The organism is Pseudomonas sp. G5001 (genome assembly GCF_013385475.1).
Taxonomy (GTDB): domain Bacteria; phylum Pseudomonadota; class Gammaproteobacteria; order Pseudomonadales; family Pseudomonadaceae; genus Aquipseudomonas.
Genome location: NZ_JACAPZ010000026.1, coordinates 115,343 through 171,546, shown reverse-complemented (window position 1 = coordinate 171,546; position 56,204 = coordinate 115,343). Strand labels below are relative to the sequence as shown.

The window sequence follows — 56,204 nt, the reverse complement described above, 5'->3', positions numbered from 1 at the left end:
CTGCGCGCTTTTGATCGGGTCAAACGTGGTGCTGTCTTCGCGGCAGCCGATGGTCAGCACACCTGCGGCGTGGGCAATACCGGCGGTCAGCGACCAGGCGGTGAGTGTGGCGGCGGCGAGCAACTTCAAGTGACGGGATTGCATGTCATAACTCCTTGTCTATAACGGCGGTTGTTCATGATCGGCAGGAAGGGTTCAAAGCAAAGGTTCTTCAAGCACGCAACTGTACCGATGCGTTTGCACAACGTGAGTCGGCGGCAATACCTCGGCACACACGGCGCGTGCATGTCGGCAACGCGGGTGAAAGGCGCAACCGCTGGGCAGTCTCAACGGGCTGGGTGGCTCGCCCGGCAAGGGCTCGCTGGGCAGCGGGCGGTACGGATCAATCTCCGGGATCGCCTGGATCAACGCCGCCGTGTAGGGGTGACGGGGCGTGGTGAACACCGCCTCCACCGGGCCTTCCTCGACGATTTTCCCCAGGTACATCACCGCCACCCGATCACACAGGCGGCGGACGATGGCCAGGTCGTGGGCGATAAACAGGATCGCCAGGTTCATGCGCTGTTGCAGTTCCAGCAGCAGGTTGATGATCTGGCCCTGGATCGACACATCCAGGGCAGCCACGCATTCGTCGGCGATGATCAGCCGCGGCTCCACCGCCAGCGCCCGGGCAATGCCGACGCGCTGGCACTGGCCGCCGCTCAGGGAGCCGGGCTTGCGGCTGGCAAGCTCGGGGCGCAGGCCTACCAGATCGAGTAATTCGTCGACCCGGCGTGGGATGTTTTCCGACGCCACCTTGCGCTGCACCCGCAGGACTTCGGCGATGGTTTCGCCGACGGTAAGACGCGGGTTCAGGGCCGCGTAGGGATCCTGGAAGATCATCGCCGTCTCGTGCCGCAAACGGGCGATATCGACCGGCCCGGCGTGGGCCATGTCGATGCCGTCAAACACCACCTGCCCGGCGCTGATGGGGTTGAGGTGCAGGATCGCCCTCCCCAATGTGCTTTTGCCGCTGCCGGACTCGCCCACCAAACCCAGTGTTTCACCGGCGGCCAGGGTCAACGACACCCCGTTGACCGCCCTCACCCACTGTTTATTCAGGCCGAACAGGCCGCTGCCGGCGGCGGCAAAACGCACCTCAAGGTCATTCACCTGCAACAACGTCATGGGCGAACTCCCAGGGGATAGTGACAGGCCACCCGCGCGCCTTCCGGCAGCAGCTCGGTGCACAAGCTGCCGACTTGCGGGCAGCGCGGGTTGAACCGGCAGCCCTTGGGCAATGCGTCGAGCAATGGCGGTTGGCCGGCGATGGTGCGCAACAGGGCGTGGCCGCTGCTGGTGGCGGGCTGGCACTCGATCAAGCCGGCGGTGTAAGGGTGTTGCGGGTGTGCCAGCAGCTCGTATTTGCTGCCGTGTTCGCACAGGCGCCCGGCGTACATCACGGCGATGGAGTCGCAGGTTTGCGCCACCACGCCCAGGTCGTGAGTGATCATGATGATCGACAGGCCACGCTGGTCCCGCAGGTCCAGCAACAGCCGCAAAATCTGGGCTTGCACGGTCACGTCGAGGGCGGTGGTCGGTTCGTCGGCAATCAGCACCTTGGGATTGCAGCCAAGGGCCACCGCGATCATTGCCCGCTGGCGCATGCCGCCGGAAAACTCGTGGGGGTAATTGTCGATCCGCGCCTGGGGATCGGGAATGCCGACCTGGCGCAGCACTTCGATAGCCTGCAAGCGCGCCTCCTTTTTCGACGCGCCCTGGTGCAGTCGGATGCCTTCGGCGATCTGCTCGCCGATGCGCATCAACGGGTCGAGGTGGCTGCTGGGGTTCTGGAAAATCATCCCAAGTTGCCCACCGCGTACCGCGCGCATGCCGGCGTCATCCAGCTGCAGAAGGTCCTGGCCCGCCAGGCGCACCGAACCGCCCTGCACCCGCAGGCTCGGGGACGGCAGCAAGCGCATCAGCCCGCGACAGGCCATGGTCTTGCCCGAACCGCTTTCGCCCACCAGGCCGAGGATTTCACCTTCGGCCAGGTCGAACGACACCCGGTCCACCAACGTTACGTCGCGCCCGGTGTTATTGGCGATGACGCTCAGGTCCTGCACCTGCAACAGGCTCATGAGCGATCCCCCAGCACTTGCGCCACACCATCGGCCAGCAGGCTGAAGCCCATGGCCAGGGTCACGATGGCCAGGCCCGGGAAGGTGCAAATCCACCAGGCGGTAGTGATGAACGCCTGGCCTTCGGCAACCATGGTGCCCCACTCGGCGGTCGGCGGTTGTACGCCCAGGCCGAGGTAGCTGACCGCTGCGCCGTTGAGCAGCACCAGCACTGCGTCAGACATCGAGAACACAATCGAGCCGAACATCGCGTTGGGCAACAAATGCCGGAACAGAATGCGCCCATGGCCAAAGCCCAGGCTTTTGGCGGCCAGGGCGAAGTCGCTTTCCTTGAGCACCAGGATCTGCGAGCGGATCAGCCGCGCGTAGGACACCCAGCCCACCAGCGCCATGGCGATGTAAAAGCTTTTCAAACCCGGGCCGAGAATGGCCATGATCGCCAGCATCAGCACCAGGAAAGGGAACGCGAGGATCACGTCGATCACCCGCATGCAGAAGCTGTCGAAACGCCCGCCGATGTAGCCGGACACCGCACCGACGAAGGTGCCGATCAGGAACGGAAAGATCACCCCGACCACCGCCAGTTGCAGGTCGATGCGTGCGCCCCAGATCACCCTCGAAAGGATGTCTCGCCCGTAGTTGTCCGTGCCAAATGGATGGGCCTGGCTGGGACCCAGCAAACTGATGTCGGTGTTTTGCGCAATCGGGTCAAAGGGTGCGATCCAGGGGGCGAACACGGCCAGCGCCAGCCATGTCAGCAGAATCAACAGGCCCCAGGCCGCCGTCAGCCGGCCATTGCGAAAACCAAAGCGCAGGCGCAGGCGCCATGGGGCGATCAATGGGCGGCTGCTCATTGCATCTTCACTCGCGGGTCCAGCGTGACCGTCACCACATCGGCAACAAAGTTGACCAGCACGGTGGCACAGGCCAGCACCATCGCCACGCCCTGCACCACCATGTAGTCGCGGGTGAAGATGCCGCGCACCAGCAATTGGCCGATGCCGGGAATCGCAAACAGGCTTTCGATCACCACCGTGCCGCTGATCAGCCAGCCAATGTTCACCGCCAGCAGGTTCACCGCCGGCACCAGGGAATTGGGCAGCACATGACGACGAAACACCGCCGCCTCCGACAACCCGCGCGCCCGGGCGGCGGTAACGTGGTCAGCCTGCAACTCCATCAACATGCTCGCCCGCAGGTTGCGCACCAGCACCGCCGACAGCGCCAGGGCGATGGTCAGGCACGGCAGAACCATGTGGTGCGCCTTGTCCAGCCAGGTGCGCCCATACCCGGAGACCGGGAACAGGCCCCATTGCACGCTGAGCAACAGGATCAGCATCAACCCCAGCCAGAACGCCGGCATGCCCAGGCCCACCGTAGTGAACAGCCGGATCAGGTTATCCGCCCAGCCACCTTTATTACGCGCGGCCACGGTGGCCAGCGGCACGGCGATCAACAGCGCCAGCAGCACACTGCCGAGCACCAGGAACAGGGTCGGCTCGATGCGGGTGACGATCAGTTTCAGCGCGTCGACCTTGTACAGCAGTGACTGGCCGAGGTCGCCCTTGAGCAGGTTTTTCAGGAAGTAGAAATATTGCAGCCACAGCGGCTGGTCGAGGCCGTACTGGGCGCGGATCTTCAGCAAGGCGTCCGGGGTGCTGCGCGAACCCAGCAGGGCCCGCGCCGGGTCGCCGGGAATCGAGCGCACCAGCACAAAGGTGATCAGGCTGATGCCAAACAGCACCGGCAGCAATTGCAGCGGCCGGGACAGCACAAAACGGTAACGCGCCAGGTTCATCCGTCAGCCTCGATGACGAGCGAGGAAGTCCAGCAGCACCGGGAAGTATGCCTGGGGCTCTTCGTAAAACGGCATATGGCTGCTGTTGGGGAACACGTGCAGCTCGGCGTGCCGGGCCGCGCTTTTCATGCGCATGGCGCAGGCCGGGGTCAGTTCGTCGTGCTGGCCGGTGGTGATCAGTATCGGCATCTTGAACTCGGCCATCTCGGGGATGCGGTTCCAGTCCTTGAGGTTGCCGATGTAGAGAAATTCGTTGGGACCCTGCATGGTTTCGTAGGGGCCCATGTTCCAGTCGCCGAGGGAACGCTGGACCGGCGCCGGCCATTCGTCCAGGCGGCAGACGTGGCGGTAGTTGAGCAAGGTGATGGCGGCCTGGTACTGCGGGTGATCGAGGGTGCCCATGGCTTCATGGCGTTGCATCATCGCCACGGTTTCGCTACCGAGTGCGCCGCGCAGGCGTTCCAGCTCGAGGGACAGGTGCGGAATGTCGCCGACGGTGTTTTCCAGAATCAGGCTTTTCAGCGCATCGGGGTAGTGAATGGCGTACTCGATGCCCAACCATCCGCCCCAGGAATGCCCCAGCAAGTGCACGCGGCCAAGGCCAAGGGCCTGGCGCACGGTTTCGACTTCTTCGACATAACGGCTGATTTCCCACAGCGAAACATCGGTCGGTCTGGCTGAAGCGCCCGTGCCAAGCTGGTCGAATGCAACCACTCGCAGGCCGTTGTCCTTGAGCCAGCCATGGGCGTCGCGCAAGTAGTCGCAAGGCAGCCCGGGGCCGCCATTGAGGCACAGCAACACCTCATCGCCTTCGCCAAAGCTATAGGCCACGAGGTTGTGGCCATCGACCTGCACGTTGTACCGCTGGTCGGGGGCAATTTCACGCCACATGCATACATTCCTTGTTGTGTGTCGGCCCTGTGGAGAGTGGCCGTTTAGAGGCCAACACTACCGAGGATGCCGCGTGTCCATAACCTGGTAATTCTTATAGGTTTGGTCTGGCAGTCCTTCGCCGGGGCGTGGCATTCTACTTGCAGCAAGACGAGATTCAAATGAAATCGGGAGCAGAACGGATGCTGGCCAGGCTAACTGCGTTTAATGACCGTCTCATCCCCGGCAGGAGCCTGGATGAACAGATGGACAACACCCTCGTATTGGCCCAGGACCTGGGTTTTGATGCGTTGGTCTACGACTACACCCCCGTGCCCATTGACCATAATGGTGCACTGATCACCCCTTCTGTGCTGCAACTGCGCAATACCCCGCCCGACTGGTACAACCTGTGGTGCAGTTCCGGCTTTTATCAGATCGATCCGGTGCAACACCTCGCACTGTCGACGGTTTCACCATTTGTGTGGTCCTACGAGGCCAAGGCCGATACCGCGCTGCAAAAAATCATCGACCCCTGCCACGCCCCGGTTTCCAGCTACTTGCACGACCGCCAGATGACCTGCGGCGTCAGCGTGCCGATCCATTTGCCCCGTGGCGGCTTCGCCTCGCTGACCGGCCTGCGCACCGGCAAGGCCAGCGCCGTGTTGCAGGACGCCCGCCAGACGCTGTCGGAATTCAGCCTGATTACCCACGCCTTGCAGGAAGCGGCCTACCCGCTTTTCAGCAAGGAACTGCGCTCCTACCCGCATATCCGCCTGACCAAGCGTGAGCGCGAATGCCTGAAATGGGCCGCCGACGGCCTGACCGCCGCCGAAATCGCCACGCAATTGAGCCGCTCCCTGGCAGTGGTTACCCTGCACCTGGCGTCGGCCATGCACAAACTGGGGGCCAAGAACCGGGTGCAAGCGGTGGTACGGGCCACTCATTACCGGCTGCTGGAAGACTGATCCGAAGGAAAAACCTAGCTGTTTTGCTAGTTACTTAAACTTTCTGTGCCGACTATCGTGTACCTGATCACTTTTTCTCAGGGCAGGGCACGAAATGGAATTCATCGAAACAATCCGCGAAGGCTATGCGGCCTTTCGCGACTACCAGACCTGGTATCGGGTAACCGGCGACCTGGACAGCGGCCTCACGCCGCTGGTCATCCTCCATGGTGGCCCGGGTTGTACCCATGATTATGTCGATGCCTACAAGGACGTAGCCGCCAGTGGCCACGCGGTCATTCACTACGACCAACTGGGCAACGGCCGCTCCACCCACCTGCCTGACAAAGACCCTTCATTCTGGACCGTCGGCTTGTTCCTCGAAGAACTGGACAACCTGCTGGACCATCTGCAGATCAGCAACAACTACGCGATCCTGGGTCAATCCTGGGGCGGCATGCTCGGCAGCGAACACGCCATCCTGCAACCCAAGGGCCTGCGTGCATTTATTCCGGCCAACTCGCCGACCTGCATGCGTACCTGGGTTGCCGAGGCCAACCGCCTGCGCAAGCTACTGCCTGAAGGCGTGCACGAGACCTTGCTCAAGCATGAACAGGCCGGCACCTACCAGGACCCTGAGTACCTGGCCGCCTCGCGGATTTTCTATGACCAGCACGTGTGCCGGGTCAATCCGTGGCCGGAAGAAGTCGCCCGCACATTCGCCCAGGTGGATTCGGACCCGACGGTGTATCACGCCATGAGCGGCCCGACGGAATTCCATGTGATTGGCAGCTTGAAAGACTGGAACGTGATCGGCCGGCTGTCGAAGGTCAATGTGCCGACCCTGGTGATTTCCGGTCGCCATGACGAGGCCACGCCGCTGGTGGTCAAGCCGTTCCTGGATGAGATCGCCGATGTGCGCTGGGCGCTGTTCGAAGACTCCAGCCACATGCCGCATGTTGAAGAGCGACAGGCGTGCATGGGGACGGTGGTGCAGTTTTTGGATGAGGCTTGTTCGGTGCCCCACAGAACGCTCAAGACTGGCTGAGATCAAAATGTGGGAGCGGGTTTGCTCGCGAAGGCGGTGGATCAGTCAGCATATTTAGCGACTGACACACCGCCTTCGCGAGCAAGCCCGCTCCCACATTGGACTCTTTGTGGCTGTTACACCTCGCTGGTCTGTGCCCTGCCGTGCACGGCCGCTTTCTTCGGCACTTCCTCCAGCAACGGAATCTCCTTGCCCTCGGCATCAAACAGCTTGCCGCCGCTGAAGTAATCCCCGTCCCGCAACGCCGCCACGTCCTGGAAGCACAGGCTGCGTTCCGTCCCGGCAACGAATACCGACTGCTGGTCCGAGTTGCCCGCGGTGAAGTGGTTGAACGCCAGGTTCAACAGGATCGCCATGATCGCCGACGAACTGATCCCCGAATGGAAAATGGTCGCGAACCAGCTCGGGAAGTGATCGTAGAAACTCGGGGCCGCAATCGGGATCATGCCAAAACCGATGGAAGTGGCGACGATGATCAGGTTCATGTTGTTGCGGTAATCAACCTTGGACAAGGTCCGGATACCACTGGCAGCCACGGTGCCGAACAGCACGATCCCGGCCCCGCCCAGCACCGAAGTCGGCACTGCCGCAATCACCCGCCCCATGAACGGCAGCAGGCCGAGGATCACCAGGAATATCCCACCGGTGGCGACCACATAACGGCTCTTGACCCCGGTAACCGCCACCAGTCCGACGTTTTGTGCAAACGCGCTCTGGGTGAACGAGCCGAAGATCGGCGCAAACATGCTCGACAGCATATCCGCACGCAGGCCATTGCCGAGGCGCTTGGAGTCGACCTTGGTGTCGATGATTTCACCCACTGCCAGAATGTCCGCCGAGGTTTCCACCAGCGTCACCATCACCACGATGCACATGGAAATGATCGCCGCGAGATGGAAGGTTGGCATGCCGAAATGGAAGGGTGTGGGAAAGCCGAACATCGGGCCCTGGGTCACGCTGGAGAAGTCAGCCATGCCGAGGAACACCGCGATAACCGTGCCGATCACCATCGCCAGCAGGATCGACAGCCGCGAGATGGTCGCGCTGCCGATCTTGCTCAGCAGCAATACCAGCACCAGGGTCAGCGCCGCCAGGCCGATGTTCGGCATGCTGCCGAAATCTGCGGCGCGGCTGTTGCCGCCCATGGCCCAGCGGGCGGCGACGGGCATCAACGTCAGGCCGATGGTAGTGATCACAATCCCGGTGACTAGCGGCGGGAAGAATTTGGTGATTCGCGAGAACACCGGGGTGATCAGCAGGCCTATCAGGGAGGCGGCCATCACCGCCCCGAGAATCGCCGGGATGCCACCCGCACCGTCACTGCCAACAATCGCCACCATAGTCGCCACCCCGGCAAAGGACACCCCCTGCACCAGCGGCAACTGGCAGCCGAAAAACGGCAGGCCCAGGGTTTGCAACAGCGTAGCCAGGCCTCCGGCAAACAGCGAGGCAGCGATCAGCAGGCCAATATCGGCCGGCGACAACCCGGCCGCCTGGCCGACGATCAACGGTACAGCCACGATGCCGCCGTACATGGTGAGCACATGCTGCAGGCCGTAAGCCATGTTGGCCGCGACGCCGAGATTCTCATCTTCTGGCCGCTGCGGTGACGCCTTCGGGATAGTCATGGTGAGGGGTTCTCTGTTTTTGTTGTGCACTCACTGTATGCAATAGAAAGATTGGATGTCCATAGAGTTGTATACAATCATTTTCACAAGAACACCCTGAACGCCGTTACAAAAATCCATTCAGCCGCCCTGCCCCGTGGCTCGAAGCGCTGCGCACAAGGACTTGAAAAAAATGCTCAACCGCAAGCTGCGCATCCACGCCCCGGCGATTTACTACTTCGACATGGTTCGCCGCTGCCACTCGATCCGCGAAGCCGCGCGCCGCCTGAACGTGGCGTCTTCGGCGGTGAACCGGCAGATCCTCAAGCTGGAAGACGAGGTGGGCGCGGCGCTGTTCGAGCGCCTGCCCGGCGGCCTGCGCCTGACGGCGGCCGGGGAAATCCTGACCCGCCACGTGAGTTTCCTGTTGCAGGACGTGGAGCGCGTGCGCGGTGAACTGGATGGCTTGAACGGTGTGCAGACCGGCCACGTGGAAATCGCCACGGTGGAAGGCGCCACTGTGGAGCTGCTGCCCGCCGCCCTCAAGCGCATGCGTGAGCGTTATCCGAAAGTGACCATTGGCGTCACGGTACAAGGTTCGCAATCGATTCCCGGTGCGGTGGTCAACGGCCAGGCTGACCTGGGGTTGGCCTTTGCCTTACCGCGTAGCAGCGAAACCATCCAGGTGTGTGTCGGCCATTTCCGCCTGGGGGCGTTGATGGCACCGGGGCATCCGTTGGCCGGTGAAAGCAGCGTGAGTTACGCGCGCTGCTGTGAACACGGGGTGATCCAGGCCAAGAGCGAGCTCTCGGTTCACCACCTGATCGCACCGCTGCACAAGCGTTCGGCGGCGACGAACAAGCCACTGCTGCACAGCAACTCGATGGAGCTGGCCCGGCAACTGGCGCGCCAGCAACTGGGCATCGCGTTCCAGACGCGCATTGGCGTGGAGGTAGATTTAGCCCGCGGCGAACTGCTGCACATTCCGCTCAGCGACCAGGGCGGGATCTTCAGCGACCTCGGCTTATACGCCCGCAAAGACCGGGACTTGCCGATGGCGGTGCAAGCCATGGCCCATCTGCTCAGTGAAGAAATCAGTTTGCGCGAACATCAGGAAACACCCTGGGCGCCGCGTATTTCCTGACTCTCAGGCCAGTTTCAGTGCTGCCGTTTTGGCATCGGCCCAGGCGAGATTCTGTTCTTTGGAACCTACAACGGATGTGCCGATACTGCGCCCGGCGACCCTTGCGCGGTCGCCATGAGCCAAAACGCCAAAGGAATTAAAACAATGAAAAAGGCACTGCACGGCGCAACCGTATTACTCACCCTGTTCGGCGGCGGGGAGGCTGTCGCGCTGGAATGGATGAACAACAGCCTGGGATTTCGCTACGGCCAGCAGTTCACCAACCCGAACAACCCGGATGAATTCAGCAAGCGCATCTACAGCTTCACCCACGCCAGCGGCTACCAGTACGGCAGCAACTACCTGAACCTCGATGTGTTCCTGTCCGACAGCCGCGACCCACGCAAGGGCACCGACCACGGCGGCAGCGAAGTGTATGCGGTGTACCGGCACCAGCTGTACGCCTCACGGGTATTCGATGTGCCGCTGGGCACCGGGGTGATCAAGGATTACGCACTGACCTTCGGCTTTGATGCTAACCGCAACAACAACCTGGCGTCGGCGAAAAAACGCGCGCTGGTGATTGGCCCGACCTTGAAGTTCAACACCGTCGGCGTGCTGGACCTGAGCCTGATGTACTACAAGGAAAGAAACCATTCCGGCATCCCTGGCGCGAAAGAACCCGATCACACCTTCGACGATACCTACATGCTCAACCTGACCTGGATGCGGCCTTTCGAGATCGGCAACCACGGGGCGAAGTTTCAGGGGTTTATCAATCACGTCGGGGAAAAGGGCGAAGACTTCCATGGCCGCGACACCGCGCCGGAAACCCTGATGCGCACCGCGCTGATGGTGGCGGTGCGTCCGGGCAAAGGCGTCAAGCCCAATCTCTACCTGGGCGTCGGCTATGAGTATTGGCATAACAAGTTCGGCGTGGACGGCGGCCGGGGTAGCCGCACGTCAACGCCGACGGTGAACATGGAAGTGACGTTCTAGCGGGCGCGCACCAGGTCGGCATCGCCATTGTCGACCTTCGGTCGCGCCAGCCAGTAGCCCAACACGGCCAATGGCGCGGTCGCCAGCATCACGATCGCAGTGATCAACAGCGGCTGGTCGATCATCGACGACACGATCAGGCTCGCCAGGAAGCACAACCCCAACTGCAAGGTGTTCTGCAATGCCGCCGCCTTGCCGGAATTTTCCGCAAACGGCATCAGTGCATTCGCCACCACGATCGGGTAGCTGGCGCCATTGACCAGGGCCATCAGGCAGAACGGAATCAGCAAGGTGGCGAGCGTCGGCACGGTCAAGGTCGCGACGAGGTACAGCGCGACCATGCTGATGCAGTACGCCAGCAGCAGCCACGGCAACAAAGTCTTGCCCTGGAACCGCTGCAACGCACTGCGGCAACTGTAGCCACCGATCAGGAACGACAGCGTTGGCAATACGTAGCTCAAGCCGATGTCATTCGGGCTGTAGCCCATCCCGCCAAGGATGAACGGCGAGGCGGTAAGCCAGGCGAAGAAACTGGCCGAGCATGCGGCAAAGATCATCACGTTGCCGGTGAACACCCGCGACTTGAGCAATTGCCCATAGCCGATTCGGGACGGTTCGCCGTCGGTTGTCAGGCGTTTCGGCAGCGGCCTGAGAAACAACGTAGGCAGCAGCAGGAGCAGCGAAACCACCAACAACACACCGAAAATCGCCTGCCAGCCCCAGTGATTCAGCATCAGCGCTCCCAGCAATGGCGCCAGGGCCGGAGACAGTGACATCAGCGGCATAATGCCGGCGAACACCCGATGGGCCTTGTCCGCCGGGTAGCGGTCGATCACCAGCGCCTGCCAACTGACGGCGGCGGAACACACGCCAATCGCCTGGACAAAACGCAAGGCCAACAGCTGCGGTGCGGTCTCGACCCAGAACATCCCCAGGCAGCCGAGCACAAACAGGGAAAGGCCCGTAAGCAGCACCGGCTTGCGTCCCAACCGGTCGGATAGCGGCCCCCACAGCAACTGCCCGACGGCAAAGCCGGCGAGGAAAATGCTCAGGCTCGCGCCCACCGCGCCGGGGGAAATCTGCAGTTGCTCGCCCATGGCGCCAAACGCCGGCAAGTACATATCCATGGCCAGATAGCCGAGCATGCTCAGCCCCGCCAGGTACCAGGTGAATCCAAAAGAATTTTTCATTGAAGCCTTGTATAACCTGCCATCAAACTATTTGCTGACTGGCGCCTATTATGAAGCTGAGCAAATCCCTGTGAAGCGATAATAATTGGACACTCTTATCAATAATTTTGAAGGCAAATTTCATGTGGTCTGAATATTCCCTGGATGTGGTGGATGCAGTGGCCCGCCACGGCAGCTTCAGCGCCGCCGCCCAGGAACTGCACCGCGTGCCGTCAGCCATCAGCTACACCGTGCGGCAACTTGAAGAATGGCTGGCGGTGCCGCTGTTCGTCCGACGGCATCGGGATGTGGAGCTGACACCCGCGGGTAAATTGTTCATCGACGAAGCCCGCGGCGTCATGAAAAAAATGCTCGGCACCCGCCGGCTGTGCCAGCAAGTGGCAAATGGCTGGAGTGGCCAGTTGAAAGTCGCGGTGGATTCCATCGTTAAACAGCAGCGCTGCCGGCAGTTGGTACTGGATTTCTATCGGCAGTTCCCGGAGGTGGAATTGCTGTTGGATTACGAGGTGTACAACGGGGTGTGGGATGCCCTGGCCGATGACCGCACCGATATCGTGATCGGCGCCACCAGCGCGGTGCCGGTGGCCAGTCAATTCACATTTCGTGACATGGGCCTGCTGAACTGGCTGTGCGTGGTCAGCAGCCGGCATCCGCTGGCAGCGGTCGAAGGCCTGCTCAGCGATGACCAACTGCGGCCCTTCGCCTCCCTGTGCATGACCGACACCTCGCGCAACCTGCCCAAGCGCGACACCTGGACCCTGGATAACCAGCGTCGTTTGGTGGTGCCGCACTGGGCTTCGGCGATTGATTGCCTGCGGGATGGCCTGTGCGTCGGCATGGCACCGGCGCACCTGGTGCAGCCGTGGATCGAGCGCGGCGAGCTGAGCGCCCTGCAACTGTCCCGGCCCTTCCCTGCCAGCCCGTCGTGCGTGGCCTGGGCACAGAACAAACTGTCGCCGGCCATGGCCTGGTTGCTGGATTACCTGGGGGATACCGAGACCCTGAATCAGGAATGGCTGAACGGGGTGCAGGTGGGCTCCGGCTACCCCGTTTGACTGATCGTTCCCACGCTCTGCGTGGGAATGCAGCCAGTGACGCTCCGCGTCAGCCTCATCCGTGTTTAGTCCAGAAGCCGGGAAAGTGTGCGCACGATCATCTCCACTTCCTTGGCATCGATGGTCAGCGGCGGCAGCAGGCGAATGATCTTGCCCCGCGTGACGTTGATCAGCAGGCCATGCTCTTGCGCCGCGCGCTGGGCCAGGTCGCGCTGAGGTGTTGCCAGTTCGATGCCGATCATCAGCCCCTGCCCGCGAATCGCCAGCACCTGGGGATGCTCGTTCAATTCCACCCGCAGGCGCGCCAGCAGCCGCTCACCCTGTTGCGCCGCGTTGTCCAGCAGGCCTTGTTCTTCGATGATCTCCAGCACCGTACAACCGACACGGCAGGCCAGCGGGTTGCCGCCGAAGGTGCTGCCGTGGCTGCCGGGGGTAAACAGTTGCGCAACAGCGGCCCGGGCCAGGCACGCGCCAATCGGCACACCGTTGCCGAGGCCTTTGGCGAGGGTCATCACGTCAGGCACGATGCCTTCATGCTGGAAGGCAAACCAGCGACCTGTACGGCCGATCCCGGTCTGGATCTCATCGAGCATCAACAACCAGCCTTGCCGGGTGCAGTGCTCGCGCAAGGCTTTCAGATAGCCCGGCGGCGCGACTTGCACGCCGCTTTCGCCCTGGATCGGCTCAAGCAGCACCGCAACAATGCGCGGGCCAAACTCCCGGGTCACGGCCTCCAGTGCCTTCAAGTCACCGAAGCCGACCTTGATAAAGTCCCCCGGCAGTTTTTGAAATCCCAACCGCACGGAAGGCCCGTCGCTGGCGGACAGGGTGCCCAGGGTGCGCCCGTGAAAGGCATTCTCCATCACCACCACCAGCGGCTGTTCGATACCCTTTTTCCAGCCATGCAGCCGGGCCAGCTTCAGCGCCGTTTCGTTGGCTTCGGCACCGGAGTTGTTGAAGAACGCCTGGTCCAGCCCGGAGAGCCGGGTGAGGCGCTGGGCCAGGCGCTGCTGCCAGTCGATGCTGTAGAGGTTGGAGGTGTGCAGCAGCAAACCGGCCTGCTCACTGATGGCCGCTACCAGCCGCGGATGGGAATGACCGACGTTGGTCACCGCCACACCTGCCACCGCATCCAGGTATTCACGGCCCTGCTGGTCCCACAGGCGCGTGCCAAGGCCACGGGTAAAGCTCAGGGGCGACGGTTGATAAGTGGTCATCAGGCAGGCGGCGGTCATGGCATCAGGCTCCAGTGCATCGTAGTGATGGCACCAGTATCGTTAGCCACCCGAGCTGGATAAACTGCACAACACTGCGATCACTTTAAACCAGGGCTTGATAATGGATCTGTTCCAGGCGATGACGGTATACGTAAAAGTGGTGGAAGCCGGCAGCATGACGGCGGCGGCGCAGGCGTGCGGCATGTCCACCACCATGGTCGGCAATCACCTGCGCGCGCTGGAACAACGCCTGGGCGTCAGCCTGCTCAAGCGCACCACGCGCAAGCAAAGCCTGACCGAGTTTGGCGGGATTTATTACCAGCGTTGCCTGGAGGTGCTGGGCCTGGTGGCCGACTCCGAGCAGATGGCCGAACAAGCCAACAGTGACGTGCCCAAGGGCCTGCTGCGGATCACCGCACCACCGGCCTTTGGCACCGAACGCCTGGCACCGGCGCTCAGCGAATTTTCCCAGCGCTACCCACAGATCAAGCTGTACGTGGTGCTGAGCAACCAGCGGATGGACATGGTCGACAGCGGGTTCGACGTGGCCATCCGCTTGGGCGACCTGGACGCGCCAAGCCTGATTGCCCGCCCCATGCAGGATTACACCATCACCCTCTGCGCCTCTGCGGAGTACCTGGCGCGCCGTGGCACACCTCAACGCCCCGATGATCTGCAGCAACATGACTGCCTGGCGTTCGCTTACCCGGCGACCGACGATTGGCGCAACGCCGACAAGTTGTGGCGAATGCGCGGTGCAGAGGGCGAAGTGGAAATTCCGGTTTCCGGCTCATTGACCATCAACAGTTCGCAGGCCTTGCGCCAGGCTGCCCTGGAAGGCATGGGCATCGTGATGCTACCTGACGCCCTGGTCGAGCCAGACCTGCGGGCCGGGAAACTGGTGGCATTACTGACGGACTACCAACTGCCCAGCCGGCCCATGCATTTGCTGTACGCCCAGGACCGCTATCGCCTGCCCAAGCTGCGGGCGTTCGTGGATTTCGTCATGGAGAAATGGGCGCGCTAGAGGCTCACCCCCAGCTCGATCAAGCGCTCCCGGGTCTGCGCGGCAGACACGTGGTGAATCCCCTGCCAACCCAGCGCAGTAGCCGCCTCGGTATTGCCGGCTACGTCGTCAATAAACACCACTTCACCCGGCTGGATATCCGGCAAATGGGCGCGCACCTGCGCCAGGCTGGCTTGGTAAATAGCAGGATCGGGCTTGATCAGCTTGATTTCGCCGGACACCACGATGTCGCGAAAATACTGCAGGAAGGGATAGTGGGCGCGGGCATAGGGAAAGGTCTCGGCGGACCAGTTGGTCAGGCCGAACAGCGGCATCTTCGCCTCATGCAACGCTTCGAGTATCGCCACGCCCTCCGGCAATGAACCACGCAGCATCTCGTGCCAGCGGTCGTAGTACGCCTGAATCAAAGGCTCGTGCTGCGGATGTTCGGCGATCAGCGCGCGGGTGCCCTCAGCCAGACTGCGCCCGGCGTCCTGCTCGGTGTTCCAGGCCTGGGTGCAGACGGTGTCCAGGAACCGTTGGCGCTCCCGGTCGTCGATAATCAGCTGGCGGTAGAGATGGTGCGGGTTCCAGTCGAACAGGACACCGCCGAAATCAAAAACGACTGCACGAATCGTCATGTAGATCCTCCGTTAGCGTGGGTGTGATAACGACCGCAGTCTGGCATGACGCGCACAAAAAAGCGGCCCCTGGAGGCCGCTTCTTCGTTACCGCAAGCGCTTAAGCCTGAATCAGGCCCTTGATCTTCACGGTCGGATTCACGTCAGCGTCGTAGTCCACGCCGTCGATCTCGAAACCGAACAGGCGCAGGAATTCCGCCTTGTAGCCGGCAAAATCGCTGATCTCGTTGACGTTGTCATCGGAGACCTGATTCCACAGGGCCGCTACCGCGTCCTGAACCTTAGGCTCAAGTTCCGCGAGGTCGGCGCGCAGGCGGCCGTCGGCGTCGAGCTTGGGCTCTTTGCCATACAGGCTGTCCTTGAACAGGCCGTAGACCTGCTCGATGCAACCTTCGTGGGTGCCCTGCTCTTTCATCACTTTAAACAGCAACGACAGGTACAGCGGCATGATCGGGATCGCCGAGCTGGCCTGGGTCACTACTGCCTTGAGTACCGACACACGGGCGTCGCCTTTCAGCGCCGCGAGGTTTTCGCGCAGGGTCAGGACTTTCTTGTCCAGGTCTTTCTTGGCTTCGCCGATGGAGCCGTTCCAGTAGATGTCCTGGGTCAGCTTCTCGCCGAGGTAGGTGAACGCAGTGGTCTTGGCGCCTTCGGCCAACACGTCGGCGTCACGCAGGGCGTCGATCCACAGCTGCCAGTCTTCGCCGCCCATGACTTTCACGGTGCCGTCGATTTCTTCCTGGGTGGCCGGTTCGAGGGTGGTGTCGACCACGACGCCCTTGTCGGTGTTGATGCCGCGCAGGGTCACAGCCTTGCCGATCGGCTTCAGGGTGGAGTTGTGCACCACGCCTTGCGGGTCGGTACGGCGTGGCGCGGCCAGGCTGTAGACCACCAGGTCGATCTTGCCGAGGTCTTTCTTGATGGTTTCGATGGTCAGGCGCTTGATCTCGTCAGAGAACGCATCGCCGTTGATGCTCTTGGCGTACAGGCCTTTTTCCAGCGCAAACTTCTCGAAGGCGGCGCTGTTGTACCAGCCGGCAGAGCTGAGCTTGCCTTCTTCGCCTTCTTTCTCAAAAAACACGCTCAGGGTGTCGGCGCCGCAGCCAAAGGCAGCGCTGATGCGCGCGGCCAGGCCGTAGCCGGTGGAAGCCCCGAGGACCAGCACCTTTTTCGGGCCGCCTTCAATGGCACCGTGTTCGGTCACGTAGTCGATCTGCTCTTTGACATTCGCTTCACAGCCAACCGGGTGAGCGGTCACACAGATAAAGCCACGAACCCGCGGTTTGATGATCATAAAATTTCTGCCTCTTCCAAGGTGCCGAAGGCCAATGGTGGCCATTACAGCGTCAATCGTACCGGTCTATGACGCCCGGAAAACCGAAGCGTCACGATAGTCGCAAATCTTCTGTTCACAAAATGCTATCCGCAACACCGCCGACCTGACCATCCGCCGAGGCATTTTAGGGGGACAACGGTAAAAATCTGTGCTGCGACTTCACAAATTTCCAGCATTTAAAACGCCACGTGAGGGCGATAACACCCTATCATGACCATATTATTTCGATATGTTTCGGCTCGGGCATGATGCCCACGGGTTGACTGACGCCTTTGCCTGGCCTGCCAGTCAACCGCGGACGGTTTTGAAGCAATCGAAGACCGTCCGATGGAGCCCAGTTTCATGAGTAAGAGTGTCATCCGCAAACGCCTGGCGTCCGCCGCATGGGTCCTTGGCGTCTTGCTGTTCATTTATTGCTTCCCCAAGACCACCCTGGTGTTTCTGCTGCTGGTGGTGTTCTGCGGCCTGTACGATTTCCTGCGCAATGGCCTGTACGACGGCGCGACCATCAAGAAGTATTTCATCGGCAACGGCCGCAATACCTGGTTGCTGGCGCCGTTCAACACGCTGTTTGACCTGTTGAGCCAGCGCAATCGCCACGTTTATAAAATGAACGACCTGCCGCCCGCCTGGCGCGAAGACCTGCAAAAGGTGATCGACGACGCCATGGCCAACAAGGACGAGATCATTCAGTACCTGGACGAGCGCATGGCCGAGAAAAAACGCGGCATGCTGTTTTTCCAATGGTACGGCCGCCCGATCGAGACCACCCTGGATATCCCGCAACTGCGGGAAAAACTGCCCTACGTGAAAACCATCGGCGTGTCGGTATTCAACGAAAACCGTTCCACCTCGTTTCACTTCGGCCCGCTGCGCATGATGTTCCGCGTGCTCTACAACATGGCACCGGCGCCCCATCACGACGGCGTCTACATCCAGGTCGGCAAGCACAAACACTACTGGCACGATGATCCGCTGTTTATCTTCGATGACACGCTGATGCATGCCTCCTTCAACAAGAACGACGCCAAGCGCTACTGCCTGTTCATCGACATCGTGCGGCCAACCCTGGTGCCGTCGGTGCTCAACGGCCTGATCGCGGCCTTTGCCGGAGCAGTCTTTACCCTGCGTCGGTTTTTCTACAAAAACTGGAAGCTGATTCAGTAACTTCTGCGGCATGATGGTGCGCGACGGTGTTTGCGCTCGGCTCCAGTGCCGGGGAAAATGCCAGTCCAATGCGACCGAAAACGGCGCGCACTATCCTCAAGCCACTGGCCATGCCTGGTCCGGTGGCTGTGCTTTCAGGGAATCAGAATGCCCCAAAGACAAGTCATCAATGCCTCCGTAAGCCCTAAAGGCAGCCTTGAAACGCTGTCGCAACGTGAAGTCCAGCAACTGAGCGAAGCCGGTACCGGCAGCATCTACACCCTCTTCCGTCAATGCGCCCTGGCCATCCTCAACACCGGCGCGCACATCGACAACGCCAAGACCATCCTCGACGCCTATAAAGATTTCGAAGTGCGCATCCACCAGCAGGACCGTGGCGTGCGCCTGGAACTGTTGAATGCACCGGCTGACGCGTTCGTCGATGGTGAAATGATCGCCAGTACCCGGGAGATGCTGTTCAGCGCCCTGCGTGACATCGTCTACACCGAAAACGAACTGGACAGCCAGCGCATCGACCTGAGCAGCTCCCAGGGCATCACCGACTACGTGTTCCACCTGCTGCGCAACGCCCGCACCCTGCGCCCGGGCGTCGAGCCGAAGATCGTGGTGTGCTGGGGCGGGCACTCGATCAATACCGAAGAATACAAATACACCAAGAAAGTCGGCCACGAACTCGGCCTGCGCAGCCTCGACGTGTGCACCGGCTGCGGCCCCGGCGTGATGAAAGGCCCGATGAAGGGCGCGACCATTTCCCACGCCAAGCAACGCATTACCGGCGGGCGCTACCTGGGCCTGACCGAACCGGGGATCATCGCCGCCGAGGCGCCGAACCCGATCGTCAATGAGCTGGTGATTTTGCCGGACATCGAAAAGCGCCTGGAAGCCTTCGTGCGCGTCGGCCACGGCATCATCATCTTCCCGGGCGGCGCCGGCACCGCCGAAGAGTTCCTGTACCTGCTGGGCATCCTGATGCACCCGGACAACCGCGACGTGCCGTTCCCGGTGATCCTCACCGGGCCGAAACACGCCGCGCCGTACCTGCAACAGTTGCACGCGTTCGTCGGCGCGACCCTGGGCGAAGCGGCCCAGGCTCATTACCAGATCATCATTGACGACCCGGCTGAGGTGGCACGGCAGATGACCGTCGGCTTGAAAGCGGTCAAACAGTTCCGCCGCGAGCGCAACGACGCGTTCCACTTCAACTGGCTGCTGAAGATCGACGAGGGCTTCCAGCGCCCGTTCGACCCGACCCACGCCAACATGGCCAGCCTGCAACTGAGCCACGCGCTGCCGCCCCATGAACTGGCGGCCAACCTGCGCCGGGCGTTCTCGGGGATTGTGGCGGGCAACGTCAAGGACAAGGGCATCCGCCTGATCGAGCAGAACGGGCCGTATGAGATTCATGGCGACCCGGCGATCATGAAACCGCTGGATGAGTTGCTGAAGGCGTTTGTAGAGCAGCACCGGATGAAACTGCCAGGCGGCGCCGCCTACGTGCCGTGCTACCGCGTGGTGCAGTGAGTCAGCGCTGAACCGCTACGCACTTGATCTCCAGCAGCAAGCCCGGGTTGGCCAGTTCTGATACGCCAATGACCGTCCAGGCGCACAACCCGCGAGGGAAAAGGCGGTTTTTCACTTCACGGAAAACCGCCATGTGCTCGCTCATGTTCACGTGGTAGGTGGTCATGTCGACCACGTCTTCAAACGTACAGCCCCCCTCCTCCAATACCAGGCGCAGGCTCTCCCAGGCGGCGACGAACTGTGCCTCGGGATCGGTGATGACTTCCAGGTGTTCCGTGCGGCCGACCTGCCCTGCGCAGTACAGGGTCTTGCCGACTTTTACCGCCGGGACGTAGCCGGCGCGCTCGACGATGGGGTGCATGGAAGTGGGGATGATGAGGTGGCGGTCGGTCATATGTTGTATCTCTTAAGGCTGGTTTCAGGCGTGTCGACGGGAAACGTTCGGACTATCGTTTTACCTGTTCCGACCCACCCACGCCAGATGAGTAACCTATGGACCAATGGATCTTGCCCTCCACTATTCCTTACCCTAAGGTAAGGAGTATCACGAGAGAGGCTTTCAACATGGCTACCGCCACACTCACTTCAAAAGGCCAAATAACCATTCCCGTTCAAGTCAGGGCCGCACTTGGGCTGAACACTGGCGACCGGGTCGAATTCGTCGAAATGGAAGAGGGCAAGTTTGCGATCATCGCGGCCAGCAAGACTGTGTCGGACCTCAAAGGGCTGATCCGCAAACCCGCCAAGCCCGTCAGCATCGAAGAAATGAACCTGGCCATCGCTGCACAGGGAACCAAAGCACGATGATTGGACTGGATACCAATGTGCTGGTGCGTTACGTCACCCAGGATGATCCCGTCCAATCGCCAAAGGCATCCAGACTGATCGAGTCGCTCACCACTGCCTCGCCGGGTTTTGTCAGCCTGGTTTCAGTGGTGGAACTGGTGTGGGTCCTGCAGTCCAGTTACCAGTCAGCCAAGAGTGAAGTGGTTGCGGTCCTGGAGACGCTGCTGCGTACCCGCGAACTGACCGTAGAGCACGCCGACGTTATCTGGCAGGCACTCCGGCGATTTACAAGCACCAGGGCCGATTTCGCCGACTGCCTGATTGAACGCTGCGCCCACGCAGCAGGCTGTGAATATACGGCGACATTTGATGTCAGCGCGGCCAAGGCTACAGGCATGCGGCGGCTGACCTGAGGCGTCGCGTTGCAGAAGCGTCAAGGCTTTGGTAGAAAATGCCCTTACTGACTTTATCCAGAGACAAGACCAACGTGCGCACGCTTTTTCTCGCCGGCCTGGCATTAACGTCCCCATTGACCCTCGCCGAAGCCATCGCCTGGCCCGACCTGCCCGACACCTGCTTCGTCAGCGGTCGCTCCGCTACCAGTCAGGATGTGGACACCGGTTGTGCGGCGTTTCTGATCAATGTGAAGGGCAAGGCGGCAGGCACGCCGATCAAGCTGGATATCCCGCAGTACGCCATGCATGTCGACGAAGGCACCGGCAAGGAAACACCGGTGATCCTCATCCAGGCGGAAGAGAATGGCGATGTTAAAGCGGTGGGTTACAAGGAGCTTGGCACCGGCCAGTTGGGCGCGGCGCTGCTCAGGGAGGTTCGGCTTCTGGGTACGAAGAAGCCGATTTAAGCCATCGGAAAACGGTCAGCGAACCCAACCGCCGCCCTGCCAGTGATAGCCGTCGTTACGCTGCTCCCAATGCGGGTGAACATAACGATAACCTGGCCGTACCGGCTCCCAGTGGCCGCGAACCGCCACATAGCGCCCGCCTTCCCAACGCCAGTAGCCACGCGACCACAGGTAACCTGGCCGCCCTTCGGGCTCGACCTCGATGACCTGCACCGGCGGCGGTTGCGGCGCGACGACTTCTACATATTCACGCTGCACCGGTCGTCGATCATGCACGACCCGCTCCTCTACACACCCGGAAGCCGCGACGACCAAAGCCGCCAATGCCGCATAACGTAACAACATACAGAATCCTCGGGCGTGACCGCCCAGCGTTTATACCGGAAAAAAAATGCCCCCTTGTTCCAGCCGCGCTCCTGCTTGGCCATAAGACTTTTTAACAGGTGCCAACTGTCAGCTTGCTGAACCCACGGGCAGACAGCAGGTAAAGAAAAACTGACCTTTTCAAGAGGCACAGACTGCGACCGGCTGTTTCAGTCGCACCAGAATCAGCCCGGCCACCACCACGGAGATCCCTGCATACGTCGACGCATGAATCTCATCGCCAAACATCAGTGCCGCCCACACCAGTGTCACGGGAGGCTCCAGGTACACCAATGTCGCCACATGGGTAGCCGTCATTACGCGCAACAACATCCACAGGCTCAGGTAAGCCACGAAGGTAGAGAACACCGTCAGCCAAACGATGGAGATCAATACGTCGGGGGTCTGCGGAATGCTCAGCGTATCGGTGTACAGCACCGCTGCAGCAAAGCCGATCAAGGTCAGCAACGACTGGATAAACAACGCCAGGCTCAGGTCGCCGGAGTCAGTGCGGGCCGCCCGCCGTTCGTACAGCGTGGCCACGGTCAGACCGAGTGCCGACACCAGGGGCAATGCATACATGACCCACCCGACTTCGGCCCCGCTGTTGCGGTATTGCCCGAAGATGACGATCGACACGCCGGCAAAACCGATCATCAAGCCCAGCCACTGCCAGCCGCCGCTGCGTTCGGCGTGGCTACCCGATGACAGCGCCGCCGTCATCAATGGCTGCAGGGCCGCGATGATCGCCGCAATCCCCGGCGGCAAACCGTTCTGGATCGCCACGTAGACACAGGTCAAATAGAGAAACTGCGAGAGGAAACCCACCACCGCGTGATGGCGGATCTGTGCCCAGGAAACCTTCAGCAGCCGCACGTTCAAAAACAGCGCCAGGCACAACGACACCAGCAAGAAACGCCAGAACAGCACGTTGAACACGCCATCACTCCGGGTCGCCAGTTTCGCGCCGATAAACCCCGAACTCCACGACAGCACGAACACCGCCTGTAACAGCAACCGCCCCACGGTTGATCGCTTCATTGAGCCTCCGGTTCGCTTGATTGACCAAAAGGCTAAGTGCCGCGCATGATTCTGTATATTTGAATAATCTGTACCACTAATCCTTAAAAGTGGAATCATGAGCAAACAACTGAATATTGATCTGTTGCGCACTTTCCACGCGGTGGCGCGCTTCCAGCGATTCAACGAAGCGGCCAATCATGTGCACCGCAGTGCCTCGACGGTGACCACGCAGATCCAGAAGCTCGAAGACCAGGTCGGTCAACGCCTGTTCAGCCGCAGCAACCAGGGGGTTGAGCTGACGATGTACGGCAAGAAACTCCTGGGCGAAACCACCGAATTCCTCAAGAGCCACGACCGCTTGCTGGCCTCCCTCACGCCGCAACGCATGCAGGGCAAGATTCGCCTGGGTTTGCCTGATTCTTACGCGCCAGACTTCATGCAGGAGTTCCTGCCCCGCCTGGTCGCCGACAACCCACTGCTGGAACTGGAGGTAGAGGCGCGCTCGAGTGGCGAACTGCTCACGCTGTTCGCCAGCAGGCAGTTGGACCTGGCCCTGATTGTCAGCGCCCAGCCGTTGGAACAAGGCGAGCGCCTGGGAGAAATCCAGCCGCTGTGGGTGGCCGCCGAACACTTCAGCTGCCCACCGCAGGCGCCACTGCCGATTGCCGTGCAACTGACAGGTTGCCCTTATCGCGCTGCAGCGATTCGAGCGCTGAAGGAGCACGGCACTTACTATCGGGTGCTGCTGGAAAGCGCGAGTTCGCCCGCTGTTGAAGCGTGTATCCGCAGTGGCATGGCGGTGGGGTTGGTGGAAGAAAGCCGCATGGGTAAGGGATTGACGCGCCAGATTGCTGGAGCTGAACTGCCGCCGCTGCCGCTGCATCACCTGTACCTGCTTGGCGACAGCAGCAACCTGTTGGCACTGCATCTGTATGAGCAGGTCAAGGCCGGCTTCAGCGTCTAGGGTGGTCCGAAACGCAACAGCACCGCATCGACAAATCGCCGCAGCTTGGCGGTGCGCTGGCGATTCGCGGTGTAGAGCAAATGCATCTGCCGACTTGGCGCCTCATAGTCCGGCAGCACTCGCACCAACTCACCGCTCTTGAGCGCCGAGCGCAAGAAATCCTCAGGCCCCAGCACAACCCCGAAACCATCCCGCGCGGCCGACATCAAGGCCCGGCTTTCATTCACGTGCAGGCGGCTGGCGACCTGGGCCTTGTGCAGGACGGCGCCTTGGTAGAACGACCATTCGCGATCAGCCGGACGTGACCAGTAGGCGTATCCCAGGCACTCGTGGTGTTCAAGGTCAGCGGGCGTCAGCGGCGTGCCGCGCTCGGCCAGGTATTTGGGTGCCGCACAGACCACCAGGCGGTAGGGCTGCAGCGGCCGGGCGGTGAGGCTGCTGTTCGCCAGCGGGCCGATACGGAACGCCACTTCGTAGCCCTCCTCCACCAGGTCGACAAACCGGTCGGTCAGGTGCAGGTCGATTTCCACCTCGGGGTTGTCGCGTAAAAATTCGGTCACCAGTGGCATCAGGCTGTAGGAGCCAAAAGTCACCGGGGCGCTGATCTTGAGCTTGCCCCGTGGTGTGTCATTCATGATCTGGGCGAGGGAGTCTGCGGCCTCTGCCTCTGTCAGGATATGTTTGCAGCGCTCGTAGTACGCGCTTCCCAACTCCGTCAGGCTTTGCCGGCGTGTGGTGCGGTTGAGCAGGCGTGCGCCCAGCCGCCGCTCCAGCGCCGCCACATGCTTGGCTACCATCTGAGGCGACATTCCCAGGCGTTCGGCAGCACGGGCGTAGGACCCCAGTTCGGCAGCCATCACAAAGGCACTCATGCTTGAAAGGCGGTCCATCATTCACCACTCCCAGTAACAATACCTAAACCAGAACGGCCATTTTTCCTCATCCAGTAGCCAATCATCATAACGTCTCTCTCAACTCAGGAGCACCGACATGAAAATTGGCATTATCGGAGCAGGCTTTATCGGACGCGCCGTTGCGCAGTTGGCGTTGGCGGCCGGCCATGAAGTGATGTTGAGCAACTCCCGCGGCCCGCAGTCGATGAGCAGCGTGCTGAGTGGCATTCGTGGGGTTCAAGTGGGTACTGCGCAAGACGCCGCGCAATTTGGCGAACTGGTCCTGCTGGCGATTCCGTTCGAACATTACCGCAGCGTGCCGGCGCAGTGGCTGGAAGGCAAAACCGTGATGGATGCCAACAACTACTACCCGAACCGCGACGGCGATATTCCCGTGCTCGACCGCTTTGAAACCACCACCAGTCGGTTGGTGGCCGAGCACCTGTCGCAATCAAATGTGGTGAAAGTGTTCAACGCTATCCTGGCGCCGGACCTGACCCAGGATGCTCGCAGCCGCGGCGCACCCGACCGGCGCGCGCTCCCGGTCGCGGCGGATGACCCGGCAGCCAAGGCGCAAGTCATCGCCCTGCTGGACGAGATCGGCTTCGACGCCGTAGATGCCGGTGGGCTGGATGAGAGCTGGCGGTTTGAACGCGCCAAGCCGGCGTACTGCATACCTCTGGATAAAGAGGGACTGAAGGCAGCGTTGGCAGCTGCAGAGCGGCAGGTCGAAGTACCCGCTCATTGGTGACACCTGCAAAAAAGCCCGCTGACCGTCACCGGTTCAGCGGGCTTTTTACGTTGCGCAGGCCCTGAATCAGGACCTCACCAACGTCTTACAGCGCGAGGTCAGAAGCTGGCTTGCTCGGCTCAGCCGCAGGCTTTGCAGCCTCGGTGGCTTTCGGAGCAGTCAGCTGCGGAATCGCAGGTGGAGGCGTCAGCTGCAGAATGTTGGCGGTGTAGGCCCATTCTTTAGCCACAGCTTCAGGGCTGTCGTTCAGCTTGGTGCCGTAGCTAGGCACGATCTGGTGCAGCTTTTCCTGCCAGGCCGGGGAAGCAACCTGTTCCTTGAACACTTTCTGCAGCACGGTCAGCATGATCGGAGCCGCGGTGGACGCGCCTGGCGATGCACCCAACAGGCCGGCGATGGTGTTGTCGGCGGAGCTGACCACTTCGGTACCGAGTTTCAGGACGCCGCCCTGCTCTTCGTCACGCTTGATGATCTGCACACGTTGACCGGCCTGCCACAGGCGCCAGTCTTCTTTCTTGGCGTTCGGGAAGTACTCTTGCAGCGCCTTGAAGCGGTCGTCATCCGACAGCATCAGTTGGCCGGCGAGGTACTCGACCAGTGGGTATTCGCGGATACCGACTTTGGTCATTGGCCAGATGTTGTGAGTGGTGGTGCTGGTCAGCAGGTCCAGGTACGAGCCTTCTTTCAGGAACTTGGTCGAGAAGGTAGCGAATGGGCCAAACAGAATCACGCGCTTGCCATCCAGCACGCGGGTGTCCAGGTGCGGAACCGACATCGGCGGTGCGCCAACGGAAGCTTTACCGTAGGCCTTGGCCAGGTGCTGCTCGGCAATCGTTGGGTTATCGGTGACCAGGAACGAACCGCCAACAGGGAAGCCCGCGTATTCCTTGGCTTCAGGAATGCCCGACTTCTGCAGCAGGTGCAGTGCACCGCCGCCCGCGCCGATGAACACGAACTTGGCGTCGGTTTCCGTCTTGGTGCCGTCTTTCAGGTTCTTGTAGCTGACACGCCAGGTGCCATCGGCGTTCTTGGTGATGTCCTGCACTTCGCTCGACAGTTTCAGGTCGAACTTCGGCGTAGTTTGCAGGTGAGCGACGAACTGGCGCGTGATCTCGCCGAAGTTCACGTCCGTACCGATCGGGGTCCAGGTGGCCGCGATTTTCTGGTTCGGGTCACGCCCTTCCATCATCAGCGGGACCCATTTGGCGATTTGCGCCGGGTCCTCGGAGTACTGCATGCCGGCGAACAGCGGGCTCGCCTGCAGCGCTTCGTAACGCTTCTTCAGGAACTTGATGTTGTCATCGCCCCACACGAAGCTCATGTGCGGAGTGGAGTTGATGAACGAACGCGGGTTCTTCAGGACGCCCTGCTGAACCTGCCAGGACCAGAACTGACGGGAGATCTGGAACGCTTCGTTGATCTCGACCGCTTTCGGGATCTCAACGTTGCCGTTCTTGTCTTCCGGGGTGTAGTTCAGCTCAGCCAAAGCCGAGTGACCGGTACCGGCGTTGTTCCAGCCGTTGGAGCTTTCTTCGGCCACGCCATCGAGGCGCTCGACCATCTCCATCGACCAGTCCGGTTGCAGCTCATTGAGCCACACACCCAGGGTTGCACTCATGATGCCGCCGCCGATCAGCAGCACATCGACTTTCTTTGCCTCTTCCGCGTGAACGGAAGTGATCCCCATCGACAAAGCCAGCCCCAGCAGGGCAGTGTTTACTTTTTTAAACATCAGTAGCACCTATGATAAAACGCCATCCGCCCCACTGCCCCTGATCATGGGCAACCCTCAATCACGCTGCGCCAGGCAACGCACCGCGGGGTGTGCACATTCATTCGGGGACCGCAGGGTGGGCACACAAGGCCGACGTATCGACCTCACTTTTATGTCCCTTCTGCGCTGACTTCTTATCATTATTGGCTTCAGCTACCTGGGCGCCAGCTAACCACCGGGACGTATACGGGTGTACGTACTCGATAGAGGCTAGACCAAGATGGCGCGCAGAATATCACGCTCGGCGCCTTATATGGACTCAGCGGTCGGGCGGCCATCAGTTCGCCAGTTTTTAAGATCCGTCTCATGTGCCTCTAAAACACAGCATTGCACTATGGATTGGCTTACCTGACGGGTAGGCAGACAACCTTCCTTCTCTTAAAAGAGGCACTGCAATGCTGAACAAACTGAGCCAACTCACCCTCGCCTGCGGCGCTTGCTGGTTGCTGGCCGGCACCGCTCAGGCGGCGGACGGGCAGATCGAATTCACCGGTTCCGTCACCGATAACGCCTGCACCATCACCACCGGCGACGTGAACAAGTCGGTGACTCTGGACCCGGTGCGCATCGCTGACTTCGCGCCCACCGTGGGTTCGGTGCTCACCGATAAAGCCAAGCCGTTTTCCATCAGCCTGGACAACTGCAGCACCGCGACCCGTAAAAACGTCGCGATCACCTTCAGCGGCCAGCAAGACGCCAGCGACCCGACATTACTGGGCCTGACCGGTGAAAACCAGGTGCGCGGCATCGCGATCCAGATCACCGACTCCCGTAACGGCAACAAACTGCCACTGAACACGCCGACCGCCGATTACGACCTGCGTGCACAGTCCAATACCTTCGACTTTACCGCTGCCTACGTGCGCACCGTCGCCGACACCACCACCGGTGAAGGCGACGACGCGGTGACCACCTCCGGCATCAGCACCGGTCAGGTGCACGCGCTGGCCAGCTTCGACGTTACCTACAAGTAATTGCTCGTCAACACCGTGGGCCAGGCGTTCGCGCGCCGGCCCGCGGGCTTCCGGAGGTCCCCCTGTCATGCGTTTGAAAGTCTATCTTCTGCTCGCCCTGCTGCCGCTCTGGCACAGCGCCGCCAACGCCGCCGTCACCGTCGGCGCCACGCGACTGATCTACGACGGCGCTTCCAACGAAGCCAACCTGAGCGTCAGCAACCGCGACGACACCTCGCCTTACCTCGTGCAGTCCTGGGTCAGCCACTTCGGCAGTGGCAACGAGGAAAGCGTCGATAACTTTTTCGTCACGCCGCCGCTGTTCCGGCTGGATGCCGACAAGGAAAATATCCTGCGCATCATTTTTACCGGTGGCCCAGAAGTGCCCCAGGACCGCGAAAGCCTGTTCCTGATGAACGTCAAGGCAATCCCGGCCATGAGCGACGATCAAAAAGGCAAGAACGTGCTGCAGATCGCGCTCAAGACCACGATCAAACTGTTCTACCGCCCGGCCGGCCTCAAAGGTTCGCTCAAGGACGCGGTGGCGCAAGTGAACTGGAAGGCCCAAGCGGGTGCATTGGCCGTCAATAACGCCTCCAAGCTGCACGTGGTGGTCAGCGAACTGAAGCTCAACGGCCTGCCGATCACCCAGGCGCCGGATGTGCTGCGCCCAGGCGAAGCGCGTGAGCTGCCGATCCAGGCAAAGGCCGGCGATGAAGTGCAACTGAGCTACATCGATGACTACGGCAGCATCGTGACCGCCCCCGTCATCCGCATTCACTGATACCCACGCGACAACCCCGGAACGCCTTTTCAGGAACGACCATGCTCCGTTCATTCCCATTCATGCGCCGTCGGGCCGTGAAGGCTTTCGGCTGCCCGCTCGTGGCCGCCGCCGTCTTGCACCTGGCCCCCGCACACGCCGGCTACGAGTTCGATGCGTCGTTTCTCGAAATCGGCGGCGGGCAGAGTTCGGCCGCTGTGAAACAACAGGTCAGCGCCATGAGCGACGGCCAGTTGCCGGGGATTTACCGGGTGGATATCCAGCTCAACCAGCGCTCGATCGAACAGCGTGATGTGCGTTTCATCCGCGCCACCGGCACCCAGGAACGCTCGAGCACCGGCCTGTTCCCCTGCCTGGATGTCGAGTTCTTCCGCGCCCAGGGCGTGGCCGACACGGCCCTGCAAAACCGCACCGACGCCGACCCCACCTGCATTGCGTTCGATCAGGGCCTGGCCGGCGTGAGCTACGACTACGACTTCAACCGCCAGATCCTGTCGATTGAAATCCCACAGGCCTACCTGGGCAGCATCCCTTTTGAAGTGCGCCGTCGGCAATGGAGTAACGGCGAACAGGTGGCCTTCACCAACTACAGCTTCACCGGCAGCACCGTGGAGTCCGATACCGGCCGCCGCCAGGACCAGTTCGGCAGCCTGAGGAGCGGCGTGAATGCCGGGGCCTGGCGCCTGCGCAATTTTTCGACCTGGCAAAAAGGCAGCACCACGCCCGGGCGCTGGGAGTCGCTGGAAACCTACGCCCAGCGCGACATGGGCAATATGATGGCGATCGCCACCCTGGGCGATTCCACCACCGAAGGCGACCTGTTTGACGCGATCCCCTATCGCGGGCTGGGCATCGCCTCTGATCTGGACATGCTGCCCGACCAGGCCCGCGAATTCGCCCCGGTGATTCGCGGCATTGCCAATGGCCGCTCGCGGGTGATCATCCGCCAGCGCGGCTATGTGATCCATGAGCAATGGGTGCCGTCGGGGCCGTTCGCCTTGACCGACCTGTACCCCACCGCCAGCAATGGCGACATCGAAGTCACCGTGGAAGGCCCGGACGGCCAGCGCCAGATCTACACCCAGTCGTTCTCGTCGGTGCCCTACATGCTGCGCGAAGGCCAGCAAAGCTATTCGGTATTCGCCGGCCAATACCGCCCGGCGCAATCGTCCTTTGTGCAGCAAACCCCAACATTTATCCAGGCCTCCCTACGACGCGGTTTGAGCGGCAGCACCACGCTGTTTGGCGGCAGCCTGCTGAGTAATCAATACAACGCCGGCCTGCTGGGTTTTGCCCACGACTTTGCCGGCTTTGGCGCGATCTCGGTGGACGTGACCCACGCCCGCAGCGACGCCGTGGGCCGGGAGAAAACCACGTCCAGCGGCCAGTCGTTTCGCTTTCGCTATTCCAAGTCCCTGGCGGCCACCGACACCAACTTCAGCCTGATCGGCTACCGCTACTCCACCGGCGGCTACTACTCGTTCAACGAAGCGCTGAACAGCCGCAGCACCGAGCAAACCCTGGACACGTACCGCAGCGGCCACATGAAAAGCAACTTCACCGCCAACGTGTCGCAGCAATTGGGCGGCTACGGCGGGGTCTATGCCAACGTGTCGAAAACCGCCTACTGGGACAAGAGCAAGGCCGACACCTCGATCCAATTGGGATACAGCGCGAGCGTCGGGGACATTTCCTACTCCCTTGGGCTGGGCCTGAACAAAGGCGCCAACAGCGACGACCGCAGCCTGTCCCTGAGCATCAGCATGCCCCTGGGCGGCACGCGCAGCCAGCGCGTTACGGCCAACATGAACCAGAGCGCGCGGGGCTCGGCATCACGCACCGCAACCCTGAGCGGCAACGCGTTCGAGGACGATACGCTGGCCTACAGCGCGGGTGTGTCGCAGCAAGTCAGCGGCGCGCAACGCCAGACCGGCGGCACCTTCGCCGCGCAATACGACGCGCCCAACGCGATTGTGCGCGGTGCCTATAACGAGACCACCGGCAGCCGCCAACTGGACATGGGCGTCGAAGGTTCGGTGGTGGCGTATGGCAGCAACCTGATGTTCAGCCAGCCATTGGGCGAAACCAATGTGATCGTCGCCACACCGGGCGCCGCCGACGTGGGCATCAGCAACAAGCGCGGTGTGCGCACCAACAGCAATGGCTACACCGTGGTGCCGCAGGCCCTGCCCTATCGCAAAAACCGCGTGTCGCTGGACACCCAGTCGATGCCGTCTGACGTCGACATCGCCGAGCCGGTGCAGGAAGTCACGCCAAACCGCGGCGCGTTTGTACTGGCCGACTTCGACACCCGGCGCGGCCAACGCATCCTGTTTCGCATCAGCGACACCCTTGGCGAAGCAGCGCCGTTTGCCGCCCGCGCCGAATTGCTTGCCCCGGATGGCCGCGCCCTCGGCAACACCCTGGTGGCCGACAAAGGCCGCGCGTTCCTGACAGGCGTGCCGCCCGAGGCGCGGTTGTTGGTCAGCGTCGACGGCCAGCCGTGGTGCAGCCGTGAATTGAAGCTGGACGAAACAGCGCCTGCCGACGGCGGCATCACCCAAATGAATATTCAATGTGAGCGCGCGGCCGGTGGGTCGGGTGCCAAGGATTCCTGACATGATCGTTAAAGCAACACATAAGGTGCGTGGACGGCTGATGCTTGCGCTGTTGTGCGCAGTATTGAGCTGCCTTTCACAACAGGCGCAAGCGTTGGTCGAAGGGAATCTCAACTGCACAGTGCCAGGCGTTCCGAGCGGCGGCTACACGTTTACACCGGGCCAGGCGATCAGGATCGTCTTCGAGGGCACGTGCACCGTTCGCCGCGCATTCCCCTATTCAGCCGGTTTAAATACGCGAATCAACTACATGAGCGGCCCGAATCAAGCCCCGTTGAGATGGTCCGACCCGTATAACAACATCTATTTATACGATCTGAATATCGGCCAATACAGCCGCAATTGCCTGGGCGGCTACTGCCGGCCTCTACCCCTTAATACTGTGGTGCCTTACCGCTACATTCTGGTGGGCACAGCACCCCAAACTGCAGGCACACGTTGGATAGGGGTGTTGCTGGGCGTTACCTCGGAAAACTGGCTGGGTTATGGCGAGTGGTTTCTTAACACAGGGTTTTCATACACCGTAGTCCCGCCTGCCTGCAGCCTGAGTTCACCCGGCAGCGTCAACCTGCGCTTCGGCTCTATCAGCAACAGCGACATCAATAACCAGATGCAGTCGACCACAGTGTCAATTAAATGCTCGGCGCAGATGCGAGCCAACGTCTACCTGCTTCCAAACCAGACGGTAGTCAGCCCTACTACCGGTGTGACGCGCACCTCGCTGGCAGGTTTGAACATGCAGGCGCTGTGGACCGACACCCTGAACCCGGTGAACTTCACTACCCCGCGCTTTATGCAGTTACGCGTGGGCAGCAATGACGTAAACCTGAGCTTCAAGCCACAACTGGCGGCCGGGCAATCACCGACGGGTGCGTTTCAGAGCCAATACACGCTGAACATCGACTATCAATGAGGGCCTTGCCATGAAAACTCCACTGCTCGCCCTGATGCTGCTCAGCAGCACCGCTCACGCTGCCGACGTGGTGAATATCACCGTCAGCGGCACCCTCACCCGCCCACCGTGCGTATTGAGTACCGGCACAACCCTGACCGCCGCATTTGGCGACGTGCGTACTGACCAGGTGGCGACCACCGGCACTGTGGAAGTGCCGGTGCGCTTGAAGTGCTCGTCGGGTTCTTCGCTAAATGTCAGCTTCACGTCCAATAACGGCACCTACACCTCCACCGTGGCCAAGACCACGGCGGATAACCTCGGTGTGTCGTTGCTGTGGGCGGACAACACGGCGGCAAACCTCAATGGCACCGTCAAGAAATACACCAACCTCAGCGGCGACGTGGATATCAGCCTCAAGGCGCAACTGGTCGAACGCGGCACGCTGGCGCCGGGCGCGTTCACCTCGTCGATGGTCATGACCCTCAATTACCTATGAAAGCGCTCGCCTGGATGCTGCTGGCCGTAGCCAGCACCGCCCTTGCGCAAGCGGCGGAAGAAGCGCAGATCGACGTCAGCGGCAAGCTGACCGCACCGCCGTGCACCGCAAGGTTTCCGAGTACGCAACAGGTGGACCTGGGCAAGGTCAACCTCAACCAGTTGGCCGACGGCAGCACCGTCGCCACCGATGTGCCGCTGGTCTTCGACTGTCAGGCGGGCGCTCAGGTCGAGCTGAGTTTGTCGGCGGGCATGGCCCGGGCCCTCACCGTCAGCCCGGTGCTGCTCACCAATCTCCCATCCCTGGGGTTGCAGGTGCAATTGCGTGACAAGACCGACAAGCCGGGGATCGGCCTGGGCCAAACCGGCACCTGGCCGGTAGAAGACGAACCGTTGGCGCTGACCCTGCGCGTCAAGCCCGTGTCCCTGGGCGAGCTGCCCGAGGCGGGTAGCTACAAAGCCACCCTGTTGATGCAGATGACGTACCGCTGATTACTGAAACTGCCGGGCTTCGATGCAATAGGTCAGCAGCGCCTGGTCACTGTCCACCTCCAGCTTGCGCATGGCCGAAATCTTCTGCGCGCTGACGGTCTTGTTGCTGCGGCTCAACTGCCGCGCGATATCGCTCACGCTCATGCCCGTCACGAATAAACGCAGCACTTCCATCTCCCGTGGCGACAGGCTCTGGAAGCGCGCCTGCACCTGGGTCACATTGGCCAAGACCGAAGTCGCGGCGGGCTCCGGTGCGCGGTAACTGCGCTGGGCACTGATCGCGCCGAGGGCCTTTTCGATCTCGCCGTGCAGGTGGTTCTTCTGGATCACCCCGGCCACACCCAATTCCTGCAAGCGGGTGAGAATCAGGCTGTTGGAAATCATGGTCAGCACCAGCACCTGGGTCGCGGGAAAGTGACGCAGGATGTACTCGATCAGCTTCAACCCATCGCCATAGGTGTCGTCACCCGGCATGTTGAAATCGGTGATCAGGACTTGCGGCCGGTGCTTGCGCAACTGCTCGATCAGTTGACTGGAACTGACCGCCTCGCCCACCAGGCTGTAGCGTGAATCACGCTGCACAATTTCGCGCACGCCCACCAGTACGATCGGGTGGTCATCGGCGATCACAACGTTCATTTCTCGCATTCTTTATCTTCCTTGTAATGGGCTTTCATCAAGTTTGCGACTCTGCCAGCAAGCACTGCGCAACCGCTGTAAGCCGTGCGCACACGCCTCGAATCTGCGTGGTGGCGTATGTATCCAGCGGTGCGTCGTACAGGGTGTTCTCCCATGCCTGACAAGCGCTGGACAGTTCCCCGGCACGCACACTGGCCAGCGCGCCGTTGAGGCTGTGCAAACGCTCACGTACGAGGGTGGCATCGCCGGCCGTCAGGCCTTGTTCGATCTGCTGCACATCCACCAGCAACGTGTCGGCCATCAGTTGGCGCATGGCCGGGGAAAGCTCGATCCAGCCTTCACGGTCCCGGTCCACCTGCACCACCGGCAAGGCCGTGGCCCGCCGGCAGTGCGCCATTAACGCCTGGCGCAGCATGCTCAGGCTCAGCGGTTTGACCACCCACGCGTTCATGCCCACCGCCAGGCAACGCTCGCCCTCCTCGCGCAGGGCATTGGCGGTGACGCCGATGATCGGCACCTGGACGCCTTGTTCACGCAACGCGCGGGCCAGGTCGTAGCCGTTGAGGCGCGGCATATTGATGTCGGTGATCACCAGGTCGAACGGCTGCGAACCCCAGATTTGCAGCGCATGCTCGCCGTCACGCGCTACGGTGGGGTGGGCGCCAAGGGCCTCGAGCTGTTCTTGCAGCACGGCCTGGCTGACCGGGTTGTCTTCGGCGACCAGCACGCGCACGTTCAGGCACGGTGCGTCCAGGCACGGCGGCATCGGCGGTTGTTCCGCAGAGGGCAGGGTTTCCTGAAGCACCGGCAAGGTGATGAACAGCGAAAAACTGCTGCCCAACCCTGGCTCGCTGACCACGCGCATGCTGCCGCCCATCAACTCACTCAAGCGCGAGCAGATAGACAGGCCCAGGCCGGCGCCATTGCCGTCCTGGTCGCCCGCTACCTGATAAAACGGCTTGAACAACTGGTCCAGCGCCTTTTCCGGAATGCCCACGCCGGTGTCAGTGACCTGCCATTGCAGGGTCACTTTATCGTCAAGTAGTTGCTGCACCATCAGGCGCAAACGCACGCGCCCGGAGTCGGTGAACTTGATCGCGTTGCCCAGCAGGTTATGCAGGACCTGCCGGATGCGGCCAGCATCGCCAAGCAGTTGCGGCGGTAGCAGCGGGTCGATCTCGGCATCGATCTGCAAGCCTTTATTGCGCGCGGTCGCGCTGAACGCCAACACCGATTCCGCCACCAACTGGCCCGGGCTGAACGGCGCCGCTTCCACGGCCATTTGCCCGGATTCGATTTTCGATACATCCAGTACGTTGCTGATCAACTGGAACAGCACAGTGGACGAACCCTGGATAATTTCCAGGTAGTGGCGCTGGCGCTCGCTCATGTCGGTCAGGGCCATCAGTTCCAGGTTGCCGAGCACGCCGTACAGCGGGGTGCGGATTTCATGGCTCATGGTTGCCAGGAACACGGTTTTGGCCTCGTTGGCTTCGGTGGCTTCCTGGCGCGCCTGGGTCAGCAACTGGGCTTCGTCCACGTGTCGGGTGATGTCGTTGCAGCCGCAGAGGAACACGTCCTCACCTTCGTACCGCGCCGCCACCACCACGACCTGCAAGTACCGCCCCTCCACCGCCAGGCACATCTCGCCGGGGGTATCCGGGCCATCGTTGGCCTTGAGCACGTCGAGCAGCGGTGCGGTGCCCTGCAATTGCAGCGCGCGCTGGTTTTCCAGGAGTAACTGGTGATCGCTGCGGCGCACTACGCACAATCCCACCGGGGCGTTGTGCAGCATGATGCGGTTGAATGCCTCGCTCTCGAACAGACGCTCCTGCGCGCGTTGCGCCGGGCTGACGATGCGGGTCTTGTACCAATGGTTGATCCACCAGCCCAGCAGCACGGCCGCCAGAAACGTCAGGCCAAGGCCCAGCAGCGGCCATTTGGCGTAGCGCAGGAAATCCTGATAGCTGATGGCGTACAGGCCGGTCCAGTGCTCTCCACCCTCGCTGAGCATCTTGAAGCGCAAACCCTGGCTGTTGAAGCTCAGGCCCAGGGGCGCCATGTGTTCATCGCCGAGGCTGCCGAGCAACACGTCGCCCTGGGGCGAGATCAGGGTGAACTGGTTGTAGACCGACAGTTGCAGTACTCGCTCGATTTCGTCGACCTGCGAGGTGTCCACCACCGCCGCCAGCGTGAGCAGGCCCTGAGGCTGATTGGCCGGCAATACGGCGGCAGGCGCGTCGAGGCCGATCATCGCGACCACGCTGCGGCTGTTCTGGTACAACTGCGGCGGCGCACGCATCCAGCGCACGCGGCTGTCGGTCAGCAGGAGGCTTTGGCTCTGTTGCAGTTGCTGCAAGCGGCTCACCACGTCGCGGTACTGCTCGCGCAACAATGGCTGGTGCTGGCGCAAGCCGCCCACGCCGGGCACGGCCAGGCTGGCGACGGCATTGGGGGTGAACACGAACAGCTGCGGCGAGGCGTAAAACGAGCTGGCCCAGTAGCCGCCGTAGTAGTCAGTCAGTTGCACGCCAAACGCCAGTGCCCGGCGCGTGTCATCCGCCGAGAACGTCTCGGCGTGGGACAAGGTGAAGGGTAGCGACATCGCAAACCCCTTGGCCTGCAACACCACCTGCCCGCCTTCGTGCTGCAACTCCACCACCGAGGTCGACTGCACGGCCGGCAGCGGCGGCGCGTTGCTGCGGCTGTAGCCACTGGCCACGTTGCGCAGGAACGCCTCGTGCTCATGGATGATCTCCACCACGCGGGCGAAGTGGAACTCGACCTTTTCCTGTTCAGCGTCGAGCAACCGCGACACCGCCCAATAGCAACTGCTGGACAGCAACAAGGCGAGCCCCGTGAGCAATAACAGGGCTTTGTTCAAGCGTTGAGAGCTTTGCGCCAGCTTGTCCAGGCGCAGACTTGCATGTTTCATCGTCAGTACCGCAGAAGCCTGAATCAGGATATGGGGCCTATGCTTGATCCCGGCATTGGCCAATAACGCCCGGCTGACCGGGCGACCCTTCCTTCGGGCTTCTTGACTGTGTGACCCTGGCCACTCACATAAGTGCTGGCGCAGGGCCATCCTCGATTAACAGGGCGCTGAATTTTTCCGCCGCCACGGCATGGGAGATCAGGAAACCCTGCACCTGATCGCAGCGGATACGCCGCAACACCGCCAGCTCCGCCTGGGTCTCGGCGCCCTCGGCGATGGTGGTCAGCCCGAGTTTGCGGCCCAGCTCGACAATGCTTTGCAAGGCCGACGCCAGGCTTTCGTTCTCGGCACAGCCATGCACCAGTGACCGGTCGATCTTGACCTCGTTGAACGGCGTCGACACCAGGTTGAAGTAGGAACTGAACCCCTTGCCGAAGTCATCCTGCGCCAACCCAAAGCCCATCATGCGCAAGCGACATGCTCCAGCGTAGTAGTTACTGGGCAGCCGTGTGGTGGAGCTTTCCATCAATTCGAAGGTAATTTGCCGGGGTTCGGCGTCGCGGCTTTGCACCTGGGCAAGCAGGCGGTCGACCAGGTCGCTCTGGTCGAGCAAATGCGTGGGCAGGTTGATCGACACCGGCAGCCGGTAACCGAGTTGCGCCCACTGGGCCTGGGCGATGAGGGTTTGGCCGAGAATGCAGGTGAGCAAGCGGGTTTCCAGGTCAAGGCGCTCGATGTCGTCAAGAAACGCGCCGGGCATCAATAACCCTTCCACCGGGTGCACCCAGCGTGCCAGGGCTTCGGCGCCCACGATGCGCCCGTCATGCAGGGATTTTTTCGGCTGGAACCACGCCTGGATTTCACCATTGGCCAAGGCGCGCTCAAGGTTCTCCCGGGCATGGCTGACACCCCGGTGGCAACACGGCGTGCGCGCCTGCTCGGCGAGTTTGTCGAGGCAATCGCGCAGGGTGCGCACCTCGCGTTCGCGCACCGGCTTGGAGATTAGCCCGGCGACGGTCAGGCCGAGGTTCCCGGCCACCTGCCCGGCGCCCACCAGCATGCGCCGCGACGCCACGCTCATCAGCGCTAGCGCAGGCGGCGCGTGCATGCGGGCCAAGTGCTGGATCAGTTGCACACCGTCCATCCCCGGCATCATCAAGTCGCTGAGCAGCAGATCGTAGCGCTGTCGGGCCAGGCGTTGCAGCGCGGTGGCGCCATCCCAGACCACATCGACGTCAAACCCGCCGATGGCCTGGAAGACGTTGATCAAGTACTCATGCTGGAAAGGATGGTCTTCCACGATGAGTACGCGATAGGCGCTCAAAGCACCCTCCTCTGATAGCGATGCAGGCACTGGTAGAGGGCGCGCAGGGTGAACGGCTTGACCAGGCAATGATCCATGCCAGCGTTCAGGCAGCGCTCGGCTTCGTCGAGCATCGCGTTGGCGGTGGCCCCGATGATCGGCAGTGAGCAACCCAGGCGACGCAGTTGTTCGGTGAGTTCATAGCCGTTCATGCGTGGCATGTTGACGTCGGTGAGAATCATGTCGAACGCGGTATCACCCCACAATGACAGCGCTTCAATGCCGTCGCCGGCCAGCACCACGCTGCAGCCGAGCTCTTCCAACTGGTCGCGCAGGATCAACTGGTTGATCAGGTTGTCTTCGGCCACCAGCAGGCGCAGGTTGAGGCTGAACTCGGTGGGCTTCTCGCTGATCCTCGGCGACAACAACTCTTCGCTGCCCTGGGCGCGGCTGACCGCGCGGTTGAGCGCCTGCAGGTTGTTCAGGCCGATCTGCCAGGGATAAGCGCCATGCTCGTCGACCGCGGCCATCACCCGCGGCCCGGACCAATGCAGCAACTGGTCGGGCTCGGTCGGGCCGGGATACAGCTCGACCAATACCGCGCCGGGGTCGGCCTCGGCGGACTCCGGCGCACCGAGTTGCGCGCGCGCGCCCCAGCGACGCAACCAGCCGCCAACACTTTCCGCCAGCTCACGCACCGGCGACACCACATACACCCGCTCGCCGAGCAGCGGCTGCGCCCAGGGAGCCTGGTCGTCGTCGTTGACTTGCTCCAGCGGCAAGGTGAAGGAAAAGCTGCTGCCCAGGCCCGGTTCGCTGACCACCCGCAAGGTGCCGTTCATCAAGTGCATCAGGCGCTTGCAGATCGACAAGCCCAGGCCGCTGCCGGCGACCACATTCGCATTGCCGCTGACCTGGAAGAACGGCTCGAACAGGTACCGCTGGTCTTCCTCGGCGATGCCCTTGCCGGTGTCGACTACCTGCCACTGCAACATCGTGCGCTCGCCTTCACGGCTTTCCAGGCGCAGACGCAAGACAATCCGGCCGCTTTCGGTGAATTTCAGCGCGTTGTTCAGCAGGTTATTCAGGATCTGGCGGATGCGTGTGACATCCCCGCTCACGTGGTCGGGCAACTGCGGGTCGAGGCAGGCGAACAACTGCAGGCCCTTGCTTTGGGCGGCGCCTGCGTAGCCCTGGATCACTTCCTGCACCAACTCGATCGGTGAGAACGTGCTGAACTCTAGGGACAGTTGTCCCGCTTCGATTTTCGACACGTCCAGCACATCGCAGATCATTTGCAGCAAGTTCGCCGACGAGCCCTCGATGGCATTCAGGTAGCCACGCTGCTGGCTGTTAAGGTCGGTGCGCGCAAGCAATTCCAGGGTGCCCAGCACGCCATACAATGGCGTGCGGATTTCATGGCTCATGGTTGCCAGGAACAGGGTCTTGGCCTCATTCGCCGCGTCCGCCAGCGTGCGCGCCTGCTGCAGGGCCAACTCCACCTGCTTGCGTTCGGTGATGTCGCTGAAGGCGCAGATCAGCACCTCCTCACGCTGGTAACGGGTTGGCGCGAAACTCAGGTACAGGTGACGACCGTCGGCCATTTGCAGCTCGTCGGTGCTGCTTTGTTCCGACTCATCGAACGCGCGGCGAATCCAGCCGTGACACAGTTGCTGGCGCTCGTGGCCGTTGCCCAGCCATTGCCGGGACAGGGGGTTTTCCAGCACTACCTCGCCGTCGCTGCGGCGCAGCACGCACAAGGCCACTGGCGCGATGCGAATCACCGCACTGCTGAATGCCTCACTCTCCACCAGCGCTTCGATGCGATTGGCTGCCGGGATAATCAAACGCTGATCGATGCGCCGCACCAACCGCACCATCAACAAGCTGGCCGCTGCGCACAACAGCAGGCACAGCAACAACGGCATGGCCAGGCTGGGCAACAGTGAACTCAGCTCCAGGCTGTAGACGATCTGCCACTGGGAGTAACCCAGGTGCTTGCGAATGGCCAAGCGATCCGGCAGCCAGCGGCTGCCTTCCCAACCAAAGCTGGCCGTGGCGTGATACTGGCGCAGCACCTGCGCAGCCGACGGTTGATGAGGCGTGCTGCTGAAAATCAGCTGCCCGGCGCCGTCAAGCAACATGAAGTCCCCGGCTTTTTCATGCTGCAGGGCGTTGATCAGGTCCGGGCCGTCCACCTCCAGCCCGAGCCAACCCGACGTGGGGCTACGGTCGTCGAGGCGGGTGAAGATGTATAGCGGTGAATCCAGGCGGCTCTGCTCAGTCAGCCACAACTCATCGCTGACCGAGACCTTGCCGGTGTCCACCGCCATCAACCGCTGCAATACCGGCTGCGGCACATTCTCCGGGGCCGCCCCAACGGTAAACAGGCGCTCCACCACCGGCTCGGCGCGCTGCGCGACGTAGATCAGGTTGACCTGGTTGACCTGCAGGTAATCAAGCAGGCGCCTAGTCAGCCAAAGGCTCCAGATATTGCCCGCCTCGCCCAAGGTGATGTGCAACTCTTCGGCCGGCACATTATTGAGGTTGCCCACGGGTGGCGTGACATGACGAACCGTCGACAGGCCGAGGCTTTTGAGCAGCGTCTGGCGGCTGACAAAAAAACTCTGCGCATCGGAAATCGCCTCATTCATATAACTGCGCCGTAGCGAAATTTCCTCATTCAACGCCGCACGCAAGTAGCTGTAGGCACCCACATACACGCCGAGCACCAATGCCAGGGCAAACAGCCGCAACAACTTGCGCGCGGCCTTGGGCGTCGAAAAAGAAGAGTCGAGTGGTTGCAGGAAATGTTTGAGCTTCATCGCCAAAAGAGTAAGCGTGGCGAGAGGGTAGTTGAATAAGACGGATCTCAAAGCCCCGCACTGCTTGCGCCGATGGAACTCTCGCGCAACACGCTGTTCTAGACACCTTCGTCGCTGCTTGCGTAGCATCGGCGGCTGTCCTTCGTGCACTTCATCAAACAGAGTTACCCATGACTATCCAGCAAACACCCGGGCACGTGCTGCCCGCGCGCAGCGCCGCCAAAATGGAAGCGGCCATGGCCGTGGGCGCCTTTGCGATCGGCACCGGCGAATTCGCCATCATGGGGCTGATGCCCGACATCGCCCACAACCTCAATCTCAGCGAACCGCAAGTGGGCCACGCCATCAGCGCCTATGCGCTGGGCGTGATGGTCGGCGCCCCGCTGCTGGCGATCCTCGGCGCCAAGTTGCTGCGTAAACACATGCTGCTATTGCTGATGGGCCTTTATGCCCTGGGCAACCTCGCCACGGCGTTTACCCCAACCTTCGGTTCGCTGGTGGCCTTCCGCTTTATCAGCGGCCTGCCCCACGGCGCCTACTTCGGCATCGCCGCCGTGGTCGCCTCCAGCATGGTGCCCAACGACAAACGCGCTGGCGCCGTCGCCCGCGTGATGATGGGCCTGACCCTGGCCATGCTGCTCGGCAACCCCATCGCCACCTTCCTCGGTCAACACCTGGGCTGGCGCTCGGCGTTCGCACTGGTCAGCGCCATCGCCCTGTGCACCATCGCGCTGGTCTGGCAATTCGTACCGGATCGCCACGACGAACCCCGCAGCGACCCGCGCAAAGAACTGCGTGCCTTCACCAAACCGCAGGTGTGGATGGCGCTGTCCATTGGCGCTATTGGGTTTGCCGGGATGTTCTGCGTGTTCAGCTACCTGGCGCCGACCATGCTCGAAGTGACCAAAGTCTCGCCGCAGTGGATCCCCTTCGGTCTGGCCGCGTTTGGCGTAGGCGGCATCATCGGCAACATCGCCGGCGGCAAGCTGTTTGATCGCCTGCAATTTCGCGCAGTGGGCTGGATTATGGTGTGGTCGATGGCCGTGCTGATCTTCTTCACCTTCGCCGCGAGTTCGCTGTGGAGCGTACTGCTGGGCATCGGCCTGGTCGGCACCATGATCGCCATGGCCGCGCCGCTGCAAATCCGCTTGATGGACATTGCGCATGAAGCACCGAGCCTGGCGGCGGCGTCCAACCACGCGGCGTTCAACCTGGCGAATGCGCTGGGGCCGTGGTTTGGCGGGATGGCGATTACAGCCGGGTATGGTTGGACTAGCACGGGCTACATCGGCGCGGCTACGGCGCTGGTGGGCCTGGGCATCTACCTGATCGCCCGACGTATGAAAGGCGGCCACTAAAGCCCTCCCACGATCCAATGTGGGAGCGGGCTTGCTCGCGAAAGCGGTGGGTCAGTCGCGGAGTAAATGACTGCCCCACCCGCTCAGTCAGTCATCATGCATCAACCCCGAACCATACTCCCCGTAACTACTCCCCAGCGCGTTGCCGCCAAAATTCATCTTGGCGGCCTTGCTGGGGCTGTGGTCGCCAAACGCTTGGCATCCCCCTGAATAACAAGGGTCGCTACTCACGTCCGACGACCCCGTCGAACAAGCGGCCAACAGCAACGTGCCAGCGATCATCAAGACTTTGACGAGATTGGAGATCATTTTTCAGTTCCCTTTGGACTGGAGGCGTATAGGTCCTCTCTTAAGAAGGATCGTAGACCTCATAAGCGCAGGGAATTATGAAACTTTGCTGAATGACAGGATGGGTTCAGTTCAGTTTGCCGCCTTGAGGTAAGGCGGCAGGGTTCGGCGTCAGGCGGTGGCCGTGCTGCCTACAGGCGCGACTTGCTCCAAAGCTCGGTCAACGAGTAGAGCACTCAGGTCGATTAGCTGCTGAATGCCCATTACGATGGCGCGATGGGGTTCATCGAGGTCGAAAGCCAGGGTTGCAGCCATTTGGTTGGCGGATTCCAGGTTTTCGGCGGCGTTGGCTAGAAGGGTTTCGGTATCTATGTCGGGGCTGACGCGGAATAGGTTGCTGCTCGGTTGCTCGGCGGGAACGTCGTTATCGGATGACGGCAAGTAATGATGGATAGCACGCTGAGCCGCAGCTTGAAGCTTGGCATCAGTGGGGGCAGCGTTTGAAGCATGGGGCGGATTCGGTGTGACTTTGTACATGGCGAAGCTCCTTAACTATTCAGGAACTGCCAATCTCACTTCCACATGAGGGTGGCAGCTGTACGCAGGTGTGGAAGACCAGGGCTAAGGACCCGGCGCACCGAAGTGCCCCGCGCACAGCCGCCATGACACATGATACAGGCGTAAAAAAACGCCGGCTGGTGTTTATAGGCGATTGCGTCTTAGCTGGTACGGACTTCCACATCCGGCCACTGGTTTTCCAGCGGTTTTAGGAGGTTAGCGATGCGAGGTCTGAGGGACAAGCTGAGAAAAGCGTGGGAAATTTCTCAAGGAAAATTGGAGAGCTCCATGGTATGCCCCTGCATGACCACCATGAAAGACGTCGTACAGATCCTCCAGTGCGGTCCGCTGATTGCGAAAAACTGCAGCAAAACCGAGCGAGTGATCCCCCGTGACATAAATGTCGCTACTAGCGGACAAAGAGCAGCTTGCATACTGCACCGTCTCCGAGTGCATCGATTGGTCGATCCCCTGCGCGAGCATTTTCCCACCAAGGAAGAAATTAATTCGACGGGTTTATTTGACTCTAATCATTTCCACTCAAGGTCTGAGCTATCGAATTCGAAGACCCTGCTGCCTTCTTGGTAAAAATCGGCCTCGATGTAGATTTTTTCGGACTTCCGAGCTTGGGCAACGAACGACGACGCACTGCTGATGAAAAGTAAATTGGAGCTGTGGTCATCAGGCTCGCTGGCTGACATGCGCAGAGCATTGCCCTTAGAAAATCTGACGCGTACATCGCAGTCATCGTATCCACAAACAAACTGACCTTTCTCGATAGCTACATACACCGACGTGCCCCACCGTGGATGCTTACGGATAGTGAGTGTGGCTCTTTGCACGCCGCTGTACGGAAATTTGAAATCCACGGTATTCAACGACGAAACGTACGCCCGCCGCACTGGTTTTCCGGACATATTGTCCTCACCATCAGAGTAGTTCCAGGTTAACCCCATGCTTCGCCGAAGAGCCTTTTCTGCTGCAGCTTTTTCTCGGGCTTCCGCTTCTCTGGTCTGCTGAGTAGCGAGCCTCGAGAATTTATCAGCATTGGCCTGGTAGGTCTGGTCGATAGCGGCTAGTTGGGCGTAGGTGCCTGCAAGACTTTTGTAATCGCCCTGCTGGATACTCGCAATGGACGTGAGGAGAGTCGATTTCTTTTGCTGCTTTTCAACCTCAGCCTTTTGCCCCGCGACCTTCGATAGCGCTTGGTCAATCTCAAAGCTGCCAGCATCACTGTACTTAGAGCCCAAGGCAGTGGCCCCGGCGTAATCCTGCTTGTCGGTCAAGACATTCATCTCCGCGAGGATTGCATCTTTGTTAGCGGAAACGTAATCGCGCTTTTCCTTCAAGGCCTGCTCCGCCTTTTGCTGGCTGACTAACGCTTGCTGAGCAGATCGCTCGGCGCGATCAGCATCCAAAGCCTTGTTGCTCGTGTAGAAGAAAAGACCAAAGCAAACCAAGGCAACGACAGCACGGCCACCTGGTGTGATGGTGATATTGGTTTTATCTTTGATCAGTCTGTTGATCTGAGGTACGAACATGCCGGCTGCGAGAAGCATGATCAAACCAGACTGGAAGCTGGTGAAGATAGCGCCCAGGGCAAAAATTAAGAAAACCGCAAACAGCAGCCACATCGCAAACGATCTGAAAAATCCGACAACCCTTGAGTCTGCCACTGCTATCGCTCCCTGATAAAACGTCAAGGAACGTATGTAATAGCACTGTGCTAGTCAACGCAATACCGACAACTGACCTACCGGCTAATCACTATAAGTACCTCCAAGATAGAACTCTAAGGATCAACACCCCACCCCTCCTAACCCATTGCCGACAAACAGATCACCCTGGAAATCTCCATGCCAGATCCCAATACCCTCACGCAAGACCTGCCCCGCCGCTTCTCCGTGGCCCCCCATGATGGATTAGAACACCTTTTTTCAAGCACCTAAAAACAGCGCCTTGATACCTCTCTTTTTCTTCCTAGTACCACTTTCGTACCACCTCACCGACAGATCGTGACAATCCCACCCTGCTCCATAGCCAATATTGAGCACTCGTCTTTCCGCTCTCATTGAGGACACTGTCGATTGCGAATATTCGGCCGAACTGGATAACCCCACATCGATCGATTTCTATGGTGAAATGCAGACGAATCAATTTGACATCATTGGTGCGAGGGATTGCTATTTGAACGATACACTGGTTGTAATCGACTCGATTGAGGAGTTGCAAGCTCGTCCCGAATACGAGCCTTCACTTGCATTTTACCCGCACGCGTCTCGCCGCTTTGGGTCTGTGATCGCACCCTACCGATTCTTAGAGAAGATCATTTGCGGCATTGCCCATTGCCATCAACCTCACATGGCGGGCTACCTAATCAGTACAAGTGACGGGAAGGAAACAGGAATCGGAGGGAGCTGTGGCAAAACTCATTTTGGAGTTTCGTTCACAAGAGAGCGCAAGCGCGTCGACCAAGCAATCGCACGACGACAACGAATCACCGCTATCAGTTCGCTGCTGGCGACGATGTCGGAGACGCTTGTCGAGATAGAAGCAATCGACATCGCATTCAAAAATCTCTCGTCACTCAAAACGCGACTGATGGGCACAGTCGGGCCTGAGGTCTTCCAGAAACTTCGCCAGCGCGCTGATCGAGATCAAGCTGTCATTGAGAAAGAAGTCCCGATGACTAGGGCAGAAGCACATGCTCATTACGAAACGTCAAATCGATATGAAGGTGATGGACTTGGTTGGCCGACCAAGCCGGTATACGTAGCCACTATCGAAGGCCTCCCCTTTTTCAAAGCTCGAATTAAGGACATGGTCGTCACAAACCTTATTCATCCTATGCGCGAGCTAAGCAAGGTCAAACCAAAGGACTTAGAATCATTAACACCGCGCCAGTTACAGCGGGAAGCAAAATGGGTGGGCGAGGTGCCGAAGCATCTCGAGCGTGCCCGTGAGGTGATTCATGCAGGTAATCGTTTTTTCACACCAGAAAATTTAGCCAAAATGGTCAATTTTGGTGCGTCTTCAGGTCCATTAATGATAATGATCGAGGATCTGAAAACCCAATGATGCTCTTGTTTCCAGCCACCGAACGCTGGCCTAAGGGCGACACAACCTTTGGGCATGGTCAGAGGATGATGCGGATAGCTTCAATTTCGCCTAGCCGCTTGCCGGCCACATCAGAAATGTGCCGAGGGCAGGCTGCCATTGGTCGGCTGTAACGCTTACATAGGAAGTAGGTCGTTAGGAACCCGTCACGAGTAAACCAACGGGCACCGGCTCATAACCAAGTTTACAGAGACGAATACAACCTGATTGTCGGTGCCGTTCGTCACGATACTGCGCAAGCAGTTCTAGCATTACACAGCATGAGGGCTTTATGGAGTTACTTAAAACGATCAGGGATGAGTGGGTTGTTATCTCTACAACGCCCTTCACGTTCGTGATTCTGGCAGTCTTGATGTTTGCTGCGGCGTACTTTGTCTGTCGCTGGCGGTACACGGGTACCATTGAAGAATTGAACGCAGGCAAAGAAACGCTAACGGAGCGTTTGCACCTGAGATCTGAACAAGCCGAGTCTCATCGAGAGAAGGCTACCAAGTACGACCAGATGCTGATTGAGGTTATCGATTCTGGTACGCCAGAGCTGAAAGAGAAAACACTAAGCTTGGTTAGCGATCTGCGTGAATTCAAGCAACGTTGTGCCCGGGAGGATAACGCAAACATTTTTGGATCCGGACTCGGCAGAGAGGAAGATGACACGGAGCTGGCAAGGCACCAGGCATGGGAGCAACGAACCCAAAAACTTATCGCTTCTTCGATGGAGCGGAGCGAAGAGTATAATCGGCGCTTTAAGGTCAACACCATTATATTACGGGACGAGCTACGTAGCCGCTTGCCGAATTACAAAAGTGATGAACACGATGATTTTTTGTATGAGCACCCGACAAATAACCACGGCATCGAAGCCGTCGCCGATGATCTCGAGAGAATGGCAAAAACACTCTCATAGATCGAAGCGGTACACGCCTATATAACTGTGCACTACATACAAAAACCCCATTGGAAAGCTAACCAATCCAATGGCAATTGCCAACACCTGAACGAATAAAAAATTATGATATCAAACATAAAGTTCCGTTTTGGTCGCACACCAGCATCTCAACCTGAAACAATTTCGACTCCAGCCGTAACGGTTTTCGTAGGCCCCAACAATTCAGGCAAAAGCAAGGTATTATCTGAGATCAACTTCTACTGCCGCATGGGAGCGAAAGAAGCTAACTCGCTAATCCTAGACGAGCTTAGCTTCGAGCAATTAAACGAAGAGAACACCCTCAAGACAATATCACACTTTACACTTACTCCCAGCGAATACGACCATATTTCACCGGAAAACGTTTTATTTGGCGGCAGACATAGTAGAAGCCAACAAAATATCAACCAGCTGAAGCAAATAATACAAAACCCCCAAACTAACCACCCTTACTATTGCCAATGGTTCTTAACACATTCGGTATTAATGCTAGATGGGCGCAGCCGAATATCTCTCGTAGAGGATCAGGTAGCTGGCGACTTGCAACAAAGTCCGCAAACAAGCTTACAAGTGCTGTTGCGTGATGACAAGAAGAGACACGAAGTACGGCGCATCATGTACGAAGCATTTGATACTCATTTTGTAATCGACCCTACAAATCTTGGACAACTTCGAATTCGCCTATCGTCACGTCCACCTCATGACGATCTTGAAGAGCGAGGCATACATCAAGCGGCAATTGAATTTCATTCCAAAGCTGCGCCGATCAATCTCTCCAGCGACGGTGTAAAGGCATTCACAGGCATCGTTACTGAGCTAATTGCTGGTGACCCTCGTGTGGTCCTAATAGACGAACCCGAGGCGTTCTTACATCCATCACTTGCTTCAAAACTAGGCTATGAAATCTCGCGCGCCGCGCTATCAGAAGGTAAACGAGTTTTTGTATCTACTCATAGCCCCTCTTTCGTCATGGGATGCATTCATTCTGGCGCGCCCGTCAATATCGTGAGACTTACATATAGAGGAGGTATCGCAACATCCAGAGTACTTCCAAGCGCAGACATTTTGGAGCTAATGAGGAACCCCCTTCTTAGGTCAACCGGCGTTCTTAGCGGATTGTTCTATGAGTTTGTAGTCGTTACCGAGTCCGATGCCGATCGAGCATTTTATCAAGAAATCAATGAAAGATTACTGCGATTCAGTCCGAGCCACGGAATACCAAATTGTCTATTTATAAATGCTCAAAACAAGCAAACAATTCAGACGATAATTCGTCCGCTCCGTGAACTAGGAATTCCAGCAGCGGGAATTGTTGACATCGATGTATTGAAGGACGGCGGTAGCACTTGGACAAACATGCTAATAAGCACGAGTGTCCCAAACATATCACACAACTCGCTTGCCACCATGAGAGTTGCGGTCAAGCAGGCGATGGATGCAACGGGCTTAAACATGAAGCGCGATGGAGGAGTTGACATACTAAAAGGAGAAGACAAAGAAGCAGCGATTAACCTTCTAGAGCAATTGGCTGACTATGGGATGTTCGTTGTACCCAAAGGCGAACTAGAATCTTGGCTAAAAATAACAAATACCTCAGGGCATGGCCCGTCATGGCTAATAGATATTTTTGAAAAAATGGGCGAAAACCCATCATCACCGAACTATATAAAACCATCTGAAGGCGATGTTTGGGAGTTCATATCAAAAATTAGAGCATGGCATGTGAACGCGAATCGCAAGGGAATTCCTTCATAATAATTCGCTGTAGCTTTATCTCATCTATCTCAATTAAATCGCTCACAACTTCTTTAATATTAATTAAAAACTCTCGTTATCAGTTTCCGCAGCTGATAACGAAAGTTCGATTCCCTTCACCCGCTCCACGATGCTCAAGGCTTCCAGCGGTATCAAGTCGACGCGACACAGAACTGGTGACAGTTACTGTGAGTAGCTAAACGTGGTGATGTTCGGGAAGAACTGCTTCACCAGCTGCGCTACGCCGGAACCCATGTCGGTGATATCGATTCCGATGTAGGTCACCCAGTAGCGTCTGGTGACCTGGCGAACGGATATCGGGGTAAGACCACGATATATGACGCAATGGCCGGCTTCTGATCCTCGGCATATTTCACACGCGTTAACGTTACGTGCGACATGGTCAGGAGCGCATCACACACCTCCCCGACACCCGCGATGCTTCCCTGATAAACTGCACACCATTCGCCTCGTTGACTCAGATCTCCAATGCCCCTACAAACCGCTCCACTCTCCCGCCGCTTCTCCGTTGCCCCGATGATGGATTGGACTGATAGGCACTGCCGCTTCTTCCTGCGCCTGCTGTCCAAAAACGCCCTCCTCTACACCGAGATGGTCACCACCGGCGCGATCCTCCACGGCGACCACGAACGCTTCCTGCGCCATAACGAGGCCGAGCATCCACTCGCCCTGCAGTTGGGCGGTAGCGTCCCTGCCGACCTGGCCGCCTGCGCCCGCATGGCCCAGGACGCCGGCTACGACGAGGTGAACCTCAACGTCGGCTGCCCAAGCGACCGGGTGCAAAACAACATGATCGGCGCGATCCTGATGGCCCACCCTGCCTTGGTGGCGGATTGCGTAAAGGCGATGCAGGACGCGGTCTCGATCCCGGTAACGGTTAAGCACCGCATCGGCATCAACGGCCGGGACAGTTACGCCGAGCTGTGCGATTTCGTTGGCCAGGTGAAGGACGCGGGCTGCACCAGTTTTACCGTGCATGCGCGAATCGCCATTCTGGAAGGGCTGTCACCGAAGGAAAATCGGGACATCCCGCCCTTGCGCTACGACGTTGCCGCCCAGTTGAAGCAGGATTTCCCTGAACTGGAGATCATCCTCAACGGCGGCATCAAGACCCTCGAACAGTGCCTGGAGCATTTGCAGACGTTCGATGGCGTGATGCTGGGCCGCGAGGCTTATCACAATCCGTATCTGCTGGCCGAGGTGGATCAGCAGCTGCTTGGCAGCACTGCACCTGTTATCTCCCGCGCCGAGGCGCTGACGCAGTTGCGTCCTTATATAGCCGAACACTTGGCGACAGGTGGCTCGATGCACCACATCACCCGCCACGTACTGGGGCTGGGGACGGGTTTCCCGGGGGCGCGGAAGTTTCGGCAGTTGTTGTCGGTGGATATTCATAAGGCCAGTGATCCGCTGGCGTTGCTGGATAAGGCTGGGGAGTTGCTGGAGGGACGGTGATTTGGGTGTCAGTGGGTTTATTGGGTGGCTGACACGACGCCTTCGCGAGCAAGCCCGCTCCCACATTTGGATGGGGGGATGTCAGGAAGATGGGGCAAGGCTGCTCCCACCGTTTGATCGGGGTGGTCATCGGGCAGTTGGGTTGAACCTGCTGGCTGTTTTGGCCTCCTATTGAGCATTGGCCGGTGATTCAAACGGCTGTTTTCAGGTTGTTGCCCTCGCAAACGATCGAATGCATTTGCGCCCTTGAGCGGCTGTCAGCGCTCGGGTAATGTCATCAGACCCACAGGACAGAGCACGCCCATGACTTCCAAGCTGGAACAACTCAAGCAATTCACCACTGTAGTAGCCGATACCGGCGATTTTTCTACCCTCGCCAAGCTCAAGCCACAAGACGCCACTACCAACCCTTCCCTGCTGCTCAAGGCCGCGTCGATCCCAGGCTATGCCAAGCTGCTGGATGAGGCTGTTGCCGACTGCAACGGCGATGTAGGCCTGGCCAGCGACCGTTTTGCGGTAGCCGTCGGCCAGGAAATCCTGAAAGTGGTGCCCGGCCGCATTTCCACCGAGGTGGATGCCCGTCTGTCGTTCGACACTGACGCCGTCCTCAAGCGCGCCCATCGCCTGATCGACCTGTACGACAAGGCCGGCATTGGCCGTGACCGCGTGCTGATCAAGATCGCCTCCACCTGGGAAGGCATCCGCGCCGCCGAGCAGCTGGAAAAGGAAGGCATTCAGACCAACCTGACGCTGCTGTTCTCCTTCGCCCAGGCCGTGGCTTGCGCCGAAGCCGGCGTGTTCCTGATTTCGCCGTTCGTGGGCCGTATCTACGACTGGTACAAGAAGGCCAACGGTAACGACTACACCGGCTCCGAGGATCCGGGCGTGCAGTCGGTGACGCGCATCTACAACTACTACAAGGCCAATGGCTACAAGACCGTGGTAATGGGTGCAAGCTTCCGTAACCTGAGCCAGATCGAAGAGCTGGCTGGTTGTGACCGCCTGACCATCAGCCCGGACCTGCTGGAAAAACTCGCAGCCGACAACGGCAAGCTGGAACGCAAATTGTCGCCAGGCCATGCGGGCGAAGCCCGTGTGCACTTGACCGAAGCGCAGTTCCGTTGGGAATCCAACGAAGATGCAATGGCCACCGAGAAACTGGCCGAGGGCATTCGTCAGTTCGCCCGCGACCAGGAAAAACTCGAAGCGCTGTTGACCGCCAAGCTCTAAAAACGGCGGCGACAAAAAGGGCGGCACCTGTGAGGGTGCCGCCCTTTTTTTGTATTAGCCGATTTCGAGCCGAACTCAGTTAAAAATGTGGGAGGGGGCTTGCTCCCGAATACAGGGCGTCAGTCGCTACATTCACTACTGACCCGCCGCTTTCGGGAGCCAGCCCCCTCCCACACTTTGACAGTGTTTCAGCTGGAAATTAGTGCCGCTCCAGCGCATTCACCAGGTCGTGGAACGCCTCGCGGTTGGAGTCGTTCAAGCCCATCAGGATCTTGTGGGCTTCCAGTACCTTGACCCGTACCACTTCCTCGGACTGGTCCTGGGACGGCAGGTCGGTCAGGCATTCCGGGCACGGGATCGGGCGGTCAACGATGTTGAACACTTGATCGAAGCCCATGGACTGCAACAGACGGGTGATGTCTTCGTGGGTGGTGACGACGGTCGGCAGCAGTCCGACCTTCTGCCGAGACAGAATGGACAACTTGGCCAACAGCCCAAGGGTGGTGCTATCGATGCTGCGGGTTTCGGTCAGATCGATCACGATCGCCGAGAAATTCAAGGCAGTGAAGATCCGCTCAATCGTCGCATCCAGCGCCGAACACAAGGTCAGGCGCACTTCACCGACAAACTTCAGGACAAAAGTCCCGTCTTGCTCGGCGAATTGGATTCTTCCGGTACTCATCAAAGATTCCTGCTCAACACCAATAGGGCGATATCATCCGGCATCTCCCCTAGCGTGGCCAATCCAAAAACCTGCCGCAGGCCATCCAGGCTGCCGCCCGCCGACCTGACCCGTTGGGGCAAGGCGGCTTCTTTCTCTTTGAGTGTAGGCTCTGGCAAAAGGTCCAGGATACCGTCGGACATCAGCGTCAGGCTGAACGTCGGCGGCAATTCCAGGATGTGGTCTTCGTAGGTGGCTTCATTGAACAAGCCAACCGGCAAACCACGCCCTTCCAGGTAGCGCACACTGTCTGGAGTGTATAAAACCGGCAATGGCAGGTGACCGCCAATGCTGTAGGTCAAAAGACCTGTTTCTTCATCAATCACGCCGCCGACCATCGTCACGTGCTTGCCCAGCTTGCAGCTGATCAGGCCCCGGTTGATGTGGCCCAGCACTTGCGAAGGGGTGAACTCCGGCAAGGTGCCATTGCGCTTGGACTCGAACAACAGCCGTGTAGTCATGAACTTCAACAACACGGTCACGAATGCGGAGGAGGCGCCGTGGCCGGAAACGTCGGCCAGGTAGAACGCGACACGCCGCTCATCAACGCGGAAGTAGTCGACGAAATCACCCGACAGGTACAGCGACGGGATGATCTGGTGGGCAAACTTGAACTCGTCGATGCTCCACGGGCTCACCGGCAGCATGTTCATCTGCACCTGGCGACCGGCGTTCTGGTCTTCCTGGAGCAGGTTCAGGCTGGCTTCGAGTTCGCGGTTGGCGGTTTCGAGCTTTTCACGGTAACGCTGGTTTTCCAGCAGCAGCCGTGCACGATCCAGGGCACGACGCACCGAGTGCTCCAGCACAGCCAGGTCTTCCAGCGGCTTGATCAGGTAGTCGGCAGCGCCGAGGCGCAAGGCCTCGACGGCATCGTTCATCACGCCGGCACCGGACACGACAATCACCGGCGTCTGCGGGGCGATGTCGGTTACCTGGCGGATCAGCTCAAGGCCGCCCACCTGGGGCATGCGCAGGTCGCAGATCACAAGGTCGGGCTTGTCGCGCTCGAATACCTGGAGACCCTGGAGGCCGTTGCTGGCCTGCAGGACGCTGAAGCCACTGTCTTCCAAATAGGCCGCAAGACTCGCGCGCACTACTTCGTCGTCATCGATTATCAGCAGCGTGGCACTGGTTTTCTGCATGTGGGCAAACGGCGCCAGAATTAGGTTGGCGTAGGCAGCTCGACAATGGCCGGGCTTACTACTGGATTCGCTTTCTAGCCTCTCTGTCCTACAAAACGCCGAGTTATTGCCGACGCACAAAGGTAAAGCAGAGGTGCCCTTCTAAGGCGCAGACGGTACTCCCATCCGCCAGGGGTTTCAAGCTCACGGCGATGGTCGCCGGGCGTCTTTACATCGCAAATCACCAGTAGTTATAAGAACGCATAAAACCGCGACTTAAAGTAAGCACGTAACCCACGGATAAACCTCGAATGCCGCCCACAAAAAAGGCGACCCGAGGGCCGCCTTCTTCTTTCAAGCCTGGGGCTTAAAAGTCGTCTACAACCTTGCCATCCTTGACCTTGAACTCGCGGTTCTGCAAGTAAGCGTTGCGGATGAAGGTGTATTTGTCGCCGCTGATCAGCTTCTCGGAGGACAGCAGGCTGGCACGCGTGTCGACGATATTCAGGCCGAAGGTGCTGTTGCGCCAGCCGATATCGTTCATGTAGCGGTACGGCTGGGTGTAGCTGTCCACGTATTTGGACGGCGCGTCACGCAGGGTGCTTGGGCCCAGCAGTGGCAGCATCACGTAAGGACCGCTGTCGACGCCCCAGTAGCCGAGAGTCTGGCCGAAGTCTTCGTCGTTGCGTTGCAGCCCCATTTTGGTGCCGACATCAACGAAACCCAGCACGCCGAACGTGGTGTTCATCAGCAAGCGGGCAGTGTCGACGCCTGCAGCGTGGGGCTTGAGTTGCAGCACGTCGTTGGCAAAGTTGCCGACGTCGCCGATGTTGCGGAAGAAGTTGTGGATCCCGTCCTGCACGAACTGCGGGGTCACGAACTGATAGCCTTGAGCCAATGGCTTGAGGGCATAGGTATCAACGGTATCGTTGAAGGTGAAGATCGGGCGGTTGACGCTTTCCCATGGATCATCTTCCGAGGCCGCCTGGGCTACGAAAGGAACCAGCAAAATACTCGCACATACGGACAGCTGAGCTAGACATTGGCTCCAGCGCATAGCTTGAACTCCTTGAATGGTCTGTCATGGGCGCTATGCCCTGAATGAGGCCGTCAGTATATGACGGAAGTGTCAGATTAGGCAGCCTTGCAGAAATGTCATTCAGCAAATGCACAAAATTCCTACAATTGCTGCGGGTGTAACTTGCTTGTCACCCAAGTCCGGTAGCGTCACTGCTATTTCAGGGACGTCGAAATGCCACACGCCGAGATTGTTAGTGCCAGCACCCCGTCCTTGACGGCCGTACTGTTCGGGCTTAGTGGCTGCCTGGTGGACTTTGGTTCCCAGGCCCGCGCCGATTCCGCGCCTTCCAGCGATACCCATGCCACTGTCGGCGCCCTGAAGATCCTGCGCAGCCTCGAAGAACAGCGCGTCCCTTGTGCATGGCTGGACGAGTTGCCGGCGTCGGTTTCCACACCGCTGGCCGCCGGGCTACCCCACTGGATCAAGGCTGCCAAGCCCTCCTCCACCCGCTGGCCGGCGCCTCACGCCTGCTGGCAGGCCCTGATGGAACTGAATATCGAACGCCTGGAAGGCTGCGTCCTGGTCAGCGGCGAGCCACGCCTGCTGCAATCGGGGCTCAATGCCGGGCTGTGGACCATCGGCCTGGCGTCCTGTGGCTCACTGTGCGGGCTTTCGCCGCAGCATTGGCAAGCACTCACCGAGAAGGAACGCGAGCATAAGCGCGCCAAAGCCACTGTCGCGCTCTATGGCCTGGGCGTGCATTCGGTGATTGACCACCTGGGCGAACTGCAGACCTGCCTGGCCGACATCAGTCTGCGCCAGCTTAAGGGCGAGAAGCCCTGATCGAGATCATGCACAGTCGGCGCCAGTGGATTAATCTACAGGTCAGCCCATAGACCTTTCCCGGCGTGCCGCGGTCTATGTCAGTGCCTATCGATAAAAGGAAGAACGCCATGCCTGCCCGCGAACAACTGCAAGAACAGGTCAAAATTTTGCGCGAGCAATTGGATCAGAATCCAGAAATGCCCCTCGAACAGCGCGAAGAGCTGCGAGATTTGATTGCTGAACTGGAAGTTCAGGAGCCACTGGAAGGTGCCATTCAGGATCCAAGCATCGCCGACGGTGTGAACCTGGCCGTAGAACGCTTCGAACTGGAGCACCCGGGCATTGCCGGGACCTTGCGCAATATTGTGGTGACCCTGGGCAACATCGGGATTTAATAGCCCGACACCTATCAAATGTGGGAGCGGGCTTGCTCGCGAATGCGGTCCGTCAGCTGATAAATAGGCTGGCTGATACACCGCTTTCGCGAGCAAGCCCGCTCCCACATTTATTTTGGGTGAAGGCTACTGTCGAGCCAGGCGCAGGTTCTGGAACTGCTGCTCTTCAGTACTGCGATACGGGTTGATATCCAGCCCGCCACGCCGCACATAGCGCGCATACACCGTCAGTTTCTCCGGCTTGAGCAAGCGCTGCAGATCGAGAAAGATCCGCTCCACGCACTGTTCATGGAAGTCCGAGTGCTGGCGGAAGCTCACCAGGTATTCCAGCAGGCTGGCATGATCCAGCGCCGCGCCGCGGTACTCCACCGCCACACTGCCCCAGTCAGGCTGGCTGGTCACCGGGCAGTTGGA

Annotated in this window: 53 protein-coding genes and 2 pseudogenes (2 of these 55 running past the window's edge); 27 read left to right on the top strand and 28 right to left on the bottom strand. The window is 59.8% G+C overall.

Going from position 1 to position 56,204, the window contains the following annotated elements; all coding sequences use genetic code 11:
- The 6 genes in view from HX805_RS21055 to HX805_RS21030 are tightly spaced (at most 51 nt apart) and all read right to left on the bottom strand, a layout consistent with a single transcriptional unit that may run on beyond the window.
- Nucleotides 1–144, bottom strand: the start of a protein-coding gene (locus tag HX805_RS21055; protein WP_134325978.1) for an ABC transporter substrate-binding protein. It extends 1,371 nt beyond the left edge of the window; only the first 144 of its 1,515 coding nucleotides appear in the window; its start codon is at nt 142–144; its stop codon lies off the left edge, out of view.
- Between the two features lie 51 nt (nt 145–195).
- Entirely contained in the window at nt 196–1,167 is a 972-nt protein-coding gene (locus HX805_RS21050) for an ABC transporter ATP-binding protein (RefSeq protein ID WP_177117286.1), read from the bottom strand.
- Nucleotides 1,164–2,120 carry an ABC transporter ATP-binding protein gene (locus tag HX805_RS21045; RefSeq protein WP_102368420.1) on the bottom strand — a complete coding sequence of 319 codons (957 nt, stop codon included), beginning with the start codon at nt 2,118–2,120 and terminating at the stop codon, nt 1,164–1,166. Before HX805_RS21045 ends, HX805_RS21050 begins: the two co-directional genes overlap by 4 nt.
- Nucleotides 2,117–2,974, bottom strand: coding sequence for an ABC transporter permease (locus HX805_RS21040; protein ID WP_003218837.1), 858 nt, complete (start codon nt 2,972–2,974; stop codon nt 2,117–2,119). The genes HX805_RS21045 and HX805_RS21040 overlap by 4 nt, the downstream gene beginning before the upstream one ends.
- Nucleotides 2,971–3,918 carry an ABC transporter permease gene (locus HX805_RS21035; protein WP_003218838.1) on the bottom strand — a complete coding sequence of 316 codons (948 nt, stop codon included), beginning with the start codon at nt 3,916–3,918 and terminating at the stop codon, nt 2,971–2,973. The genes HX805_RS21040 and HX805_RS21035 overlap by 4 nt, the downstream gene beginning before the upstream one ends.
- Before the next feature lie 3 nt (nt 3,919–3,921).
- On the bottom strand, nt 3,922–4,809 hold the full coding sequence (locus HX805_RS21030) for a proline iminopeptidase-family hydrolase (protein WP_008437674.1): 888 nt from the start codon (nt 4,807–4,809) through the stop codon (nt 3,922–3,924).
- Between the two features lie 182 nt (nt 4,810–4,991).
- Here HX805_RS21030 and HX805_RS21025 point away from each other — a divergent pair, with 182 nt between their 5' ends.
- Both HX805_RS21025 and HX805_RS21020 read left to right on the top strand, forming a co-directional pair.
- On the top strand, nt 4,992–5,756 hold the full coding sequence (locus HX805_RS21025; RefSeq protein ID WP_008437673.1) for a LuxR family transcriptional regulator: 765 nt from the start codon (nt 4,992–4,994) through the stop codon (nt 5,754–5,756).
- A gap of 94 nt (nt 5,757–5,850) precedes the next feature.
- Complete coding sequence (locus tag HX805_RS21020; RefSeq protein ID WP_003218843.1) at nt 5,851–6,783, top strand: proline iminopeptidase-family hydrolase; 933 nt, start codon at nt 5,851–5,853, stop codon at nt 6,781–6,783.
- Between the two features lie 116 nt (nt 6,784–6,899).
- Here HX805_RS21020 and HX805_RS21015 read toward each other — a convergent pair whose 3' ends face one another.
- Entirely contained in the window at nt 6,900–8,411 is a 1,512-nt protein-coding gene (locus HX805_RS21015; RefSeq protein ID WP_010176247.1) for a nucleobase:cation symporter-2 family protein, read from the bottom strand.
- 172 nt (nt 8,412–8,583) lie between these two features.
- Between HX805_RS21015 and HX805_RS21010 the strand changes: the two genes are divergently transcribed.
- Both HX805_RS21010 and HX805_RS21005 read left to right on the top strand, forming a co-directional pair.
- On the top strand, nt 8,584–9,534 hold the full coding sequence (locus tag HX805_RS21010) for a LysR family transcriptional regulator (RefSeq protein WP_177040078.1): 951 nt from the start codon (nt 8,584–8,586) through the stop codon (nt 9,532–9,534).
- A 144-nt stretch (nt 9,535–9,678) separates the two neighbouring features.
- On the top strand, nt 9,679–10,512 hold the full coding sequence (locus HX805_RS21005; RefSeq protein WP_177028733.1) for a nucleoside-binding protein: 834 nt from the start codon (nt 9,679–9,681) through the stop codon (nt 10,510–10,512).
- Here HX805_RS21005 and punC read toward each other — a convergent pair.
- A complete protein-coding gene (gene punC, locus HX805_RS21000; protein WP_177117285.1) occupies nt 10,509–11,702 on the bottom strand; it encodes a purine nucleoside transporter PunC in 1,194 nt (397 codons plus the stop codon). The two genes, HX805_RS21005 and punC, sit on opposite strands and share 4 nt — an antisense overlap.
- 122 nt (nt 11,703–11,824) lie before the next feature.
- Here punC and punR point away from each other — a divergent pair, with 122 nt between their 5' ends.
- Nucleotides 11,825–12,757, top strand: coding sequence for a DNA-binding transcriptional activator PunR (gene punR, locus HX805_RS20995; RefSeq protein WP_003218855.1), 933 nt, complete (start codon nt 11,825–11,827; stop codon nt 12,755–12,757).
- Between the two features lie 65 nt (nt 12,758–12,822).
- On the opposite strand, the gene HX805_RS20990 is transcribed toward punR, so the two are convergent.
- The gene (locus HX805_RS20990; protein WP_177117284.1) at nt 12,823–13,992 is read right to left on the bottom strand and encodes an aspartate aminotransferase family protein; all 1,170 of its coding nucleotides are present in this window, start codon (nt 13,990–13,992) and stop codon (nt 12,823–12,825) included.
- 103 nt (nt 13,993–14,095) lie between these two features.
- Here HX805_RS20990 and HX805_RS20985 point away from each other — a divergent pair, with 103 nt between their 5' ends.
- On the top strand, nt 14,096–15,001 hold the full coding sequence (locus HX805_RS20985) for a LysR family transcriptional regulator (RefSeq protein ID WP_102368413.1): 906 nt from the start codon (nt 14,096–14,098) through the stop codon (nt 14,999–15,001).
- On the opposite strand, the gene HX805_RS20980 is transcribed toward HX805_RS20985, so the two are convergent.
- The gene (locus HX805_RS20980; RefSeq protein WP_177117283.1) at nt 14,998–15,621 is read right to left on the bottom strand and encodes an HAD family phosphatase; all 624 of its coding nucleotides are present in this window, start codon (nt 15,619–15,621) and stop codon (nt 14,998–15,000) included. The genes HX805_RS20985 and HX805_RS20980 overlap by 4 nt on opposite strands.
- Nucleotides 15,622–15,721: 100 nt before the next feature.
- Nucleotides 15,722–16,915, bottom strand: coding sequence for an enoyl-ACP reductase FabV (fabV, locus tag HX805_RS20975; RefSeq protein WP_177117282.1), 1,194 nt, complete (start codon nt 16,913–16,915; stop codon nt 15,722–15,724).
- 384 nt (nt 16,916–17,299) lie between these two features.
- Here fabV and HX805_RS20970 point away from each other — a divergent pair, with 384 nt between their 5' ends.
- On the top strand, nt 17,300–18,124 hold the full coding sequence (locus tag HX805_RS20970) for an aspartyl/asparaginyl beta-hydroxylase domain-containing protein (RefSeq protein WP_177008102.1): 825 nt from the start codon (nt 17,300–17,302) through the stop codon (nt 18,122–18,124).
- A 147-nt stretch (nt 18,125–18,271) separates the two neighbouring features.
- Complete coding sequence (gene ppnN, locus HX805_RS20965; RefSeq protein WP_003218868.1) at nt 18,272–19,645, top strand: nucleotide 5'-monophosphate nucleosidase PpnN; 1,374 nt, start codon at nt 18,272–18,274, stop codon at nt 19,643–19,645.
- A 1-nt stretch (nt 19,646) separates the two neighbouring features.
- Here ppnN and HX805_RS20960 read toward each other — a convergent pair whose 3' ends face one another.
- Nucleotides 19,647–20,039 (bottom strand): RidA family protein, encoded by a 393-nt coding sequence (locus HX805_RS20960; RefSeq protein WP_003218870.1) that lies wholly within the window; start codon nt 20,037–20,039, stop codon nt 19,647–19,649.
- A 98-nt stretch (nt 20,040–20,137) separates the two neighbouring features.
- Between HX805_RS20960 and HX805_RS20955 the strand changes: the two genes are divergently transcribed.
- The 3 genes from HX805_RS20955 to HX805_RS20945 all read left to right on the top strand — a co-directional run bounded on the left by HX805_RS20955 (nt 20,138) and on the right by HX805_RS20945 (nt 21,293).
- Nucleotides 20,138–20,452: an AbrB/MazE/SpoVT family DNA-binding domain-containing protein gene (locus HX805_RS20955; protein ID WP_177117281.1), complete on the top strand. Its 315-nt coding sequence runs from the start codon at nt 20,138–20,140 to the stop codon at nt 20,450–20,452.
- Nucleotides 20,449–20,844 (top strand): PIN domain-containing protein, encoded by a 396-nt coding sequence (locus HX805_RS20950; protein WP_003218874.1) that lies wholly within the window; start codon nt 20,449–20,451, stop codon nt 20,842–20,844. Before HX805_RS20955 ends, HX805_RS20950 begins: the two co-directional genes overlap by 4 nt.
- A 74-nt stretch (nt 20,845–20,918) precedes the next feature.
- Complete coding sequence (locus tag HX805_RS20945) at nt 20,919–21,293, top strand: hypothetical protein (protein ID WP_032899669.1); 375 nt, start codon at nt 20,919–20,921, stop codon at nt 21,291–21,293.
- A 15-nt stretch (nt 21,294–21,308) separates the two neighbouring features.
- Here the strand turns inward: HX805_RS20945 and HX805_RS20940 are convergent, their stop codons facing one another.
- On the bottom strand, nt 21,309–21,638 hold the full coding sequence (locus HX805_RS20940; RefSeq protein WP_026077934.1) for a YXWGXW repeat-containing protein: 330 nt from the start codon (nt 21,636–21,638) through the stop codon (nt 21,309–21,311).
- A 159-nt stretch (nt 21,639–21,797) separates the two neighbouring features.
- A complete protein-coding gene (locus HX805_RS20935) occupies nt 21,798–22,697 on the bottom strand; it encodes a DMT family transporter (RefSeq protein WP_177036278.1) in 900 nt (299 codons plus the stop codon).
- Nucleotides 22,698–22,794: 97 nt separating this feature from the next.
- On the opposite strand from HX805_RS20935, the gene HX805_RS20930 reads away from it, so the two are divergent.
- The gene (locus tag HX805_RS20930; RefSeq protein WP_134325972.1) at nt 22,795–23,643 is read left to right on the top strand and encodes a LysR substrate-binding domain-containing protein; all 849 of its coding nucleotides are present in this window, start codon (nt 22,795–22,797) and stop codon (nt 23,641–23,643) included.
- Here HX805_RS20930 and HX805_RS20925 read toward each other — a convergent pair.
- Complete coding sequence (locus tag HX805_RS20925) at nt 23,640–24,536, bottom strand: LysR family transcriptional regulator (protein WP_173406091.1); 897 nt, start codon at nt 24,534–24,536, stop codon at nt 23,640–23,642. The two genes, HX805_RS20930 and HX805_RS20925, sit on opposite strands and share 4 nt — an antisense overlap.
- 85 nt (nt 24,537–24,621) lie before the next feature.
- On the opposite strand from HX805_RS20925, the pseudogene HX805_RS20920 reads away from it, so the two are divergent.
- Nucleotides 24,622–25,287: pseudogene (locus HX805_RS20920) on the top strand (NADPH-dependent F420 reductase); the annotation flags it as partial.
- Nucleotides 25,288–25,372: 85 nt separating this feature from the next.
- Here the strand turns inward: HX805_RS20920 and mqo are convergent.
- Nucleotides 25,373–27,019: a malate dehydrogenase (quinone) gene (gene mqo, locus HX805_RS20915; RefSeq protein ID WP_003218888.1), complete on the bottom strand. Its 1,647-nt coding sequence runs from the start codon at nt 27,017–27,019 to the stop codon at nt 25,373–25,375.
- A gap of 437 nt (nt 27,020–27,456) precedes the next feature.
- On the opposite strand from mqo, the gene HX805_RS20910 reads away from it, so the two are divergent.
- The 6 genes from HX805_RS20910 (at nt 27,457) to HX805_RS20885 (ending at nt 33,298) form a co-directional block, all read left to right on the top strand.
- A complete protein-coding gene (locus HX805_RS20910) occupies nt 27,457–28,035 on the top strand; it encodes a fimbrial protein (RefSeq protein ID WP_003218890.1) in 579 nt (192 codons plus the stop codon).
- Nucleotides 28,036–28,102: 67 nt separating this feature from the next.
- The gene (locus HX805_RS20905; RefSeq protein WP_177117279.1) at nt 28,103–28,798 is read left to right on the top strand and encodes a molecular chaperone; all 696 of its coding nucleotides are present in this window, start codon (nt 28,103–28,105) and stop codon (nt 28,796–28,798) included.
- A 41-nt stretch (nt 28,799–28,839) separates the two neighbouring features.
- Nucleotides 28,840–31,416, top strand: a complete 2,577-nt coding sequence (locus HX805_RS20900) for a fimbria/pilus outer membrane usher protein (RefSeq protein WP_177117278.1) — start codon at nt 28,840–28,842, stop codon at nt 31,414–31,416.
- 1 nt (nt 31,417) lies between these two features.
- Nucleotides 31,418–32,329, top strand: coding sequence for a fimbrial protein (locus HX805_RS20895; RefSeq protein WP_256348246.1), 912 nt, complete (start codon nt 31,418–31,420; stop codon nt 32,327–32,329).
- A 10-nt stretch (nt 32,330–32,339) separates the two neighbouring features.
- Nucleotides 32,340–32,807 carry a fimbrial protein gene (locus HX805_RS20890; RefSeq protein WP_003218898.1) on the top strand — a complete coding sequence of 156 codons (468 nt, stop codon included), beginning with the start codon at nt 32,340–32,342 and terminating at the stop codon, nt 32,805–32,807.
- Complete coding sequence (locus HX805_RS20885) at nt 32,804–33,298, top strand: fimbrial protein (RefSeq protein ID WP_003218900.1); 495 nt, start codon at nt 32,804–32,806, stop codon at nt 33,296–33,298. Before HX805_RS20890 ends, HX805_RS20885 begins: the two co-directional genes overlap by 4 nt.
- On the opposite strand, the gene HX805_RS20880 is transcribed toward HX805_RS20885, so the two are convergent.
- The 4 genes from HX805_RS20880 to HX805_RS20865 form a co-directional block, all read right to left on the bottom strand.
- Nucleotides 33,299–33,946, bottom strand: coding sequence for a response regulator (locus tag HX805_RS20880; RefSeq protein ID WP_017477281.1), 648 nt, complete (start codon nt 33,944–33,946; stop codon nt 33,299–33,301). It abuts the gene before it with no gap.
- A gap of 28 nt (nt 33,947–33,974) precedes the next feature.
- On the bottom strand, nt 33,975–36,872 hold the full coding sequence (locus tag HX805_RS20875) for an ATP-binding protein (RefSeq protein ID WP_087693699.1): 2,898 nt from the start codon (nt 36,870–36,872) through the stop codon (nt 33,975–33,977).
- Nucleotides 36,873–36,996: 124 nt separating this feature from the next.
- Nucleotides 36,997–38,196 carry an EAL domain-containing protein gene (locus HX805_RS20870; protein ID WP_003218906.1) on the bottom strand — a complete coding sequence of 400 codons (1,200 nt, stop codon included), beginning with the start codon at nt 38,194–38,196 and terminating at the stop codon, nt 36,997–36,999.
- Nucleotides 38,193–41,000: an ATP-binding protein gene (locus tag HX805_RS20865; protein WP_134325968.1), complete on the bottom strand. Its 2,808-nt coding sequence runs from the start codon at nt 40,998–41,000 to the stop codon at nt 38,193–38,195. Before HX805_RS20865 ends, HX805_RS20870 begins: the two co-directional genes overlap by 4 nt.
- A gap of 170 nt (nt 41,001–41,170) precedes the next feature.
- Here HX805_RS20865 and HX805_RS20860 point away from each other — a divergent pair, with 170 nt between their 5' ends.
- Entirely contained in the window at nt 41,171–42,358 is a 1,188-nt protein-coding gene (locus HX805_RS20860; protein WP_087693663.1) for an MFS transporter, read from the top strand.
- 87 nt (nt 42,359–42,445) lie between these two features.
- Here HX805_RS20860 and HX805_RS20855 read toward each other — a convergent pair whose 3' ends face one another.
- The 3 genes from HX805_RS20855 to HX805_RS20845 form a co-directional block, all read right to left on the bottom strand.
- Nucleotides 42,446–42,667, bottom strand: coding sequence for a hypothetical protein (locus HX805_RS20855; RefSeq protein WP_177117277.1), 222 nt, complete (start codon nt 42,665–42,667; stop codon nt 42,446–42,448).
- Between the two features lie 150 nt (nt 42,668–42,817).
- The gene (locus tag HX805_RS20850; RefSeq protein WP_177117276.1) at nt 42,818–43,183 is read right to left on the bottom strand and encodes a DUF6124 family protein; all 366 of its coding nucleotides are present in this window, start codon (nt 43,181–43,183) and stop codon (nt 42,818–42,820) included.
- A 551-nt stretch (nt 43,184–43,734) separates the two neighbouring features.
- Entirely contained in the window at nt 43,735–44,838 is a 1,104-nt protein-coding gene (locus HX805_RS20845; protein ID WP_177117275.1) for a hypothetical protein, read from the bottom strand.
- A 412-nt stretch (nt 44,839–45,250) separates the two neighbouring features.
- On the opposite strand from HX805_RS20845, the gene HX805_RS20840 reads away from it, so the two are divergent.
- The 3 genes from HX805_RS20840 to HX805_RS20830 all read left to right on the top strand — a co-directional run bounded on the left by HX805_RS20840 (nt 45,251) and on the right by HX805_RS20830 (nt 49,001).
- Nucleotides 45,251–46,282, top strand: a complete 1,032-nt coding sequence (locus HX805_RS20840) for a hypothetical protein (protein ID WP_218167398.1) — start codon at nt 45,251–45,253, stop codon at nt 46,280–46,282.
- Nucleotides 46,283–46,592: 310 nt separating this feature from the next.
- Entirely contained in the window at nt 46,593–47,225 is a 633-nt protein-coding gene (locus HX805_RS20835; RefSeq protein ID WP_177117273.1) for a hypothetical protein, read from the top strand.
- 105 nt (nt 47,226–47,330) lie between these two features.
- Entirely contained in the window at nt 47,331–49,001 is a 1,671-nt protein-coding gene (locus tag HX805_RS20830) for an ATP-dependent endonuclease (protein WP_177117272.1), read from the top strand.
- Between the two features lie 189 nt (nt 49,002–49,190).
- Here HX805_RS20830 and HX805_RS20825 read toward each other — a convergent pair.
- A pseudogene (locus HX805_RS20825) lies at nt 49,191–49,316 on the bottom strand (hypothetical protein); the annotation flags it as partial.
- Nucleotides 49,317–49,490: 174 nt separating this feature from the next.
- On the opposite strand from HX805_RS20825, the gene dusA reads away from it, so the two are divergent.
- Together dusA and tal are read left to right on the top strand one after the other, a co-directional pair.
- The gene (gene dusA / locus HX805_RS20820) at nt 49,491–50,477 is read left to right on the top strand and encodes a tRNA dihydrouridine(20/20a) synthase DusA (protein WP_177117271.1); all 987 of its coding nucleotides are present in this window, start codon (nt 49,491–49,493) and stop codon (nt 50,475–50,477) included.
- Between the two features lie 303 nt (nt 50,478–50,780).
- Entirely contained in the window at nt 50,781–51,707 is a 927-nt protein-coding gene (gene tal / locus HX805_RS20815) for a transaldolase (protein ID WP_008437618.1), read from the top strand.
- A gap of 199 nt (nt 51,708–51,906) precedes the next feature.
- Here tal and rssC read toward each other — a convergent pair whose 3' ends face one another.
- The 3 genes from rssC to HX805_RS20800 all read right to left on the bottom strand — a co-directional run bounded on the left by rssC (nt 51,907) and on the right by HX805_RS20800 (nt 54,606).
- A complete protein-coding gene (gene rssC / locus HX805_RS20810) occupies nt 51,907–52,389 on the bottom strand; it encodes an anti-sigma factor antagonist RssC (RefSeq protein WP_003218919.1) in 483 nt (160 codons plus the stop codon).
- Entirely contained in the window at nt 52,389–53,570 is a 1,182-nt protein-coding gene (gene rssB, locus HX805_RS20805; protein WP_003218921.1) for a two-component system response regulator RssB, read from the bottom strand. Before rssB ends, rssC begins: the two co-directional genes overlap by 1 nt.
- Nucleotides 53,571–53,916: 346 nt before the next feature.
- Nucleotides 53,917–54,606 (bottom strand): VacJ family lipoprotein, encoded by a 690-nt coding sequence (locus HX805_RS20800; protein ID WP_008437615.1) that lies wholly within the window; start codon nt 54,604–54,606, stop codon nt 53,917–53,919.
- A gap of 195 nt (nt 54,607–54,801) precedes the next feature.
- Here HX805_RS20800 and HX805_RS20795 point away from each other — a divergent pair, with 195 nt between their 5' ends.
- The gene (locus HX805_RS20795) at nt 54,802–55,413 is read left to right on the top strand and encodes an HAD family phosphatase (protein WP_177117270.1); all 612 of its coding nucleotides are present in this window, start codon (nt 54,802–54,804) and stop codon (nt 55,411–55,413) included.
- Nucleotides 55,414–55,523: 110 nt separating this feature from the next.
- Complete coding sequence (locus HX805_RS20790; RefSeq protein ID WP_008437612.1) at nt 55,524–55,790, top strand: DUF4404 family protein; 267 nt, start codon at nt 55,524–55,526, stop codon at nt 55,788–55,790.
- 126 nt (nt 55,791–55,916) lie between these two features.
- Here the strand turns inward: HX805_RS20790 and queF are convergent, their stop codons facing one another.
- Nucleotides 55,917–56,204, bottom strand: partial view of an NADPH-dependent 7-cyano-7-deazaguanine reductase QueF gene (gene queF, locus HX805_RS20785; RefSeq protein ID WP_177022890.1) — the 3' portion only. It continues 543 nt past the right edge of the window; the window shows 288 of its 831 coding nt (coding positions 544–831); the start codon falls outside the window, past its right edge; it ends in the stop codon at nt 55,917–55,919.

What these genes read in the sequence shown, in the direction of transcription:
- HX805_RS20940 (WP_026077934.1), bottom strand. Translation starts at nt 21,638, where the DNA reads ATGTTGTTACGTTATGCGGCATTGGCGGCTTTGGTCGTCGCGGCTTCC.
- HX805_RS20860 (WP_087693663.1), top strand. Translation starts at nt 41,171, where the DNA reads ATGACTATCCAGCAAACACCCGGGCACGTGCTGCCCGCGCGCAGCGCC.
- HX805_RS20835 (WP_177117273.1), top strand. Translation starts at nt 46,593, where the DNA reads ATGGAGTTACTTAAAACGATCAGGGATGAGTGGGTTGTTATCTCTACA.
- HX805_RS21030 (WP_008437674.1), bottom strand. Translation starts at nt 4,809, where the DNA reads ATGTGGCGTGAAATTGCCCCCGACCAGCGGTACAACGTGCAGGTCGAT.
- HX805_RS20900 (WP_177117278.1), top strand. Translation starts at nt 28,840, where the DNA reads ATGCTCCGTTCATTCCCATTCATGCGCCGTCGGGCCGTGAAGGCTTTC.
- HX805_RS20910 (WP_003218890.1), top strand. Translation starts at nt 27,457, where the DNA reads ATGCTGAACAAACTGAGCCAACTCACCCTCGCCTGCGGCGCTTGCTGG.
- rssC (WP_003218919.1), bottom strand. Translation starts at nt 52,389, where the DNA reads ATGAGTACCGGAAGAATCCAATTCGCCGAGCAAGACGGGACTTTTGTC.
- HX805_RS21040 (WP_003218837.1), bottom strand. Translation starts at nt 2,974, where the DNA reads ATGAGCAGCCGCCCATTGATCGCCCCATGGCGCCTGCGCCTGCGCTTT.
- HX805_RS20790 (WP_008437612.1), top strand. Translation starts at nt 55,524, where the DNA reads ATGCCTGCCCGCGAACAACTGCAAGAACAGGTCAAAATTTTGCGCGAG.
- HX805_RS20845 (WP_177117275.1), bottom strand. Translation starts at nt 44,838, where the DNA reads ATGTGGCTGCTGTTTGCGGTTTTCTTAATTTTTGCCCTGGGCGCTATC.
- HX805_RS20830 (WP_177117272.1), top strand. Translation starts at nt 47,331, where the DNA reads ATGATATCAAACATAAAGTTCCGTTTTGGTCGCACACCAGCATCTCAA.
- HX805_RS20880 (WP_017477281.1), bottom strand. Translation starts at nt 33,946, where the DNA reads ATGCGAGAAATGAACGTTGTGATCGCCGATGACCACCCGATCGTACTG.
- HX805_RS20935 (WP_177036278.1), bottom strand. Translation starts at nt 22,697, where the DNA reads ATGAAGCGATCAACCGTGGGGCGGTTGCTGTTACAGGCGGTGTTCGTG.
- HX805_RS21045 (WP_102368420.1), bottom strand. Translation starts at nt 2,120, where the DNA reads ATGAGCCTGTTGCAGGTGCAGGACCTGAGCGTCATCGCCAATAACACC.
- HX805_RS20950 (WP_003218874.1), top strand. Translation starts at nt 20,449, where the DNA reads ATGATTGGACTGGATACCAATGTGCTGGTGCGTTACGTCACCCAGGAT.
- HX805_RS20985 (WP_102368413.1), top strand. Translation starts at nt 14,096, where the DNA reads ATGGATCTGTTCCAGGCGATGACGGTATACGTAAAAGTGGTGGAAGCC.
- HX805_RS21005 (WP_177028733.1), top strand. Translation starts at nt 9,679, where the DNA reads ATGAAAAAGGCACTGCACGGCGCAACCGTATTACTCACCCTGTTCGGC.
- HX805_RS20895 (WP_256348246.1), top strand. Translation starts at nt 31,418, where the DNA reads ATGATCGTTAAAGCAACACATAAGGTGCGTGGACGGCTGATGCTTGCG.
- HX805_RS21015 (WP_010176247.1), bottom strand. Translation starts at nt 8,411, where the DNA reads ATGACTATCCCGAAGGCGTCACCGCAGCGGCCAGAAGATGAGAATCTC.
- HX805_RS20905 (WP_177117279.1), top strand. Translation starts at nt 28,103, where the DNA reads ATGCGTTTGAAAGTCTATCTTCTGCTCGCCCTGCTGCCGCTCTGGCAC.
- HX805_RS21020 (WP_003218843.1), top strand. Translation starts at nt 5,851, where the DNA reads ATGGAATTCATCGAAACAATCCGCGAAGGCTATGCGGCCTTTCGCGAC.
- dusA (WP_177117271.1), top strand. Translation starts at nt 49,491, where the DNA reads ATGCCCCTACAAACCGCTCCACTCTCCCGCCGCTTCTCCGTTGCCCCG.
- HX805_RS20925 (WP_173406091.1), bottom strand. Translation starts at nt 24,536, where the DNA reads ATGATGGACCGCCTTTCAAGCATGAGTGCCTTTGTGATGGCTGCCGAA.
- rssB (WP_003218921.1), bottom strand. Translation starts at nt 53,570, where the DNA reads ATGCAGAAAACCAGTGCCACGCTGCTGATAATCGATGACGACGAAGTA.
- HX805_RS20855 (WP_177117277.1), bottom strand. Translation starts at nt 42,667, where the DNA reads ATGATCTCCAATCTCGTCAAAGTCTTGATGATCGCTGGCACGTTGCTG.
- punC (WP_177117285.1), bottom strand. Translation starts at nt 11,702, where the DNA reads ATGAAAAATTCTTTTGGATTCACCTGGTACCTGGCGGGGCTGAGCATG.
- mqo (WP_003218888.1), bottom strand. Translation starts at nt 27,019, where the DNA reads ATGTTTAAAAAAGTAAACACTGCCCTGCTGGGGCTGGCTTTGTCGATG.
- HX805_RS20960 (WP_003218870.1), bottom strand. Translation starts at nt 20,039, where the DNA reads ATGACCGACCGCCACCTCATCATCCCCACTTCCATGCACCCCATCGTC.
- HX805_RS20850 (WP_177117276.1), bottom strand. Translation starts at nt 43,183, where the DNA reads ATGTACAAAGTCACACCGAATCCGCCCCATGCTTCAAACGCTGCCCCC.
- HX805_RS21010 (WP_177040078.1), top strand. Translation starts at nt 8,584, where the DNA reads ATGCTCAACCGCAAGCTGCGCATCCACGCCCCGGCGATTTACTACTTC.
- HX805_RS20930 (WP_134325972.1), top strand. Translation starts at nt 22,795, where the DNA reads ATGAGCAAACAACTGAATATTGATCTGTTGCGCACTTTCCACGCGGTG.
- HX805_RS20795 (WP_177117270.1), top strand. Translation starts at nt 54,802, where the DNA reads ATGCCACACGCCGAGATTGTTAGTGCCAGCACCCCGTCCTTGACGGCC.
- HX805_RS21035 (WP_003218838.1), bottom strand. Translation starts at nt 3,918, where the DNA reads ATGAACCTGGCGCGTTACCGTTTTGTGCTGTCCCGGCCGCTGCAATTG.
- punR (WP_003218855.1), top strand. Translation starts at nt 11,825, where the DNA reads ATGTGGTCTGAATATTCCCTGGATGTGGTGGATGCAGTGGCCCGCCAC.
- HX805_RS20885 (WP_003218900.1), top strand. Translation starts at nt 32,804, where the DNA reads ATGAAAGCGCTCGCCTGGATGCTGCTGGCCGTAGCCAGCACCGCCCTT.
- HX805_RS21025 (WP_008437673.1), top strand. Translation starts at nt 4,992, where the DNA reads ATGCTGGCCAGGCTAACTGCGTTTAATGACCGTCTCATCCCCGGCAGG.
- HX805_RS20970 (WP_177008102.1), top strand. Translation starts at nt 17,300, where the DNA reads ATGAGTAAGAGTGTCATCCGCAAACGCCTGGCGTCCGCCGCATGGGTC.
- HX805_RS20800 (WP_008437615.1), bottom strand. Translation starts at nt 54,606, where the DNA reads ATGCGCTGGAGCCAATGTCTAGCTCAGCTGTCCGTATGTGCGAGTATT.
- fabV (WP_177117282.1), bottom strand. Translation starts at nt 16,915, where the DNA reads ATGATCATCAAACCGCGGGTTCGTGGCTTTATCTGTGTGACCGCTCAC.
- HX805_RS20980 (WP_177117283.1), bottom strand. Translation starts at nt 15,621, where the DNA reads ATGACGATTCGTGCAGTCGTTTTTGATTTCGGCGGTGTCCTGTTCGAC.
- HX805_RS21050 (WP_177117286.1), bottom strand. Translation starts at nt 1,167, where the DNA reads ATGACGTTGTTGCAGGTGAATGACCTTGAGGTGCGTTTTGCCGCCGCC.
- HX805_RS20890 (WP_003218898.1), top strand. Translation starts at nt 32,340, where the DNA reads ATGAAAACTCCACTGCTCGCCCTGATGCTGCTCAGCAGCACCGCTCAC.
- HX805_RS20955 (WP_177117281.1), top strand. Translation starts at nt 20,138, where the DNA reads ATGGACCAATGGATCTTGCCCTCCACTATTCCTTACCCTAAGGTAAGG.
- HX805_RS20875 (WP_087693699.1), bottom strand. Translation starts at nt 36,872, where the DNA reads ATGAAACATGCAAGTCTGCGCCTGGACAAGCTGGCGCAAAGCTCTCAA.
- tal (WP_008437618.1), top strand. Translation starts at nt 50,781, where the DNA reads ATGACTTCCAAGCTGGAACAACTCAAGCAATTCACCACTGTAGTAGCC.
- HX805_RS20865 (WP_134325968.1), bottom strand. Translation starts at nt 41,000, where the DNA reads ATGAAGCTCAAACATTTCCTGCAACCACTCGACTCTTCTTTTTCGACG.
- HX805_RS20990 (WP_177117284.1), bottom strand. Translation starts at nt 13,992, where the DNA reads ATGACCGCCGCCTGCCTGATGACCACTTATCAACCGTCGCCCCTGAGC.
- ppnN (WP_003218868.1), top strand. Translation starts at nt 18,272, where the DNA reads ATGCCCCAAAGACAAGTCATCAATGCCTCCGTAAGCCCTAAAGGCAGC.